This window comes from Diaminobutyricimonas sp. LJ205, from assembly GCF_009755725.1.
Lineage (GTDB): Bacteria > Actinomycetota > Actinomycetes > Actinomycetales > Microbacteriaceae > Ruicaihuangia.
In genome coordinates, this window is the sequence record NZ_CP046619.1 from 399,830 (window position 1) to 456,533 (window position 56,704).

53 protein-coding genes (2 of these 53 cut by a window edge) are annotated in these 56,704 nt (G+C 67.2%); 35 read left to right on the forward strand and 18 right to left on the reverse strand.

Features of this window, described 5'->3' with window-relative positions:
- The 3 genes from ptsP to GO591_RS01985 form a co-directional block, all read left to right on the forward strand.
- Window positions 1-754: the final stretch of a phosphoenolpyruvate--protein phosphotransferase gene (gene ptsP, locus GO591_RS01975; RefSeq protein WP_157155268.1), read on the forward strand. Its footprint begins 905 nt before the window's first position; only the last 754 of its 1,659 coding nucleotides appear in the window; its start codon lies beyond the left edge, outside the window; its stop codon occupies window positions 752-754.
- Between the two features lie 264 nt (window positions 755-1,018).
- Window positions 1,019-1,906: a hypothetical protein gene (locus GO591_RS01980; RefSeq protein ID WP_157155269.1), complete on the forward strand. Its 888-nt coding sequence runs from the start codon at window positions 1,019-1,021 to the stop codon at window positions 1,904-1,906.
- A gap of 67 nt (window positions 1,907-1,973) precedes the next feature.
- Entirely contained in the window at window positions 1,974-3,119 is a 1,146-nt protein-coding gene (locus GO591_RS01985) for a chaplin family protein (protein WP_157155270.1), read from the forward strand.
- Window positions 3,120-3,188: 69 nt separating this feature from the next.
- Here GO591_RS01985 and GO591_RS01990 read toward each other — a convergent pair whose 3' ends face one another.
- The 5 genes from GO591_RS01990 to GO591_RS02010 form a co-directional block, all read right to left on the reverse strand.
- A complete protein-coding gene (locus tag GO591_RS01990) occupies window positions 3,189-3,932 on the reverse strand; it encodes a succinate dehydrogenase iron-sulfur subunit (RefSeq protein WP_157155271.1) in 744 nt (247 codons plus the stop codon).
- Window positions 3,933-3,934: 2 nt separating this feature from the next.
- Window positions 3,935-5,722, reverse strand: coding sequence for a succinate dehydrogenase flavoprotein subunit (gene sdhA, locus GO591_RS01995; RefSeq protein WP_157155272.1), 1,788 nt, complete (start codon window positions 5,720-5,722; stop codon window positions 3,935-3,937).
- Window positions 5,722-6,174, reverse strand: coding sequence for a succinate dehydrogenase hydrophobic membrane anchor subunit (locus GO591_RS02000; protein WP_157155273.1), 453 nt, complete (start codon window positions 6,172-6,174; stop codon window positions 5,722-5,724). The genes sdhA and GO591_RS02000 overlap by 1 nt, the downstream gene beginning before the upstream one ends.
- 13 nt (window positions 6,175-6,187) lie before the next feature.
- A complete protein-coding gene (sdhC, locus tag GO591_RS02005) occupies window positions 6,188-6,607 on the reverse strand; it encodes a succinate dehydrogenase, cytochrome b556 subunit (protein ID WP_255446937.1) in 420 nt (139 codons plus the stop codon).
- A 610-nt stretch (window positions 6,608-7,217) separates the two neighbouring features.
- Window positions 7,218-8,297, reverse strand: a complete 1,080-nt coding sequence (locus tag GO591_RS02010; protein WP_370455322.1) for a glycosyltransferase family 4 protein — start codon at window positions 8,295-8,297, stop codon at window positions 7,218-7,220.
- Between the two features lie 181 nt (window positions 8,298-8,478).
- On the opposite strand from GO591_RS02010, the gene GO591_RS02015 reads away from it, so the two are divergent.
- From GO591_RS02015 to GO591_RS02050, 8 genes are all read left to right on the forward strand, one after another.
- Window positions 8,479-9,597 carry a mannose-1-phosphate guanylyltransferase gene (locus GO591_RS02015; protein ID WP_157155276.1) on the forward strand — a complete coding sequence of 373 codons (1,119 nt, stop codon included), beginning with the start codon at window positions 8,479-8,481 and terminating at the stop codon, window positions 9,595-9,597.
- Between the two features lie 147 nt (window positions 9,598-9,744).
- A complete protein-coding gene (locus GO591_RS02020; protein ID WP_157155277.1) occupies window positions 9,745-10,812 on the forward strand; it encodes a BMP family lipoprotein in 1,068 nt (355 codons plus the stop codon).
- 159 nt (window positions 10,813-10,971) lie between these two features.
- Window positions 10,972-12,075 (forward strand): BMP family lipoprotein, encoded by a 1,104-nt coding sequence (locus GO591_RS02025; protein WP_157155278.1) that lies wholly within the window; start codon window positions 10,972-10,974, stop codon window positions 12,073-12,075.
- Between the two features lie 79 nt (window positions 12,076-12,154).
- A complete protein-coding gene (locus GO591_RS02030; protein WP_157155279.1) occupies window positions 12,155-13,675 on the forward strand; it encodes an ABC transporter ATP-binding protein in 1,521 nt (506 codons plus the stop codon).
- Window positions 13,672-14,991: an ABC transporter permease gene (locus GO591_RS02035; RefSeq protein WP_232466240.1), complete on the forward strand. Its 1,320-nt coding sequence runs from the start codon at window positions 13,672-13,674 to the stop codon at window positions 14,989-14,991. Before GO591_RS02030 ends, GO591_RS02035 begins: the two co-directional genes overlap by 4 nt.
- Complete coding sequence (locus GO591_RS02040) at window positions 14,988-16,271, forward strand: ABC transporter permease (protein ID WP_157155280.1); 1,284 nt, start codon at window positions 14,988-14,990, stop codon at window positions 16,269-16,271. Before GO591_RS02035 ends, GO591_RS02040 begins: the two co-directional genes overlap by 4 nt.
- A complete protein-coding gene (locus tag GO591_RS02045; RefSeq protein WP_157155281.1) occupies window positions 16,268-16,672 on the forward strand; it encodes a cytidine deaminase in 405 nt (134 codons plus the stop codon). Before GO591_RS02040 ends, GO591_RS02045 begins: the two co-directional genes overlap by 4 nt.
- The gene (locus GO591_RS02050; protein ID WP_157155282.1) at window positions 16,672-17,967 is read left to right on the forward strand and encodes a thymidine phosphorylase; all 1,296 of its coding nucleotides are present in this window, start codon (window positions 16,672-16,674) and stop codon (window positions 17,965-17,967) included. The genes GO591_RS02045 and GO591_RS02050 overlap by 1 nt, the downstream gene beginning before the upstream one ends.
- 244 nt (window positions 17,968-18,211) lie before the next feature.
- Here the strand turns inward: GO591_RS02050 and uriH are convergent, their stop codons facing one another.
- Window positions 18,212-19,156 carry a uridine-preferring nucleoside hydrolase UriH gene (gene uriH / locus GO591_RS02055; protein ID WP_157155283.1) on the reverse strand — a complete coding sequence of 315 codons (945 nt, stop codon included), beginning with the start codon at window positions 19,154-19,156 and terminating at the stop codon, window positions 18,212-18,214.
- 63 nt (window positions 19,157-19,219) lie between these two features.
- Here uriH and GO591_RS02060 point away from each other — a divergent pair, with 63 nt between their 5' ends.
- The 4 genes from GO591_RS02060 to GO591_RS02075 all read left to right on the forward strand — a co-directional run bounded on the left by GO591_RS02060 (window position 19,220) and on the right by GO591_RS02075 (window position 22,882).
- Window positions 19,220-20,341, forward strand: coding sequence for an adenosine deaminase (locus GO591_RS02060; RefSeq protein ID WP_157155284.1), 1,122 nt, complete (start codon window positions 19,220-19,222; stop codon window positions 20,339-20,341).
- Window positions 20,342-20,344: 3 nt separating this feature from the next.
- Window positions 20,345-20,794 carry a PTS sugar transporter subunit IIA gene (locus GO591_RS02065; protein WP_157155285.1) on the forward strand — a complete coding sequence of 150 codons (450 nt, stop codon included), beginning with the start codon at window positions 20,345-20,347 and terminating at the stop codon, window positions 20,792-20,794.
- Between the two features lie 13 nt (window positions 20,795-20,807).
- A complete protein-coding gene (locus GO591_RS02070; protein WP_157155286.1) occupies window positions 20,808-21,080 on the forward strand; it encodes a PTS sugar transporter subunit IIB in 273 nt (90 codons plus the stop codon).
- A gap of 155 nt (window positions 21,081-21,235) precedes the next feature.
- Window positions 21,236-22,882, forward strand: coding sequence for an alkaline phosphatase D family protein (locus GO591_RS02075; RefSeq protein WP_157155287.1), 1,647 nt, complete (start codon window positions 21,236-21,238; stop codon window positions 22,880-22,882).
- 6 nt (window positions 22,883-22,888) lie between these two features.
- Here GO591_RS02075 and GO591_RS02080 read toward each other — a convergent pair whose 3' ends face one another.
- Both GO591_RS02080 and GO591_RS02085 read right to left on the reverse strand, forming a co-directional pair.
- Window positions 22,889-24,550, reverse strand: a complete 1,662-nt coding sequence (locus tag GO591_RS02080; RefSeq protein ID WP_157155288.1) for a phospho-sugar mutase — start codon at window positions 24,548-24,550, stop codon at window positions 22,889-22,891.
- A complete protein-coding gene (locus tag GO591_RS02085; RefSeq protein ID WP_157155289.1) occupies window positions 24,547-25,371 on the reverse strand; it encodes a purine-nucleoside phosphorylase in 825 nt (274 codons plus the stop codon). Before GO591_RS02085 ends, GO591_RS02080 begins: the two co-directional genes overlap by 4 nt.
- A gap of 270 nt (window positions 25,372-25,641) precedes the next feature.
- On the opposite strand from GO591_RS02085, the gene GO591_RS02090 reads away from it, so the two are divergent.
- The 4 genes from GO591_RS02090 to GO591_RS02105 all read left to right on the forward strand — a co-directional run bounded on the left by GO591_RS02090 (window position 25,642) and on the right by GO591_RS02105 (window position 29,809).
- A complete protein-coding gene (locus GO591_RS02090; protein WP_157155290.1) occupies window positions 25,642-26,139 on the forward strand; it encodes a MarR family winged helix-turn-helix transcriptional regulator in 498 nt (165 codons plus the stop codon).
- A gap of 67 nt (window positions 26,140-26,206) precedes the next feature.
- Complete coding sequence (locus tag GO591_RS02095; protein ID WP_157155291.1) at window positions 26,207-27,058, forward strand: siderophore-interacting protein; 852 nt, start codon at window positions 26,207-26,209, stop codon at window positions 27,056-27,058.
- A 152-nt stretch (window positions 27,059-27,210) separates the two neighbouring features.
- Window positions 27,211-28,647 (forward strand): NAD(P)H-quinone dehydrogenase, encoded by a 1,437-nt coding sequence (locus GO591_RS02100; RefSeq protein WP_157155292.1) that lies wholly within the window; start codon window positions 27,211-27,213, stop codon window positions 28,645-28,647.
- A gap of 601 nt (window positions 28,648-29,248) precedes the next feature.
- Window positions 29,249-29,809 (forward strand): hypothetical protein, encoded by a 561-nt coding sequence (locus GO591_RS02105; RefSeq protein WP_157155293.1) that lies wholly within the window; start codon window positions 29,249-29,251, stop codon window positions 29,807-29,809.
- 278 nt (window positions 29,810-30,087) lie between these two features.
- Here the strand turns inward: GO591_RS02105 and GO591_RS02110 are convergent, their stop codons facing one another.
- Both GO591_RS02110 and GO591_RS02115 read right to left on the reverse strand, forming a co-directional pair.
- The gene (locus GO591_RS02110) at window positions 30,088-31,839 is read right to left on the reverse strand and encodes an acetyl/propionyl/methylcrotonyl-CoA carboxylase subunit alpha (RefSeq protein WP_157155294.1); all 1,752 of its coding nucleotides are present in this window, start codon (window positions 31,837-31,839) and stop codon (window positions 30,088-30,090) included.
- A gap of 194 nt (window positions 31,840-32,033) precedes the next feature.
- A complete protein-coding gene (locus GO591_RS02115; protein ID WP_198295525.1) occupies window positions 32,034-32,666 on the reverse strand; it encodes a Maf family protein in 633 nt (210 codons plus the stop codon).
- Window positions 32,667-32,687: 21 nt separating this feature from the next.
- Between GO591_RS02115 and GO591_RS02120 the strand changes: the two genes are divergently transcribed.
- The 4 genes from GO591_RS02120 to GO591_RS02135 all read left to right on the forward strand — a co-directional run bounded on the left by GO591_RS02120 (window position 32,688) and on the right by GO591_RS02135 (window position 36,993).
- Entirely contained in the window at window positions 32,688-33,926 is a 1,239-nt protein-coding gene (locus GO591_RS02120) for a class I SAM-dependent RNA methyltransferase (protein ID WP_157155296.1), read from the forward strand.
- A gap of 43 nt (window positions 33,927-33,969) precedes the next feature.
- Complete coding sequence (locus GO591_RS02125; RefSeq protein WP_198295526.1) at window positions 33,970-34,656, forward strand: response regulator transcription factor; 687 nt, start codon at window positions 33,970-33,972, stop codon at window positions 34,654-34,656.
- A gap of 79 nt (window positions 34,657-34,735) precedes the next feature.
- Window positions 34,736-35,935 carry a sensor histidine kinase gene (locus GO591_RS02130; protein ID WP_198295527.1) on the forward strand — a complete coding sequence of 400 codons (1,200 nt, stop codon included), beginning with the start codon at window positions 34,736-34,738 and terminating at the stop codon, window positions 35,933-35,935.
- Entirely contained in the window at window positions 35,932-36,993 is a 1,062-nt protein-coding gene (locus tag GO591_RS02135) for a hypothetical protein (RefSeq protein WP_157155297.1), read from the forward strand. Before GO591_RS02130 ends, GO591_RS02135 begins: the two co-directional genes overlap by 4 nt.
- Before the next feature lie 341 nt (window positions 36,994-37,334).
- On the opposite strand, the gene GO591_RS02140 is transcribed toward GO591_RS02135, so the two are convergent.
- Both GO591_RS02140 and GO591_RS02145 read right to left on the reverse strand, forming a co-directional pair.
- Window positions 37,335-37,547 (reverse strand): acyl-CoA carboxylase subunit epsilon, encoded by a 213-nt coding sequence (locus GO591_RS02140; protein ID WP_157155298.1) that lies wholly within the window; start codon window positions 37,545-37,547, stop codon window positions 37,335-37,337.
- Window positions 37,544-39,145 carry an acyl-CoA carboxylase subunit beta gene (locus GO591_RS02145; protein WP_157155299.1) on the reverse strand — a complete coding sequence of 534 codons (1,602 nt, stop codon included), beginning with the start codon at window positions 39,143-39,145 and terminating at the stop codon, window positions 37,544-37,546. The genes GO591_RS02140 and GO591_RS02145 overlap by 4 nt, the downstream gene beginning before the upstream one ends.
- A gap of 209 nt (window positions 39,146-39,354) precedes the next feature.
- Here GO591_RS02145 and GO591_RS02150 point away from each other — a divergent pair, with 209 nt between their 5' ends.
- From GO591_RS02150 to GO591_RS02165, 4 genes are read left to right on the forward strand one after another with little or no spacing between them, the layout of a single operon-like run.
- The gene (locus GO591_RS02150; protein WP_157155300.1) at window positions 39,355-40,299 is read left to right on the forward strand and encodes a hypothetical protein; all 945 of its coding nucleotides are present in this window, start codon (window positions 39,355-39,357) and stop codon (window positions 40,297-40,299) included.
- Complete coding sequence (locus GO591_RS02155; protein ID WP_232466241.1) at window positions 40,296-40,991, forward strand: acylneuraminate cytidylyltransferase family protein; 696 nt, start codon at window positions 40,296-40,298, stop codon at window positions 40,989-40,991. Before GO591_RS02150 ends, GO591_RS02155 begins: the two co-directional genes overlap by 4 nt.
- Window positions 40,988-41,860 carry an N-acetylneuraminate synthase family protein gene (locus tag GO591_RS02160; RefSeq protein ID WP_157155301.1) on the forward strand — a complete coding sequence of 291 codons (873 nt, stop codon included), beginning with the start codon at window positions 40,988-40,990 and terminating at the stop codon, window positions 41,858-41,860. The genes GO591_RS02155 and GO591_RS02160 overlap by 4 nt, the downstream gene beginning before the upstream one ends.
- 25 nt (window positions 41,861-41,885) lie before the next feature.
- Window positions 41,886-43,232: a DUF6716 putative glycosyltransferase gene (locus GO591_RS02165; RefSeq protein WP_157155302.1), complete on the forward strand. Its 1,347-nt coding sequence runs from the start codon at window positions 41,886-41,888 to the stop codon at window positions 43,230-43,232.
- A gap of 126 nt (window positions 43,233-43,358) precedes the next feature.
- Here GO591_RS02165 and GO591_RS02170 read toward each other — a convergent pair whose 3' ends face one another.
- On the reverse strand, window positions 43,359-45,122 hold the full coding sequence (locus GO591_RS02170; protein WP_157155303.1) for an HNH endonuclease signature motif containing protein: 1,764 nt from the start codon (window positions 45,120-45,122) through the stop codon (window positions 43,359-43,361).
- 220 nt (window positions 45,123-45,342) lie between these two features.
- Complete coding sequence (locus GO591_RS02175; RefSeq protein WP_157155304.1) at window positions 45,343-46,095, reverse strand: polyprenol monophosphomannose synthase; 753 nt, start codon at window positions 46,093-46,095, stop codon at window positions 45,343-45,345.
- A gap of 125 nt (window positions 46,096-46,220) precedes the next feature.
- On the opposite strand from GO591_RS02175, the gene GO591_RS02180 reads away from it, so the two are divergent.
- From GO591_RS02180 to GO591_RS02195, 4 genes are all read left to right on the forward strand, one after another.
- The gene (locus GO591_RS02180) at window positions 46,221-47,057 is read left to right on the forward strand and encodes a Gmad2 immunoglobulin-like domain-containing protein (protein ID WP_157155305.1); all 837 of its coding nucleotides are present in this window, start codon (window positions 46,221-46,223) and stop codon (window positions 47,055-47,057) included.
- A 39-nt stretch (window positions 47,058-47,096) separates the two neighbouring features.
- Window positions 47,097-47,855: a biotin--[acetyl-CoA-carboxylase] ligase gene (locus GO591_RS02185; RefSeq protein WP_157155306.1), complete on the forward strand. Its 759-nt coding sequence runs from the start codon at window positions 47,097-47,099 to the stop codon at window positions 47,853-47,855.
- Window positions 47,856-47,858: 3 nt separating this feature from the next.
- On the forward strand, window positions 47,859-48,413 hold the full coding sequence (locus tag GO591_RS02190; RefSeq protein WP_157155307.1) for a PH domain-containing protein: 555 nt from the start codon (window positions 47,859-47,861) through the stop codon (window positions 48,411-48,413).
- A 97-nt stretch (window positions 48,414-48,510) separates the two neighbouring features.
- Complete coding sequence (locus GO591_RS02195; protein ID WP_157155308.1) at window positions 48,511-49,845, forward strand: UDP-glucose dehydrogenase family protein; 1,335 nt, start codon at window positions 48,511-48,513, stop codon at window positions 49,843-49,845.
- Here the strand turns inward: GO591_RS02195 and GO591_RS02200 are convergent.
- The gene (locus GO591_RS02200; protein ID WP_157155309.1) at window positions 49,818-50,351 is read right to left on the reverse strand and encodes a GtrA family protein; all 534 of its coding nucleotides are present in this window, start codon (window positions 50,349-50,351) and stop codon (window positions 49,818-49,820) included. The genes GO591_RS02195 and GO591_RS02200 overlap by 28 nt on opposite strands.
- Before the next feature lie 67 nt (window positions 50,352-50,418).
- Between GO591_RS02200 and GO591_RS02205 the strand changes: the two genes are divergently transcribed.
- The 4 genes from GO591_RS02205 (at window position 50,419) to GO591_RS02220 (ending at window position 54,189) form a co-directional block, all read left to right on the forward strand.
- On the forward strand, window positions 50,419-51,546 hold the full coding sequence (locus GO591_RS02205) for a 5-(carboxyamino)imidazole ribonucleotide synthase (protein ID WP_157155310.1): 1,128 nt from the start codon (window positions 50,419-50,421) through the stop codon (window positions 51,544-51,546).
- Between the two features lie 46 nt (window positions 51,547-51,592).
- The gene (gene purE, locus GO591_RS02210) at window positions 51,593-52,060 is read left to right on the forward strand and encodes a 5-(carboxyamino)imidazole ribonucleotide mutase (RefSeq protein WP_232466331.1); all 468 of its coding nucleotides are present in this window, start codon (window positions 51,593-51,595) and stop codon (window positions 52,058-52,060) included.
- Window positions 52,057-53,376 (forward strand): LCP family protein, encoded by a 1,320-nt coding sequence (locus GO591_RS02215; protein WP_370455323.1) that lies wholly within the window; start codon window positions 52,057-52,059, stop codon window positions 53,374-53,376. Before purE ends, GO591_RS02215 begins: the two co-directional genes overlap by 4 nt.
- 282 nt (window positions 53,377-53,658) lie before the next feature.
- Entirely contained in the window at window positions 53,659-54,189 is a 531-nt protein-coding gene (locus GO591_RS02220) for a hypothetical protein (RefSeq protein WP_157155312.1), read from the forward strand.
- Here the strand turns inward: GO591_RS02220 and GO591_RS02225 are convergent.
- The 3 genes from GO591_RS02225 to rfbD all read right to left on the reverse strand — a co-directional run.
- Entirely contained in the window at window positions 54,186-54,977 is a 792-nt protein-coding gene (locus tag GO591_RS02225) for an HAD-IIB family hydrolase (RefSeq protein WP_157155313.1), read from the reverse strand. The two genes, GO591_RS02220 and GO591_RS02225, sit on opposite strands and share 4 nt — an antisense overlap.
- 210 nt (window positions 54,978-55,187) lie before the next feature.
- A complete protein-coding gene (locus tag GO591_RS02230; RefSeq protein ID WP_157155314.1) occupies window positions 55,188-56,327 on the reverse strand; it encodes a glycosyltransferase family 4 protein in 1,140 nt (379 codons plus the stop codon).
- On the reverse strand, window positions 56,324-56,704 hold the end of the coding sequence (gene rfbD, locus GO591_RS02235; RefSeq protein WP_370455343.1) for a dTDP-4-dehydrorhamnose reductase. The gene runs 447 nt beyond the window's last position; 381 of the gene's 828 nt are visible here — the last part of the coding sequence; its start codon lies beyond the right edge, outside the window; the stop codon is at window positions 56,324-56,326. The genes GO591_RS02230 and rfbD overlap by 4 nt, the downstream gene beginning before the upstream one ends.

The following is a 56,704-nucleotide window of genomic DNA, read 5'->3' on the forward strand; positions in this document are numbered from 1 at the left end:
GCAGGCCAGCTACTCGAAGCTGCTCGAGGCGTTTGCGGGCAGGAAGGTCGTGGTGCGTGCGCTCGACGCCGGCGCCGACAAGCCGCTCGCGTTCCTCAGCGACGTTCACCAGCCCGAGACGCACGAGCAGAACCCGGCGCTCGGGCTCCGCGGCCTGCGGGTGCTGCGGGTGCGCGAGGAGGTGCTGCGCGACCAGCTGAAGGCTTTGAAGGCGGCGCAGGATGCCACGAACGCCGAGCTCTGGGTGATGGCGCCGATGGTCGCCGACGTCGAGGAGACCGAGTACTTCGTGCGGCTGGGCCGTGAGCTCGGGCTGAACACCGTCGGGGTGATGGCTGAGGTGCCGAGCCTCGCGCTGATGGCCGAGCAGGTGCTCGAATCCGCCGATTTCGTCTCGATCGGCACCAACGACCTGACCCAGTACACGCTCGCCGCGGACCGGATGCTCGGCACCGTGGCGCAGTACCAGGACCCGTGGCATCCGGCTGTGCTGCGCATGATCAAGCTGCTCGGCGACGCCGGCGCTGCCAGAGGGAAGCCGGTGGGCGTGTGCGGTGAGGCTGCCGCCGACCCGCAACTGGCGGTCGTGCTGGTCGGTCTCGGGGTGACGACGCTGTCGATGACGCCGGCGGCGCTCGCCGACGTGCGGGCCGAACTCGCGACGGTCACCCTCGAGCGGGCGCGGACGCGGGCATCCGCAGCCCTGTCCGCCCGCACCGCCGCCGACGCGCGCGCGGCCGCCGCTGCCTTGTAGCGGTCGGCTCGCATGGGCTTCTAGCGGTCGGTCCGCAAGGGCGTGGCCGCGGGCGCAGCTGTGCGGTGAGCTTGGCGCTAGTGTTTAGGCCCCGCGCGCGCGAAGAACCACTAGCGCCGAGCCGATTCACTGGCGCCAGTGGTGCAGGGGCTGTGCCGCGGCCCGCGCGTCCGGCGGACGGCAGCGCCCACCGGGATAAACCTGACTTTTCGCAGCGACGCCCTTCCCAGGGTGCTTGCCCTGTGCAACGGTGTCAGTAACGACGTGACGACGCCCATTGGGGGGGTGAGTGCGATGCCGCAGGCGAGGCAGTCCGGCTCCTCTGTGCTGAGCCTCGTGCTCGCGTCGCTCGGAGTGGCGCTCGGCTGGTTCGTTCTCACCGTCATTCTCGGCGCAGGTACCGCGCACGCTGCCGATGACCGGCGCGGTGATCCGTCCACACCGGTCGGGTCGGGACCGGCTGCGCCGACCAATCTCGTGACTTCGCTCGTTTCGCCCGGCAGCGAAGCTGTTGCGCCGAAGGTCACTGTGGTGGTCGACCTGGTCGACCCGGTCGCTGAGACGGCGACCGCTCTGATCGAGCCCGTCGCGCCGGTCGTCACCCCCGTGATCGAGCCGATCGCCGCGCCAATTGCGCCCGTCGTCGGTAGTGTGCTCGAGCCCGCGGTCGGCAGTGTGCTCGAGCCCGTGGAGCCGCTCGTTGAAGCCGCCATTGCGCCGCTCGCACCGCTCGTCCAGACGGTCACACGACCGGCTACGCCGATTCTCGAGCCAGTAGTCGACACGCTCGTGACGACGGTTGAGCCCGGATTCGACTCGGTCGGCATCTCCGTCGCGCAGGCCGGGCTCACTTCCGAGGCGGCGCAGTTCGCGCTCGCGTCATCGACGAGCACCCAGTGGCCGCGTCCGTTCACCTCGACGGACTCGTCAGATCCCCCACTCACCGCGGCTCCGGAGTCACCTTCGACGGAGCCGCCGGTCGGCGCACCCGTGGCCGGCGCCACAGCGTCGGCTTCCGGCGGCGGTGCGCCGCCCGCGGTTGGCGCGGACACGCTGTCCGCGGCATCCGTGCACCAAGTTCCTGGTATTCCCTCGCGCGACAACGCGCTGCCACCCGTTCCCACTTTCGATCCCGGTTCCACTCCCGATTGACCGCTGCCTGCCGCCGTTCACCGGCGGAAAGCAGTTCACGAATGGCCAATCGAAATGGAGTAGAACCATGCAGAAAATCATCTCCAGGGGGCTCTACGGCCTCCTGTTCGCCGGCGGCATCACGCTGCTCGGCGCGACGGCGGCGAATGCCGTCGACACCACCGGCGAGGACGGCATCGCCTCGGGCAACCTCATTGAGGCGCCGGTCACCGTTCCGGTCACGCTGGATGGCAACGCCATCAGCCTGATCGGCGACTCGACCGCCAACGGCGGCCGTGCCGCATCCTCACCGACCATCGCGGCGCCGACCGACGACGCCTCCACCACGTCAGGTGAGGACGGGATCGGCTCGGGCAACGTGGTGTCGCCGGATGTCGTGGCTCCGGTCGGTGTGACCGGCAACTCGATCACCCTGATCGGTGACTCGAGCGCGACGAGCTCGTCCGATGCGGTCGCCGCTCCGGTGGCGCCCAACGGCGACGCGGCGGCCACGAACGGCGACGACGGCATCGCCTCCGGCAACCTGGTGGCGCCGGATGTCGCCGCCTCGGTGGGTGTGACCGGCAACTCGATCACGCTGATCGGTGACTCGCGTGCGATGGGCTCGTCCGGTGAGGAGTCGGCGGATGCGGCTCCTGTCACTCGCAAGGGCGAGGCGGCAGCCATGAGCGGCGAGGACGGCATCGCTTCCGGCAACCTGGTCTCGCCCGGCATGACAGCGCCGGTCCAGGTCACGGGTAACGCGATTGCAGCGCTCGGCGATTCCATACTGGGCAAGCCGGCCGTCAGCGAATCGACTGAGCCCTCCCAGTCGGGCAAGGCGGAGCGGTCCGCGCCTGGCAAGGCGGCGACATCCGATGAGGGCAAGGCGGAGGCATCCGATGACGGCATCGTTTGGAGGGGTCCGGTGTCCTTGATCGGCCAGCCGAACGCGTCCGACGTGACGGTCGGCGCAGTCGTGTCGGAACGTCATGCGGGGTCCGATCCGGTCGCGACCAGTCCGGATGCGACCGGCCCGGGCGCGATCGACTCGAATGCCACCCCGCCCGCGCTTGCGCCGTGTGACATCAGCGTCGCCGGATCGGCTGGGGCCGTGCTCGCGTCGGCAACGACTCCGACCGGCACCAGCCCGGCGGAGATGCTCTTGCTGGTGATGGCACTGGTGTTCGGTGGTGCCACCGCAGGCCTGCTGTGGAAGGTGAACCGGATGTAGCAACGACGAAGGCGCCGGGAGCCTTGCGGCTTCCGGCGCCTTCGCGCGGTACTCGATGACTGGGTCGGGCTAGACCTTGCCGGTCATCATCGCCTGCTTGACCTCGGCGATGGCCTGGGTCACCTGGATGCCGCGGGGGCAAGCCTCGGTGCAGTTGAAGGTGGTGCGGCAACGCCACACGCCTTCCTTGTCGTTCAGGATGTCGAGGCGGGTCTTCGCTTCCTCATCGCGGGAGTCGAAGATGAACCGGTGCGCGTTGACGATCGCGGCCGGACCGAAGTACTGACCGTCGGTCCAGAACACCGGGCAGCTCGAGGTGCACGCGGCGCAGAGGATGCACTTGGTGGTGTCGTCGAACTTCGCGCGCTCGGCGACCGACTGGATGCGCTCCTTCTCGGGCTTCGACGAAGCCTGCAGGAACGGCTGGATCTCGCGGTACGACTGGAAGAACGGCTCCATGTCGACGATGAGGTCCTTCTCCAGCGGCAGGCCCTTGATGGCCTCGACGTAGATCGGCTGCGAGATGTCGAGATCCTTGATCAGCGTCTTGCAGGCCAGGCGGTTGCGGCCGTTGATCCGCATCGCGTCCGAGCCACAGATGCCGTGTGCACAGCTGCGGCGGAACGACAGCGAGCCGTCGACATCCCACTTGATCTTGTGCAGCGCGTCGAGGATGCGGTCGGTCGGGTACATCTCGACGTCGTAGTCCACCCAGCGCGGTTCTTCGTCGACCTCGGGGTCGAACCGGCGGATGATCAGCGTGACCGTGAAGGACTGAATGACCTCGACGGGGGCTTCGGCTGCCTCGCTCATGACTAGTACTTCCTTTCCATGGGCTGGTAGCGGGTGATGACCACGGGCTTCCAATCCAGTCGAATGTGGTCGGCGGCATCCGCCGACTTACGGTCGCCGGTCAGATACGCCATCGTGTGCTTCATGTAGTTCTCGTCGTCGCGGTCAGGATAGTCGTCGCGCATGTGGCCTCCGCGAGACTCCTTGCGGTTCCGGGCGGAGAACACGACCACCTCGGCGAGGTCAAGCAGGAAGCCGAGTTCGACGGCCTCAAGCAGGTCGGTGTTGAACCGCTTGCCCTTATCCTGCACCGACACGTGGCGGTAACGCTCACGCAGTCCGTGGATGACCTCGGTCACCTGGGCCAGCGACTCGTCGGTGCGGAACACCTGCGCGTTGCGGTCCATCGACTCCTGCAGTTCCTTGCGCAGCACAGAGACGCGCTCGGTCCCGGTCGAGTCACGCAGGGCGGCGAGGGATTCGCGCACGTTCTTCGCCGGGTCATCCGGCAGCGGAACCCAGTCGGCGTCCTTCACGTATGCGACCGCGTTGTTGCCGGCGCGCTTGCCGAACACGTTGATGTCGAGCAGCGAGTTGGTGCCCAGGCGGTTCGAGCCGTGCACCGAAACGCAGGCGCACTCGCCTGCGGCGTACAGGCCGGGCACGACCGTGTCGTTGTCCTGCAGCACCTCGGCGTTGACGTTGGTCGGGATGCCGCCCATCGCGTAGTGCGCGGTCGGCATAACCGGCACCGGCTCGGTGACCGGGTCGACGCCGAGGTAGGTGCGGGCGAACTCGGTGATGTCGGGCAGCTTAGTCTCCAGAACCTCGGCACCGAGGTGCGTGCAGTCCAGGTAGACGTAGTCCTTGTTCGGTCCGGCGCCGCGGCCCTCGGCCACCTCTTGGACCATGCAGCGGGCGACGATGTCACGCGGGGCGAGGTCCTTGATGGTGGGCGCGTAACGCTCCATGAAGCGTTCACCGCTGGCGTTGCGAAGGATCGCACCTTCACCGCGCGCACCTTCGGTGAGCAGGATGCCGAGACCGGCGAGTCCGGTCGGGTGGAACTGGAAGAACTCCATGTCCTCGAGCGGCAGGCCCTTGCGCCAGATGATGCCGACGCCGTCGCCGGTCAGGGTGTGCGCGTTCGAGGTGGTCTTGAAGACCTTGCCGAAGCCGCCGGTGGCGAAGATGACAGCCTTCGCCTGGAAGACGTGGATGTCCCCGGTCGACAGCTCGTAGGCGACCACGCCGGCCGGCTTGCCGTCGTTCATAACGAGGTCGAGCACGTAGAACTCGTTGAAGAAGTTGATGCCGTGCTTGACGCAGTTCTGGTACAGCGTCTGCAGGATCATGTGCCCGGTGCGGTCGGCGGCGTAGCAGGCGCGGCGCACCGGGGTCTTGCCGTGGTCGGCGGTGTGGCCGCCGAAGCGACGCTGGTCGATCTTGCCGTCCGGCGTGCGGTTGAACGGAAGGCCCATGTTCTCGAGGTCGAGGACCGCGTCGATGGCCTCCTTCGCAAGAATCTCGGCGGCATCCTGGTCGACCAGGTAGTCGCCACCCTTGACGGTGTCGAAGGTGTGCCACTCCCAGCTGTCTTCCTCGACGTTCGCGAGCGCGGCGGCCATGCCGCCCTGCGCTGCGCCGGTGTGCGACCGGGTCGGGTACAGCTTCGAAATCACGGCGGTCTTAGCTTGGGGACCTGCCTCGATGGCGGCGCGCATGCCGGCACCGCCGGCACCCACGATCACGATGTCGAACTGGTGGTAGTGCACCCCGTCGACAATCGATCCGTCTTCGAATTCAGGCATTACAGGTCTCCACAGAAGCTAGGCAGCAGGTCCAGCTGGTCGGCTGATACAGGCGGGCAGGGGTCGAAGGTGAACACGACGAGGGTGCCGAGGATGATCAGCACCGCGGCGGCCGCGCCGATCGCGCCGACCAGGATGCGGCGGACGGTCTCGTTGCGGGTGTAGTCGTTCACGAGGGTGCGCATACCGTTCGAGCCGTGGATCAGCGCGAGCCACAGCATCAGCACGTCCCACCACTGCCAGAACGGGTTCGCCAGCTTGCCGCCGACGAAGCCGAAGTCGATCGCGTTGATGCCCTCGCCGAGCATGAGGTTCCAGAACAGGTGGCCGAAGATCAGCACGACCAGGACGACGCCCGAGGCGCGCATGTAGATCCAGCCCCACTTTTCCCAGTTCACGCCCTTACGGCGCACTCCACGGGTGGATCGGGGGGATTCGATTGCAGTAGACATGTCGGTCCCTCCCTTAGTGGCTGAAGACGTTGATCAGGTGGCGCGGGGTGAAGGCCAGCATCGTGATCACCGAGAGGGCGATGACGATCCAGAACATCACGCGGTGGTACTTGGTACCGCCCGCCCAGAAGTCGATCAGGATGATGCGCAGGCCATTGAAGGCGTGGAACACGATCGCGGCGACCAGGGCAACCTCACCGAGGCCCATGATGGGCGTCTGGTAGGCGCCGATGACCGCGTTGTAGGCCTCCGGGCTGACCCGCACCAGTGCGGTGTCGAGCACGTGCACCAAGAGGAAGAAGAAGATCGCAACCCCGGTGATGCGGTGCAGTACCCACGACCACATGCCTTCGCGGCCGCGGTACAGGGTGCCTGCGGGTCGCTGCGGAGGTGAAATCTTAGGAACGGAGCGCCCGGACGGCGATGCCGCCAGGGCTTCGGCCGATGTCTCTGGCACGACGGAACCCTCCTTGTTCGCGGTCGCTGATCCACGGCGACCCTCATTGCGGTTCGATTCGCGAACCTAGATCAGTCTATTGCTCGCTCAATGAGGGCGCTGGTTAGGGATACCTAACTAGCTCGACATCGAGACACTTCTGGCCGCTCTGGTCAGCGAGCCGGGGCAGCCCCGACACAAAGTCCTCCATTCGCGCTGGACCCGCGTCCGAGAGTGGAGTCCGACATCCGGAATGGAGGAAGCTCCGGCATCCGCCCGCAAAAACTCCTCCATATCGTGCTGATCCGCGAAAGAGTCCTCCCTTGTGGAAGGCGCCTCGCGGAAATGGGGGAGTTTCGCCGTGGTGATGTCGCCAACTGAGGACTGCCTGCGCCACGCCGCGCACTAGAGCCAACCGGCGCGGTGTGGCGCCGCAGATCCTTTGTTAGCGACACGTCCGAGCGATCCCCAGGGCGAGCGACGCGTCGAGGTGGGTTCTAGTGCGGTGAGCGGCTTCCGAAGAGGCGCAAACTCGCGCGCGCTCCCATACCTGCGGGAATCGGCGGACGGATCCGCGGACGGATCAGCGGACGGATCCGCGGACGGATCAGCGGACGCTGACGGCCTTCCTCGCGACGACCGACTCGTAGTGACCGACGAGCTCGCCGCAGATGCTCGCCCAGGTCTTGCCGAGCACCGCACGGCGACCTGCTTCGCCCATCCGGGCGCGCAGGACATCATCGGCAACCAGCGTCTGGACCTGGGACCGCAGCATCCGCTCGTCGTCCGGCTCGAACAGGAACCCGTTCGCGCCGTGGTCGATCAAGTCGATCGGTCCACCGGCCCGAGGGGCGATCACCGGGACGCCGCTGGCGTGCGCTTCCTGCAGGGTCTGCCCGAAGGTCTCTTCGCTGCCGGTGTGCACGAACACGTCGAAGCTGGCGTACGCGGCGGCAAGCTGGCGGCCGCCGAGCGGGCCGAGATAGGTCACCGGCATGCCGTGCAGTGCACGCTGCACGTTGGGCATTGAGGGGCCGTCGCCGACCAGGGCGAGGCGGATGCCGGGAAGCCCGCGCAGCGCGCGCAGGCGTTCGATCTGCTTCTCGGGCGCGAACCGGCCGACGTACCCGATCACCAATTCGCTGTGCGGGGCCAACTGGTCGCGCAGCTGGATGGCGTCGGCGGCAAGCCGGTTGTTCGGGTGGTAGGTGGCGACATCCACTCCGCGGCCCCAACGGCCGAGCCGCTCCACGCCGACGCGCTGCAGGTCGGCCATCGACGCGGTCGACGGGGCGAGGGTGAGATCGGCGCCCTCATGAATCCACTTGACGACTCGCCAGGCGAACTTCTCGGCGGCGGCAAGCCGGTTGCGGCGGGCGTAGCCGGCGACATCCGTCTGGAAGATCGCGACGGACGGGATGCCGAGCTTGCGGCCAGCGGCGATCGCCTGCGCACCAAGCAGAAAAGGGGATGCGGCGTGGATGACATCCGGCGCGAAATCGGCGATCAGGCGTTGCAACTGCAGGTTGGGCAGCCCGACCGGGAACTGCCGGTAAGCGATCGCCGGGACCTCGTGCACCGGGAACCCGGCGTAGGCGGCGGGTGCACCCGCGGCCGGGACGATGACCATCGCCTCGTGGCCTTCGGCGGCGAGGTGGTCGAGCACCTTGCGCACGCTGGTGGTCACCCCGTTGAGGGTGGGAAGGAAACTTTCGCTAACGACGACAACCCGCATCTGCCCCTCGTTCCCTCGGCTCTGCGCCCGACGCTAAGCGCCGCGGGTGTCGCCTGGGTGAACCGCTCTTGAACAGCACCGGGCGATCGTCGCGGACAGGAGACTCCGGATGCCGCTGGCTAGAGTTGAGCGCATGACTGAGACCCCCGGACTCGACCGCTTCTACAGTGTGATCCCCGCCGGCGGGATCGGCTCGAGGCTGTGGCCGCTCTCGCGGGCGGATGCGCCGAAGTTCCTGCACGATCTCACCGGCTCCGGGCAGAGCCTGGTGCGCGACACCTGGGACCGGCTCGGCCCGCTCGCCGGCGAGGAGCGCATCATGGTGGTCACCGGTCGGGCCCACCGGGCGGCGGTCGAGAGGCAGATCCCTGCGCTCGCCGACGAGAACGTTGTGCTCGAGAGCGAGCCGCGTGACTCCAGCGCCGCGATCGGCCTGGCCGCTGCGATTCTGGAACGCCGCGAGCCGGGCGTCATCATCGGCTCGTTCGCCGCCGACCATGTCATCCGCGACGCCCGCGGCTTCCGCCGTGCGGTGATCGAGGCGGTCGCCGCGGCGGATGCCGGGTACATCGCCACGATCGGCATCACCCCGACCGAGCCAGCGATCGGCTTCGGTTACATCCACTGCGGAGAGCCGCTGAGCATCACCGGCGCGCCAACGGCCGTCGCCGTCGACTCCTTTGTCGAGAAGCCCAACCTCGCGACCGCGAAGAAGTACGTCGCCAGCGGCGACTACCTGTGGAACGGCGGCATGTTCATCACCCGTGCCAGCGTGCTGCTCGAACAGCTGGGCAAGTCGGAGCCGGAGCTGCTCGCCGGACTGCTTGAACTGGCCGAGGCGTGGGACACTCCGCGCCGTGGTGCCGTTGTCGACAAGGTCTGGCCGACGCTGAAGAAGATCGCGATCGATTACACGGTTGCCGAGCCCGCAGCCACCGAGGGCAAGCTGGCCGTGATCCCGGGCGACTTCGACTGGGACGACGTCGGCGACTTCGCCTCGCTCGCCAAGCTGCACTCGGGCGGGCGCAAGTCCGATCTCGCGATCCTCGGCGAGAACGCCCGAGTGCTCGCCGACGCATCCAGCGGCGTGGTCGTCAGCCAGACCAATCGGCTGATTTCGCTGATCGGCGTCAATGACATCGTCGTGGTGGACACCCCGGATGCCCTGCTCGTGACGACCAGTGCCAACGCGCAGCGCGTGAAGGCGGTCGTCGACGCGTTGAAGATCTCCGGGCGCAACGACGTCCTTTAATCCTCAACCACCGGCAGGGGTGCAACCCCGGGGTGTTCGTGACCCAATCGCAACGTCTGCAAGCGGTTGCAGGGTTGCCCGGCGAATAAGCATCCCGGTTTACTTGGCCTCCAATCTTCCTTTTCCCCCTCGGAGCCAGTCATCACTATGACCATTCGCACTGCCGCACGCCCCGCTGTTCTGATCGTCACCGCCGCCCTGCTGCTCGCCGGCTGCGCGTCCGCTCCCTCCGAATCCAACGCGGAGTCGGATGCCACGGACTACTGCGCCCGCATGGTGACCAACTCCGGCGGACTCGAGGACCGTTCCTTCAACCAGTCCAGCTGGGAAGGCCTGCAGCTCGCATCCGATGAGCTCGGGATCGACGTCGACGCGATCGTGTCGCAGAACGAGACCGACCTGGCACCGAACGTCGAGCAGGCGGTCGGCACCGGCTGCGAGTTCATCCTCACCGTCGGCTGGGAGCTGGCCGAGGCCACCTCCGAAGAGGCCGCGGCGAACCCCGACCTGCACTTCTCGATCGTTGACGAGGTAGTCGAAGGCGACAACATCAAGCCGATCGTGTTCGACACCGCCCAGGCCGCGTTCCTCGCCGGTTACCTGGCAGCCGGCGTCAGCCAGACCGGAATCGTCGGCACATTCGGCGGCGGCAACCAGCCGCCGGTCACCCTGTTCATGGACGGTTTTGTCGACGGCGTCGACAAGTACAACGAGGCGCACGGGACATCCGTCGCCGTGATCGGCTGGAACAAGGACACCCAGGAGGGCCAGTTCACCGGCGACTTCGAGAACACCACGCTGGGCAAGACCACGACCGAGGCGATGCTCGACCAGGGCGCCGACGTCATCCTTCCGGTCGCCGGCCAGGTCGGTGAAGGCGCCGCGGCGGCCGTGCTCGAACACGGCAACTCCTCGCTGATCTGGGTCGACAACGACGGCTACGAGACGCTGCCCGAGAACTTCAAGCCGATCGTGCTCACCAGCATCCTCAAGAACACCCAGGACGCGGTTCGCGACATCGTGAGCGATGACCTCAACGGCGAGTTCGACAACGCCTCCTACATCGGCACGCTCGAGAACGGTGGAGTCGAGATCGCGCCATTCCACGACCGCGCCTCGCTGGTGTCCGCTGAGCTTGCGGCAGAGATCGACGAACTGCGCGCGCAGATCATCGCTGGGGAGCTCGAGATCACGTCGACCGCTACCCCTAAATAGGGGCGGCGACCAGCGGAAACGTTCCGGAAAGGTTTCACCGAGGTCGCGGATTTGTAACTGTTGAGCGCTCGCTCATGAATAGCAGAGTCAGAGCGCGCAACATTCGCTAAGTTGAACGCATCACTCCCGGCGTGCGCCGGGCTTTTCTTGGAGGACATCTTGAGAATCACATCGCGCAAGTCCGCCGTTGGCGGCCTCGCACTGGTCGGCGTGAGCGCGCTCGTGCTCGCCGGCTGTGCTGCAGCACCCGAGGATGAAGGCAACGGCGACGGCGCCGCGACCTCTGACTTCCTGCCCTGCATGGTTTCCGACGCCGGCGGCTTCGACGACAAGTCGTTCAACCAGCTCGGATTCGAAGGCCTGGAGGCGGCGTCCGAAACGCTCGGTGTTGAGCCCGTCACGGTAGAGTCGGCCGCCGAAACTGACTACGCGTCGAACCTCACCAACCTTGTCGCGCAGGGCTGCAACCTGATCGTCACCGTCGGCTTCGCGCTCGCCGAGGCTGCCGCGCAGTTCGCTGAGGAGAACCCGGAGATCGAGTTCGTCTCGATCGACGACCCGATCGACCTCGACTTCGACGGCGAAACCGACTTCCCGAACATCAAGCCGCTGGTGTACGACACCGCGCAGGCCGCGTTCCTCGCCGGCTACCTGGCTGCTGGTATCTCGCAGACCGGTGCCGTTGGCACCTTCGGTGGCATGCAGTTCCCGACCGTCACCATCTTCATGGACGGCTTCGCCCAGGGTGTCGCCCACTACAACGAGGTCAAGGGCGCCAACGTCCAGGTCTTCGGTTGGGACAGCGCTGCTGCGACCGGCACCTTCACCGGTGGCTTCGCCGCCGGCACCGAGGCGCTGAACGCTGCCAACTCGCTGATCGGCCAGAACATCGACGTGCTGCTGCCCGTCGGTGGCCCGATCTACCAGAGCGCCGCTGCCGCCATCCGCGACTCCGGCCGTGAGATCGCCATGGTCGGTGTTGACGCCGACCAGTTCGAGACCGACCCGTCGATCGGCGACCTGCTGCTGACCTCGATCCGCAAGGGCATGGATGTCTCGGTCGAGGAAGCTGTCACCATGGCAGGCGAAGGCAACTTCGACAACACGCCGTACGTGGGCACCCTCGAAAACGGCGGCGTCAGCATCGCCGACTACCACGACTGGTCTGACCGCGTTCCGGCTGAGCTCGATGCCGAGGTGAAGGCGCTCCAGGAGGCCATCATCTCGGGCGAGGTCAAGGTCACCTCGTACCTGGCGAAGTAATCCTGCGTGATTGATAGCGGGGAGGTCAGCGTTGCTGACCTCCCCGTTTCATGCAACCCGACCCCTAGAATCAGGAAACATGAAGCTCGAACTTCGCGGCATCACGAAGCGATTCGGTGCCCTGGTCGCGAACGACCACATTGACCTCACTGTCGAGGCAGGTGAAATCCACGCCCTTCTCGGAGAGAACGGTGCAGGAAAATCCACCCTCATGAACGTGCTGTATGGCCTCTATCGAGCCGATGAAGGCGAAATCCTCCTCAATGACGAGGTGCAGCATTTCGTCGGGCCCGGCGACGCCATGAACGCCGGCATTGGCATGGTGCACCAGCACTTCATGCTGATCCCCGTGTTCACGGTCGCCGAGAACGTGATGCTCGGCAATGAATCCACCAAGGCCGCCGGCATCCTCGACCTGGATGGAGCCCGCGCCAAGGTCCGTGAGATTTCAGCGCGCTTCGGATTCGACATTGACCCGGATGCCCTCGTGGAGGACCTGCCCGTCGGTGTCCAGCAGCGGGTGGAGATCATCAAGGCGCTCTCGCGCGACGCGAAGCTGCTGGTCTTCGATGAGCCCACTGCCGTGCTCACCCCGCAGGAAACCGACGAGCTCATCACGATCATGCGCCAGCTGAAGCAGGGTGGCACGTCGATCGTGTTCATCACTCACAAGCTGCGGGAAGTGCGTGAGGTCGCCGACCGGATCACCGTCATCCGGCTCGGGAAGGTCGTCGGTGAGGCATCGCCCAGCGCGACCAACGCCGAACTGGCTTCGCTCATGGTGGGTCGCCCGGTCGAATTGATGATCGAGAAGGACCCGCCCGTCGTCCGCGACAAGGGCGTTGTCGTCGACGGGCTGACCGTGATCAACCCGCTCGGCCAGCTGGTGGTCAACAACGTCAGCTTTGAGGTGCGCGGCGGTGAAGTCCTCGTCATCGCCGGCGTGCAGGGCAACGGTCAGACCGAACTCACCGAGGCCCTCGTCGGACTGCAGCAGCATGTCACCGGCAGCATCAAGCTCAACGGGTCCGAGTTGGTTGGACACGGCGTCCGCAAGATCCTCGATTCCGGGGTCGGCTTCGTCCCGGAGGACCGCACCGATGACGGTCTGGTTGCGGAGTTCACCATCGCCGAGAACCTGATGCTCGACCGCAGCAATGGCGTCCCGTTCGTCAAGGCGGGAAACTTGCAACTGAAGTTCGCCGAGGAGTTCGCGCACGAGAAGGTCAAGGAGTTCGACATCCGAACCCAGAGCATCTTCACCCATGCGGGCCGCCTGTCCGGTGGAAACCAGCAGAAGGTGGTGCTCGCGCGCGAACTGAGCCGCGACCTGGAGCTGTTCATCGCTGCGCAGCCGACCCGCGGCCTAGACGTCGGATCGATCGAGTTCGTGCACACCAGGATCATCGAAGCCCGCGACGCCGGCGTGCCGGTCATCGTGGTGTCGACCGAACTGGATGAGGTCGAAGCGCTCGCCGACCGGATCGCGGTCATGTACCGCGGCTCCATCGTCGGCATCGTGCCAGGTGACACCCCCCGCGATGTGCTCGGCCTGATGATGGCCGGCGAAACGACTACTGGAACGGGGGAAGCCGCATGAGCGACGACCGCGACCCGATGACCACACCACCCGAGAACCGCATCATCCACACCGAGGCCGACACTACGGTCGCCCCGGTCGAGGATCGCAGCGTCGAGCCCGAGCCGGAGTCCCGCTGGCAGCAGGCGATGCGCGACATCGTCGGCGGCAGCTTCATGATCTCGATCCTGGCCGTCGTGCTCGCGCTGATTGCCGGCGCGATCCTGATCGCGGTCACCGACGAGCGAGTGCAGGAGACCTCGGGGTACTTCTTCTCCCGGCCGACCGACATGCTCGCGGCGATCTGGAACTCCACCTGGGGCGCGTACAGCGCGCTGTTCCAGGGGGCGATCTATAACTTCCGGGTAGACGGCTTCGCCGCCGGCATCCGTCCACTGACCGAGACCCTTGTCTTCGCCACGCCGCTCATCGCGGCCGGCCTCGGCGTCGGCCTGGCCTTCCGGGTCGGCCTGTTCAACATCGGTGCCCGCGGCCAGATGCTGATGGCCGCCGCCGCGGCTGGGTACGTCGGGGCGTACATGTCATTCCCACCCGTGCTGCACCTGATCATCGCGGTTCTCGCCGGTCTGATCGCCGGTGGAATCTGGGGCGGCATCGCCGGAGTGCTCAAGGCGCAGACCGGCGCGCATGAGGTGATCGTGACGATCATGCTCAACTTCGTGGCGCTCTACCTGCTCGCGTACATGCTGCGCACGCAGGGGCTGCTGCAGGCTCCCGGGTCGAGCAACCCGAAAACTGCGCCCATGCAGGACACCGCGATCTTCCCCGAGTTACTGGGGCCGCAGTTCAACCTGCACTGGGGCTTCATCGTGGTCATCGCGGCCACCGTGTTGGTGTGGTGGCTGCTGAACCGGTCGAACATGGGCTTCCAGTTCCGCGCCGTGGGTGAGAACCCGCGCGCGGCGAAGGTCGCCGGCATCAACGTCAAGGGCGTCTACACCTGGTCGATGGTGATCTCCGGCGCACTCGCCGGGCTCGCCGGCGTCAGCCAGATGCTCGGCACCGTGACCACCGGCTTCAGCCAGGGCATCGACGCCGGCATCGGCTTCGACGCGATCACGGTTGCGCTGCTGGGTCGCTCCCGGCCGTGGGGAATCTTCGTCGCGGGTGTCCTGTTCGGTGCGCTGAAGGCCGGCGGGTTCTCGATGCAGGCTGCCGAAGGTGTTCCGATCGACATCGTGCTCGTCGTGCAGTCCCTCATCGTGCTCTTCATCGCCGCTCCGCCGCTGGTCCGGGCGATCTTCCGGCTGCCCACCCCTAGCGCCCTGAGCCGTCGAGAGCGCCGACTTGTCACCAAGGAGGTGGCTGCCAAGTGAGCACTACAACCGAAGCGGTCCCGCAGAAGATCGCAGGTCTCGAGACCACGACGATCACCAGCTGGCGCACCCCGATCGCGCTCGCCGTCTTCACGCTCATCTCGCTGGTCTTCATCCTGATTCCGACGGATGCCACGCAGAGCACGTTCCGGATCTCCACCCTGAACGATGTGATCCAGCTGCCGAACATCGTGCTGCCGGTGCTGCCGACAGTCATCGCGGCGGTCCTCGTGCTGGCACTGTTCACCGGCTACGCCGCCTGGATGGTCTCCCGGGGACAGAAGGTGCCCCTCTGGGTGCCGATCGTGTTCGCGGTCGTGTTCATGCTCGCGTTCCTCACGTGGGCGGGTGCCGGGGCGACCATCCCGATTCCCGGACTGCTGGCCGGCACCGTGAGCCTCAGCGTTCCGCTGGTGTTCGGTGCCATGGCCGGTGTGATCAGCGAGCGCGTCGGCGTCGTGAACATCGCCATCGAGGGTCAGCTGCTCGGCGGTGCCTTCAGCTCGGCCGTGGTCGCGTCGGTCACGGGCAACCCTTACCTGGGACTCGTCGCAGCGGCCGTCGCCGGTGTGCTGGTCTCGTTCGTGCTTGCCGCGTTCGCGATCAAGTACTTCGTCGACCAGGTCATCGTCGGTGTGGTGCTGAACGTGCTGGTGACTGGTCTCACCAGCTTCCTGTTCTCGCAGGTGCTGTCCGAGAACACCCCGCTGCTGAACACCCCGCCGCGGTTCGAGCGGCTGCCGATTCCGATCCTCTCCGAGATCCCGATCCTCGGGCCGGTGCTGTTCCAGCAGACGATCATCGTCTACGCCATGTACATCGCGGTGGCATTGATCACCTTCGCCATGTTCCGCACCCGTTGGGGCCTGCGGATGCGTGCCGTCGGTGAGCACCCGACCGCGGCGGACACGGTCGGCATCAAGGTCAACCCCACCCGGTTCTGGAACGTCTCGCTCGGCGGGGCGATCGCCGGCTTCGGTGGCGCATTCTTCACCCTCGGCTCGGTCGGCGCGTTCAACAAGGAAATGACCGCGGGCCTCGGCTTCATCGCTCTCGCCGCGGTGATCTTCGGCCAGTGGCATCCGATCAAGGCCACCCTCGCCGCCCTGCTGTTCGGCTTCGCCACCAACCTGCAGAACGTGCTCGGCGTCATCGGCTCGCCGGTGCCCAGCGAGTTCATGCTGATGCTGCCGTACGTGGTGACCATCTTCGCGGTCGCCGGCCTCGTCGGAATCTCCCGAGCACCCGCGGCGGACGGCAAGCCGTACATCAAGTCATGACCACCGAGATCGACTGGGACGCCTTGCGGGATGCCGCCCGCCAGGCCATGCAGAAGGCATACGTGCCGTACTCGAAGTTCCCGGTCGGGGCATCGGCGCTCGTCGATGACGGCCGCGTGGTCTCCGGATGCAACATCGAGAACGCGTCGTACGGGGTGACCCTGTGCGCCGAATGCTCGATGGTATCGGACCTGTTCATGTCCGGCGGCGGCAAGCTCGTCGCGTTCACCTGCGTCGACGGCAACGGCAACACCCTGATGCCGTGCGGGCGCTGCCGGCAGCTGCTGTTCGAACACTCGAGCTCGGGCATGCTGCTGGAGACCGTGTCCGGCATCCGCACCATCGACGAGGTGCTGCCGGACGCGTTCGGCCCGCGCACCCTGGAGGAGTACGCAACCTAATGGCCATCGAACCGTTCGACACCGTCGACCTGATCCGCACCAAGCGTGACGGCGGCATCCTGACCACCGAGCAGATCAACTGGCTGGTTGACGCCTACACCCGCGGCTATGTAGCCGACGAGCAGATGAGCGCCATGACCATGGCGATCTTCCTGAACGGCATGGAGCGCACCGAGATCCGCGACCTCACCCTGGCCATGATCGCCACCGGTGAGCGGATGAACTTCGACTCGCTGTCGAAGCGCACCACCGACAAGCACTCGACCGGGGGAGTGGGCGACAAGATCACCCTTCCGTTGGCACCGCTGGTGGCGTCCTTCGGCGTCGCCGTGCCGCAGCTGTCCGGCCGGGGCCTCGGGCACACCGGAGGCACGCTCGACAAGCTCGAGTCGATTCCCGGCTGGCGGGCGGCGCTGTCGAACGAGGAGTTCTTCGACCAGCTCGAGAACGTCGGCGCCGTGATCTGCGCCGCCGGCAGCGGACTGGCTCCCGCCGACAAGAAGCTCTACGCACTGCGCGACATCACCGGCACGGTCGAAGCGATCCCGCTGATCGCGTCCTCGATCATGTCGAAGAAGATCGCCGAAGGCACCGCGGCGCTGGTGCTGGATGTGAAGTTCGGCTCTGGCGCGTTCCTCAAGGACATCGAGCAGTCCCGCAAGCTCGCCGAGACCATGGTGCAGCTCGGCACCGATGCCGGCGTCGCGACCACGGCGCTGCTCACCAACATGAATGTGCCGCTGGGCCTCGCGATCGGCAACGCCAACGAGGTGCGCGAGTCCGTTGAGGTGCTCGCCGGTGGCGGTCCCGCCGACGTGGTCGAACTGACCGTCGCCCTCGCCCGCGAGATGCTCGCGCTCGCCGGCCAACCCGACGCCGACGTCGAGGCCGCGCTGCAGGACGGCAGCGCGATGGACACCTGGCGCGCAATGATCCGCGCGCAGGGCGGGGAGCCGGATGCCCCGCTGCCGATCGCCCTGGAACGCCACACCGTCATGGCCCCATGCTCCGGGGTGCTCGTCAAGCAGGAGGCGCTGCCCTTCGGCATCGCCGCCTGGCGGCTCGGAGCCGGCCGCGCCCGCCAGCAGGACCCGGTGCAGCACGCGGCCGGCATCGACCTGCACGCGAAGCCGGGCGACACCGTCACCGCGGGGCAGCCGCTGTTCACCCTGTCCGCCGACGAACCCGAGCGGTTCGAGCGGGCGCTCCAGGCGCTCGAGGGTTCCTGGGAGATCGGCGAGTCCGAGGCATCCGTCGACCTCGGTCCCCTGATCGCCGACCGCATCACCGCGTAAAGCGGCCTTTTCGTCTCGCACCTCGCGCTGCGTCGGCGCGTGCTTGCACATTCCGCCGCGCGCGCCTCAAAGTTGCATCCGCAGGCGCCGTCCAAGCGGCGCGCCGCTGGTAGTCACTTTGCGCGGGCGAACGTTCAGGCGCGCGAGTAACCATGGCCGGCGCACCGGTTCTGGGGCATCCGCCACCGCAACAATGGGCCGCGCGCGCGGCGCATTGTTGTTGCACCCCGCGAATCGACGACGGCTACTCCGGGTCGCCGATCCGCTCGAGGGCGTCGATGACCAGGTTCCAGAACTTGTCGGCGTCGAGCCCGGTCGCCACCTGAGTGGTGCACGAGGCGGGAGCGGGCGCCCGAAAGTCGGCGACCGTCATCCCGAGAGTGTGCTCGCCGCGCAACTCGACATCGAGCGGCACCTTGACCACGTGCAGCACCGACGGGTCGATCACGTACGCGACCGCACAGGGGTCGTGCACCGGCGGATACTCGAAACCCTGCGCATCGCGGTAGGTGTGCCCGAAGAAGTCGAGCAACTCGCCGACGAACCGCGCGGGCGCGGTGCCGACCGCGTCCACTCGTGCGCGCACCGCGGGCGTTGCCAGGGCTTGATGCGTGGCATCCAGCCCCACCATGGTCAGCGGCCAGGACTCCTTGAAAACGATGTGCGCGGCTTCCGGGTCGATGACGATGTTGAATTCGGATGTCGCGTTCCAGTTACCGACGTGGACGCCGCCGCCCATCAGCACGACCTCCTTCACCCGAGCCGCGATGCGCGGTTCCTTGCGCACGGCGAGGGCGATGTTGGTGAGCGCCCCGGTCGGCACCAGCGTGATCGTGCCGGGCTCCGCCTGCATCACGGTGTCGATGATCAGGTCGACCGCGTGCCGCGAATCCAGGGTCAGCGCAGGCTCGGGCAGTTCCGGGCCGTCCAACCCGGACTCCCCGTGGATCGACGGCGCGGTCTCGATCTCGCGCACGAGCGGCCGGTGCGCCCCGGCGGCGAACGGGATCCCGGTGATGCCGGCAACCCGGGCAACGGACAGCGCGTTCCGGGTGACTTTCTCGATCGTCTGGTTGCCCATCACGGTCGTCACCGCCACCAGCTCGACCGACGGGTTGCCGTGCGCGAGCAGCATCGCGATGGCGTCGTCGTGGCCGGGATCGCAGTCGAGCAGGATCTTCGTAGGCACGCTTCGAGCTTAAGGGCGGATTCCGAGGCCGATGCGGCGGCGCTGCCCGGTAGATTTGTAGCCATGACCGCTGCTGCTGAGGAATTCCTGCTGCCGGGTGGTGGTGCGTCGATTAGCGCGCTGCCCAAGGTGTCGCTGCACGACCATCTCGACGGAGGACTGCGCCCGCAGACGATCATCGAACTTGCCGACGTGATCGACTTCGCACTTCCGGAGACCGACGCGGAGGCATTGCGCTCCTGGTTCGCCGAAAAGAGCGACTCCGGTTCGCTGGTCGAGTACCTGAAGACCTTTGACATCACCACCGCGGTCATGCAAACCAAGGAAGGCCTCGAGCGCGTCGCCCGGGAGTTCGTGCAGGACCTCGGTCACGACGGCGTCATCTACGGCGAGATCCGCTGGGCGCCCGAGCAGCACCTCGCCCGCGGACTCAGCCTCGACGAGGTCGTCGAAGCGGTGCAGGAAGGTCTGGAGGCCGGCGTTGCGGATGTCGCGGCAACCGGCCGCCGCATCCGGGTCGGCCAGCTGGTGACCGCCATGCGGCACGCCGACCGCGGCATGGAGATCGCCGAGCTGGCCGTCCGGCACCGCGACCGCGGTGTTGTCGGCTTCGACTTCGCCGGCGCGGAGGCCGGCTTCCCCGCCAGCAAGGCCAAGGATGCGTTTGACTTCCTGGCCAGCCAGTACTTCCCGACCACGGTGCACGCCGGTGAGGCCGATGGCCTGGACAGCATCGCCAGCGCCCTGTTCGATGGGCGGGCGCTGCGGCTCGGCCACGGCGTGCGCATCGCCGAAGACATCACCATCGAAAGCGAAGACGGCGACAACACCTACGTGACCCTGGGCGATCTTGCGCAGTGGGTGAAAGACCGGGAGATCGCGCTGGAAACCAGCCCCTCCTCGAACCTGCAGACCGGCGCGATCGAACAGTGGGGCACCGACATGGTCGACCACCCGTTCGACCTGCTCTACCAGCTCGGTTTCCGGGTCACGGTGAACGCCGACAACCGGCTGATGAGCGGCACCACCCTCAGCCGCGAACTGCAGTTGCTGTCCGACACGTTTGGTTACGACCTCACCGATCTCGAGGTGTTCCAGCTGAACGCGGCCGCCGCGGCGTTCCTGCCGCTTGAAGACCGTGAGGATCTGGCCGAACAGATCACGGCCGGCTTCGCGGAGGCATAACGGATGCCGCTACCGCCACTCCCCGACACCGCGATCCGCATCAGCGCGCACGCGAACAACTGGCAGGAGGCCGTCAGGCTCGCCGGTGAGGCGCTCGAACTGTCCGGCGTCGCCCGTGCCACCTACACCGACCGGATGATCGAGATGATTGAGGAGCACGGCGCGTATATCGTGATCGCGCCAGGCCTCGCCCTCGCGCACGCTCGCCCCGGACCGGATGTCGTCTCCGACGGGATGAGCATCGTCACCCTGGACGAGCCAGTCAACTTCGGTCACCCCTACAACGACCCGGTGAGCGTGGTCGTCGGACTGTCCACTTCCACGGCGCAGCGGCACCTGCTGAGCGTCGCCGACCTTGCGAACGTGTTCAACGACTCCAACTCGATCACCGCGCTCGCCGGTGCCCGTTCGAGCGACGCGATCCGCGACATCCTCGGCGTCGAGGCCGACTGAACGAGGTTCACTAATGAAGATTGTCGCCATCTGCGGGGCAGGGATCGGCACCAGCGCGATCCTCAAAGTCAACGCCGAGCGGGTGCTCAAACGGCTGGATATCCAGGCCGAGGTGACCGCCGCCGACCTGGCCAGCCTGGCGACCGCCGCCGCCGACGCCCAAGTGATCCTCACCAGCCCGGAACTGGTCGATCAGATCGGGCAGACCTTCGCCGACGTCATCATCGTCGAGAACTACTTCGACACCGCCGAACTCAGCCGCAAGCTCGAAGCCGCGCTCGGCTGAGCCTTCCCCGCCCTCAAGGGGTCGAGCCCCCTCCGCTGGACGAGCCGCCCCCCCCCCCCCCCCCGGCTGGTCCAGCTCTCCGCTGGTCGAGCTTGCCGAGACCTCCGCACCCTCTCTGCGTGCCCGTAACCAGCCCGGAGGGGTACAACAGAGACATGACCTCACCGCTGGTGCTGGGTCCGATGCTTCGGTTCGTCGACGAGACAACCGCGAGCATCTGGGTGGAGACCCGAGACGACTGCCTCGTCACCGTGCGCGGCGGCGATCGGTCGTGGCGCGCACCCACGTTCCGGGTGCACGGCCACCACTACGCGCTGGTCGAGGTCGACGGGCTGGAAGCCGGCACCAGCACTCCGTACACCGTCGAGTTGGACGGCGTGCAGGCGTGGCCGGAACCGGATTCTGAGTTCCCGCCCTCGTCGATCACTACCCGGGCGCACGGGCGTGGGCTGCGGATGGCATACGGCTCCTGCCGCACGAGCGTCAGCCACGACCGCAAGGGCAACCGCACCCACGGGGTGGACGCGCTGCGCGCCTTCGCCCTCGCGGTGGCGCGGGGCGAGGCATCCGTGCCCGACCTGCTGCTCTTTCTCGGCGATCAGGTCTACGCCGACTCCACCACCGAGGCGATGCAGCAGTTCATCCGCAGCCGACGCGACATCAGCGAGCCGCCCGGCAAGGAACTCAAGGATTTCGAGGAGTATGCGCACCTGTACGCGTTGGCCTGGTCGGATGCCGCCAACCGCTGGCTGCTGTCGATACTGCCGAGCGCGATGATCTTCGATGACCACGACATCCGCGACGACTGGAACGCGTCGCTCAGCTGGAAGAAGCGGATGGAGGCGGAACCGTGGTGGCACGACCGGATCGTCGCCGGGCTGGCGTCGTACTGGGTTTACCAGCACCTCGGCAATCTGTCGCCCGAGGAACGGGCGGCCGATGAGCTCTGGCAGGGGATCGTCGCGCCGCACGACGGGGAGGTCGATCTCTCCGCCACGATCGATGCGTTCGCCGAGCGCTGTGACCGGCAGCCCACCACCTACCGCTGGAGTTACTCTCGCGACTTCGATGATGTTCGGCTGATCGTGCTCGACTCCCGGGTGTCGCGGGATCTCACGCCGGACAACCGTGGGCTGCTTGGCCGAGACGAACTCGACTGGTTCGACGCTCAGCTGCAGGGCGGGTTCCGGCACGTGCTGATCGGGTCGTCGCTGCCGTTCCTGCTGCCGCCGGGGCTGCACCACCTGGAGGCCTGGGATGAAGCGCTCGCACAGGGTGCCTGGGGCAGGCCCGCCGACCGGGTCGGCGAGTGGCTGCGGCAGCTGGTCGACCTCGACCACTGGGCGGCGTTCCAGAACAGCTTCCAGGCGGTGGCGCGGATGACGACGGAATTAGCCGACGGCGGGCGAGGTCCAGCGCCGGAGACGGTGACCTTCCTCTCCGGCGACGTGCACTACTCGTTCGTCTCCGAGGTGGAGCGAGACTCGGGAAGCCGGATCATCCAGTCCGTCTGCTCGCCGGTGCGGAACCCGCTGCCGCGCTGGCTGCGCTGGTTCGCCGTCGCTAGCTCGTATGGGCTCGCCGAGCCGCTCGGTGCGGCGGCCGCGCGCTCGGCGAAGGTGCCCGATCCGCCGTTCCACTGGAAGAACAAACGGGGTCCGTGGTTCGACAACAACCTCGCCTTCCTCGAAGACGGCGACGACGGCCTCGCGCTGATTTGGCGCTCCGGCGTCGTCAGGAACGGCGACGAGGAACACCCACGGCTGAAGCAGGTCGCCGGGGTGCGGGTGCGGCCGCGGTAGGTGGCGCTACACCAGCAGTTCGCGCATCCCGGCCTCGAGCGCCTCGACCGTCTGCGTCGCGGCGGCGCGCTTCTCCTCGACCGAACCGATGGTCGAGGACGCGTCGATGTAGACCTTCAGCTTCGGCTCGGTGCCGCTCGGACGCACAATCACGCGCCCCTCGCCCTCGACCCAGATCCGCAGGATGTCGCTCGGACCGAACTTGCCGAAGCCGCTCGAGAAGTCCTCGATCCGGTCCACCTTGAGACCGCCGATCGCCGCCGGCGGCGTGAGACGCAGCTCGCTCATGTACCGGCTGATCTCGGCCAGCTCGGTCACCCGCAACGAGATCTGGCGTGACGCGAAGGCGCCGAACCGCTCGTCAAAGGCCCGCTGGTGCTCGGCGAGCGTCGTGCCCGCAGCCTTTAGATCGGCGTACAGCCCGAGGAAGTCGAGCGCCGCCGAGATCCCGTCCTTGTCCCGAACGGTGCCGGGGTTCACCAGATAGCCGAGCGCTTCCTCGAAGCCGTACACGAGTCCGCCAGCCCGCGAGATCCACTTGAATCCGGTGAGGGTGTCCACGTAGTCGATGGCGTGCTTGCGGGCGATCGCGGCCAGCCCGGGGGAGGAGACGATGGAGGCCGCGAAGGTGCCATTCGGCACCCGCAGGCGTTCGGCGGCACGCCAGCCGAGCAGCAATCCCACCTCGTTGCCGCTGAGGCGGCGCCATCCGGAGCCTTCTGGAACGGCCACGGCCAGCCGGTCGGCGTCCGGGTCGTTCGCGATCACCAGCTCGGCGCCGCGCGAGGCGGCGAGCTCGAGGGCCAGGTCCATCGCCCCGGGCTCCTCAGGGTTGGGGAACGCCACCGTCGGGAACGCGGCATCCGGCTCGATCTGCTCGGGCACGACGATGGCGCCGTCGAATCCGGATGCCTCGAACACGCGCCGCGCGGTCTCCCAACCGACGCCGTGCATCGCCGTGTAGACGAACGCCACAGGGGCCGCCGCCTGCGGAACCAGAGCCGACGTGGCCGCGATGTAGGCGTCGACGACGGTTTCGTCGGCGGTTTCGTACTCGGGGGAGCGCGGCAGGGCGAGCACACTGCTGGCCGCCACCTCGTCGATGAAGGCGGCGATGTCGGCGTCGGAGGGCGGCACGATCTGCGATCCCTCGTGGCGACCGCCGAGATACACCTTGTAGCCGTTGTCACGCGGCGGGTTGTGGCTCGCGGTGACCATCACCCCGGCGGAAACCTTCAGGTGGCGCACCGCGAATGCGAGCACCGGGGTCGGCAGCCGGCGCGGCAGCAGGATCGCGCGCACACCGGCGCCCGCCATGATCTCGGCGGTGTCGATGGCGAAGACGTCGGAGTTCTCCCGTCCGTCGTAGCCGATCACGACGCTCGGCTCGTCCTCGTGGGAGGTCAGGTAGGCGGCCAGGCCGGCGGCGGCCTGGGCGACGAGCACCCGGTTCATCCGATTGGAGCCGGCGCCGAGTTCGCCGCGAAGCCCCGCGGTGCCGAACGCGAGACGCGTGTCGAAGCGTGCATGCAGGTCGGCGATGGCTGCCAGGGAACCGGCGGCGGCGTCGCTGATCACGGGCTCCAGTTCGGCGCGGGTGGCCGGGTCGGGATCCTGCGCGAGCCAGGCCCGGGCGGTGTCGATGACCTCGGTGTCGACGACGTTCACAGCTGTTCCACAATTCGGGCCAGCAGGGCGCTGATCACCTGCTCGGCGTCCTTGCCGGCCTGGATCACTTCGGCGTGGCTGAGCGGCGTGGTCTGGATGCCGGCGGCCAGGTTGGTGATCAGTGACATCCCGAGCACCTCCATGCCCGACTCGCGCGCGGCGATCGCCTCGAGCGCCGTGGACATGCCGACGATGTGCCCGCCCATGGCCTTGGCCATCTGCACCTCGGCGGGAGTCTCGTAGTGCGGTCCGCGGAACTGCACGTACACGCCTTCGTCCAGGCTGGGCTCGATCTGCTTGGCGAGGGTCCGCAGCCGGCTCGAGTACAGGTCGGTCAGGTCGACGAAGGTGGCGCCCTCGAGCGGCGAGTTCGCGGTGAGGTTCAGGTGGTCGCTGATCAGCACGGGCTGGCCAGGCGTCCAGGTCTCGCGGATGCCGCCGGCGCCGTTGGTCAGGATCATCACGGATGCCCCGGCCGCCGCCGCGGTCCGCACTGAGTGCACCACCCGGCGCACGCCGAGGCCCTCGTAGTAGTGGGTGCGGGCGCCGATCACGAGGGCACGCTTGCCGCTCGGCAGCTTCACGGAGCGGAGAGTGCCGCCGTGGCCTTCGACCGCAGGCTTCGAGAATCCGGTGATCTCGGTCGCGGGGAACTCAGCCGTCGTCTCCCCGATGAGGTCGGCGGCCTTTGCCCAGCCGCTGCCCAGGGTGAGGGCGACGTCGTGCTTATCGATGCCGGTTTTCTCGGCGATCTCGGAGGCCGCCTGGGCGGCGACCTCGAACGGGCTCGTGGCCGCGTCATCCAGGGAATGCTGAATCATCCCCCCAGATTAGTGGTGGGGTCACCGCCCGGAGCGTATCCCGCTCGTGACTATCTGGAGATGCGGCGCTGACGTCGCGATGCTGGCCAGGGGTTCAGAGGCGCTGGCTGCCCGATTCGGGTCGGCAGCGGAGGATCGCGAACGCGCGTCGTACTGAGCCGTGCCCAGACTGCTCAGGCTCGGATTTACAGCTGTCTGCATGTTTGGCCGCCATATTCAACTCTAGGATGGGGGTTTCGAGTACGAGAGACGAACGCCTCAGGAGGAAGCGTGTCAACGACACCCCATGATTCAGGCGGATTCTCTTGGGAAGACGCCCTGCCCTACATTCTTTGGCGAACCCAGAATGCGGTGCACCGCTCCCTGCAGGACGCGATCAAAGACCTGGATGTCACGGTGACCCAGCTCGGTTTGGCAGTGCACCTGCACAAGCTCGGCCCGCTCTCCGCCTCTGACCTGGCCCGGGGGATCCACATCACCCCGCAGAGCGTGTCCACTGCCTTGACTCGGCTCGCTGAGATCGGTTGGGTCGATCGCCAACCGCACCCGGTGCACCGCCGGATCGTGCTGTTCAACATCTCGGAGCGCGGGCTCGAAGGAGTCCGCGAAGGTTCCGCGCGAATGGCATCCATCACCGAACGAGTGACGGGTGTGATGTCGGACGGCGGCGCCGAGACGGTGGTCGGCGAGCTCCGTCGCGTCCTGCTGGAGCTGGAGGGCAGCGACCGGCCGATGGAGCTCCTTTGGCCGATCCGCAACTACCTGTGACCCTATTAACAGTTATCTGTAATAGTGTGAGCTGTATCAAAACAATCCTCGTTTGGAGGGAACGGCCATGCCGACTATCCGTTTCGTTGTGACCGCAACCTCGTGGGTCACCCCATCGCTCCGGCGCGTGCACCTGAAGACCGAGGACCTCTCCGCCTTCGCCGAGAGTTCGTTCACCGACCGGTACGTCAAACTGGTGTTCCCCAAGCCCGGTGTCGAGTACCCGGACCAGATCGACGTGCGGGCGCTCCGCGGCGTCCTTCCGCCCGAGGAACTGCCGGATGTGCGCACTTACACCGCGCTGAACCCGAACCTTGACGCGGGCACGATTGACATCGACTTCGTCGTTCATGGCGACGAGGGCATCGCCGGCCCCTGGGCGGAAGCCGCCGCGGTTGGTGACATCCTGATCGTCAATGGCCCGGGCGGCGCCTATCGGCCGGACCCGACGGCGGACTGGCACCTGCTTGTCGGTGATGAGTCGGCCGTCCCGGCCGTCGCCGCTGCCCTGGCGGCACTGCCCGACTACGCCGTGGCGCGGGTTGTTGTGCTCGTCGAATCAGAGGCTCACGAGCCGCAGCTCGAGCTCCCGGCCGGCGGAACCGTCACCTTCGTGCACCGCGAGAGCGCGCCGGATGGCGCCCTCGAGGCCGCAGTCCGCGGTCTGGAGTGGCCAGACGGGCGGGTTCACGCGTTCGTCCACGGCGAGGCCGAAGAGATCATGAAGGGTGTGCGGCCGTATCTGCTCACCGAGCGCGGCCTCTCGCGTGACCAGGTGTCGATCTCGGGCTACTGGCGTCGCGGCCGCACCGAAGACGGCTTCCGGCAGTGGAAGTCGGAGTTCGCCCGTGAAGAGGGCGCCGAACCGCGTGCCGATGGCCGCCCAGCCGGGCGACCGCTCGCTGCAGGGCTGCGCTGAGGGCTCGTCTCGTACGGGTCGAGGAACGCGCCCGCGTGCGAGAGCCGTGGGTTGAGCAGCGAGCGAGGAACGAGCCCGCGTATCGAAACCGGCTCAGTCCCGAGACATCCGCTCGGCCAATTCCGCTCGGCCCATACGGTTGAATAGAACCCATGGCCTACCAGTTTGAGCGCAAGCAGCGGATCGCGATTCTCGGCGGAGGACCTGGCGGATACGAAGCGGCGCTCGCCGGAGCCCAACTCGGTGCCGACGTCACGTTGGTCGAGCGAGTCGGCGTCGGCGGTTCGGCGGTGCTGACCGATGTCGTGCCCTCGAAGTCCCTGATCGCGACAGCGGACTCCGCTACGGCGATCAGCGAGGCAGGCGAACTCGGCGTGCAGTTCTTTACGCGCACCGAGGCCGGCCACCCGAGCCGTCCGGAGGTCGCCGTCAACCTGGCCGCGGTCAACCAGCGCCTGTTGCGGCTCGCCCGCCAGCAGTCCGACGACATGCACCGCCAGCTCGATCAGGCCGGGGTGCGGATCGTGCAGGGCGACGGTCGGCTGGAGGGCACGAACCGCATCGTCGTGTCCACGGCCAAGGGCAAGAAGGGCACCGACTTCGACGCGGTCGACGCGGACACCATCATCGTCTCGGTGGGCGCCCGCCCGCGGGTGCTGCCGTCCGCGCAGCCGGATGGGGAGCGCATCCTCACCTGGACGCAGCTGTACGACCTGACCGAGACGCCCGAGCACCTGATCGTGGTCGGTTCCGGTGTGACCGGTGCCGAGTTCGCCTCCGCGTACCGCGCCCTCGGATCGCAAGTGACGCTGATCTCCAGCCGTGACCAGGTGCTGCCGGGCGAGGACGCCGACGCCGCCGCGGTGCTCGAGGACGTCTTCAAGCGCAACGGCATGACCGTGCTCTCCAAGAGTCGCGCGCAGTCGGTGGAGCGCACCGCCGACGGTGTGATCGCGACCCTGTCCGACGGTCGCACCGTCGAGGGCTCGCACTGCCTGATGGCGGTCGGCGCAATCCCGAACACGGCCGGCATCGGGCTGGAGGAGGCCGGCGTGCAGCTGACCGAGTCCGGGCACATTCGGGTGAACCGGGTCGCTCGCACCTCGATGCCGATGATCTATGCCGCGGGGGACTGCAGCGACTTCCTGCCGCTGGCGTCGGTGGCGCAGATGCAGGGGCGCACCGCGGTCTACCACGCGATGGGCGACGCGGTGAATCCGACCGAGCTGCGTAACGTCACCTCGAACATCTTCACGCAGCCCGAGATCGCCACCGTCGGCTGGACCCAGAAACAGATCGAGGATGGCATCGCCCAGGGCATCATCTACAAGCTGCCGCTCGCCTCGAACCCGAGGGCGAAGATGCAGGGCGTCCGCGACGGTTTCGTGAAGCTGTTCGCGCGCACCGGCTCGGGCACCGTGATCGGGGGCGTCATCGTCGCGCCGCGCGCCTCGGAGCTGATCCTGCCGATCGCGATCGCCGTCGAGCACCGGTTGACCGTGGACGAGGTCGCCCGCGCCTTCGCCGTGTACCCGTCGATGTCGGGCAGCATCACGGATGCCGCCCGCGCGATGCACATCGTGAACTAGAGGGCTTCGGGCCGAACTGCGCGGTGTTTCTAGAACAACGCGGGTGGTTGAACCCCCGCGCGGTTGACGAACGTCCGCGCAGTTCTCGTGTACCCGCACGAACCTCCGCGTAGATGTGCGTCCTCTCTCGCTGGTTATCCACAAGAGGCTTCCATCCACAGGGGACGGATGCCTCTGGCCTCGAGTTAGCTGCTGAACGACTCTCGGGTGCATGGCTCAACTGACGCAGCTTCCCTGGACCGACCACTTGCTCCGTGTTCGTGATCTTGACCAAGTAGGGACTCGACACGAGTTCCTTCGCCAGGTGCGCCGGGGCGAATTCGTGCGGGTCGTGCGTGGTGTTTACGTGCGCAAGAACGTCTGGGCGCAACTGGATCGGCACGCCCGCCATCGCGCGCAAGTCAAAGCCACGGCGCTTGCGGCGACGGACGATCTTGTGTTCTCTCACCAGTCAGCAGCCGCGCTCTGGCGTCTACCTTCTGTCGGTCCATGGCCAGAACGAGTGCACGTCTTGCACCCAGCCGGGGGACGGTCGAACTCGCACCTCATCCGGCACTCCGTCGGGATCCCGCAGAACCTCGTGACAATTGATGGGCTGAGCGTGACTACGCTCGCACGGACCGCTGTCGATCTTGCGGCGACCATCCCGTTTGGTCACGCGGTCACCGTGATGGACGCTGGGCTGCGCCGTGCCACGCACCCGCGGTTTGATGTGCCGCCGACTCCGCTGACACGGGACGAGCTCTATCAAGAGCTCGACCTCATCCCGCTACGGCGGGGACGTCTCAGAGCGAGTCGGGTCATCGAATTCGCTGATGGAGCCGCCGATCGTCCGGGAGAGTCGATGAGCCGAGTAAGCATGCTGCTCGCCGGAGTCACGATGCCGCTGCTTCAGGTACCGATCACTGGGGCAAGCGGTCGGGTCTACGTAGTCGACTTCTGGTGGCCGCAGTTCAACGTGGTCGGCGAGTTCGACGGGCGATTCAAGTACACCGACCCTGAGTACATGCAGGGACGCACCGGTGAGCAAGTGCTTCTCGACGAGAAGGCACGGGAGGATGACATCCGTGCCGCCGACCACGGGATGAGCCGGTGGCCATGGGAAGTGGCGGTGTCGCCCGAGAGGTTGCGCGCGCATTTACGCAACGCCGGCGTGCGATAGCGCAGACTTGCCAGGCGGGGTCCGGAAGCTGTTTCGGAACAGGCCGGATCGCAACTGCGCGCCGATTTGGCAACAGCGCGGCTGTTCCAACCAGGGAGCTACAGACTGCGCGCCGATTCAGGAACAGCGCGCCTGTTCAAGCATCCGCTCAGTTACCGAAACACCGCGACGTTCTCAGACGCCCGGACGAACCACCGCGGAGTCACCAAGACGCCGCGCGGATGGGACGGCCCCACGGGATTCGGCTCGGCGACGACGCACATGCCGCCAGAAGCCCTCTAGTCGACGATCGACAACAGCAGGTGCCCCGACGAGACCGTCGTGCCGACCGCGGCGTTCACCGCGGAGACCGTGCCGTCCTTGTGCGCGGTGATCGGCTGCTCCATCTTCATCGCCTCGAGCACCAGCACCAGGTCGCCCTTGACGACCTTGTCGCCGTCGGCCACCGCGAGCTTGACGATGGTCGCCTGCATGGGCGCCTTCACCGAGTCGCCGGTGATCGTCGAGACCGCGCTGGACGCGCGGCGACGCGGGGCGGGACCGGATGCCGCGGCCCCGGTCGACGGAAGCAGACGGGTCGGCAGCGAGACCTCGATCCGCTTGCCATCCACCTCGACGACGACCGCGTGCCGCTTCGCTGCGGGTACGGACTCGAGCAGCTCACCGCTCCACGGTTCCAAGTCGTTGTTGAACTCGGTCTCGATCCAGCGGGTGTAGACACCGAACGGTGCTGCGGTGAACGCCGGGTCATTGACGATCGCCCGGTGGAAGGGCAGCACAGTGGGCATGCCGGCAACCTCGAACTCGTCCAGAGCGCGACGCGCCCGAGCGAGCGCCTCATCGCGGGTCGCGCCGGTGACGATCAGCTTCGCCAGCAGCGAGTCGAACGACCCGGAGATCACGTCGCCGGCGATCACGCCGGAGTCGACGCGCACACCGGGGCCGCCGGGCGCCTTGAACACGTGCACCGCGCCGGGCGCGGGCATGAAGTTCATCCCCGGGTCCTCGCCATTGATGCGGAACTCGAACGAGTGGCCGACCGGGGTCGGGTCGTCGTAGTCGAGCAGCCCACCCTCGGCGAGCCGGAACTGCTCGCGCACCAGGTCGATGCCGGTGACCTCTTCGGAGACCGGGTGCTCCACCTGCAGCCGGGTGTTCACCTCGAGGAAGGAGACGGTGCCGTCCTTGCCGATCAGGAACTCGCAAGTTCCGGCGCCGACGTAGCCGACCTCACGCAGGATCGCCTTCGACGCGTCGTAGAGCGCTTTGTTCTGCTCGTCGGTGAGGAACGGTGCCGGCGCCTCCTCGACGAGCTTCTGGTGACGGCGCTGCAGCGAGCAGTCACGGGTTGAGATGACCACCACGTTGCCCTCGGCGTCGGCCAGGCACTGGGTTTCCACGTGACGGGGCTGGTCCAGGTACTTCTCGACGAAGCATTCGCCGCGACCGAACGCGGTGATCGCCTCACGGGTGGCGGACTCGAACAGCTCGGGGACCTCATCGCGGGTGCGGGCGACCTTGAGGCCGCGGCCACCGCCACCGAACGCAGCCTTGATGGCGACCGGCAGGCCGTGCTCGTCCACGAAGGACAGCACTTCCGCGGCATCCGCAACCGGATTCAGCGTGCCAGGAGCAAGCGGCGCGCCGACCTTCTCGGCGATGTGCCGCGCGGACACCTTGTCACCCAGCTGCTCGATCGCCTCGGGCGACGGGCCGATCCAGATCAGGCCGGCACCGGTCACGGCGCGCGCGAAGTCAGCGTTCTCGGCGAGGAAGCCGTAGCCCGGGTGCACGGCGTCGGCGCCGGAGCGGCGGGCGACCGAGAGGATCTTGTCGATCACGAGGTAGGTATCGGCGCTGGTGGTGCCGTCGAGGGCGTACGCCTCGTCGGCGAGCTTGACGTGCTGGGCGTCGCGATCCTGGTCGGCGTAGACGGCGACGGCGAGGATGCCGGCATCCCGCGCCGCACGGATAACCCGTACCGCGATCTCTCCCCGGTTGGCGATAAGAACCTTCGTGATACGGACCATAGTTCTCCAGCCTACGGTCGCGGATACCGCAGCTTTTTGGGTGGCGCCTACAAAAACCCGAGGAAGGCCCTGCGTGACACCTACAAAACCCCGCGATCGGGTGGCATCCGTGAGGTGCCCAAAAGTCCTAGTCGGAGAGCCCGCTCACTAGGACTTTTGGGCACCTCACGGGAGAACGCGGGGCGCAGCCGGAGTCAGCGGTTCCAGAACTGGTGCAGCGGGATGTCGAAGCCGGCGCGCAGCAGGTGCCGCAGCGTCGGCACCGAGAGTCCGATCACGGTGGACGGCGCGCCGTCGACCGAGGTGATGAACGCGGCGCCCCGTCCGTCCACGGTGAAAGCGCCGGCGACCTCGAGCGGTTCGCCGGTCGCGATGTAGGCGTCGATCTCGTCCTCGGTGATATCCGGCGCGAACGACACGGTCGCGTCCTCGACGCCGCCATACTCGCCGCGCACCTCGCCGCCGCGGTGATCGATCAACCAGTGACCGGAGTGCAGCACACCGCTGCGGCCGACCATCGCCTGCCAGCGGGACCGGGCGACGGAGGGCTCATGCGGCTTGCCGTAAACCACGCCGTCGAACTCGAACGCGGAGTCGCCGCCGAGGATGAACCCGTCGAACGGGTCCCCGTCGACGAAATGTCCGAGGACCGCGGTAGCTTTCGCGCGTGCGAGTTCCAGCACCATCTGCCCCGGTGTCACCGGGCCGAGGGCTGCCGTCACGGCTTCCTCGTCCACCCCCGGACTGATCAGTCCGGCCGGTTCGATGCCCGCCGCTCGCAGTGTCGCCAGTCGAGCGGGTGAGGTCGACGCGAGGTAGAGGCGCACGCGGGCTCCTATGCTCGAAGGATGGGTGAATGGATCGGACGCGACGTCGAGCTTGAGGTTACCAATATCGCCCACGGCGGCATCTCCGTGGCGCGGCATGACGGCAGGGTGATCTTCGTCTCCGACGCGATCCCCGGTGAGACCGTGCGCGCGCGGATCAGTGACGACCGCAAGAAGAGTTTCTGGCGGGCGGACACCGTCGAGGTGCTGAAACCGAGCGAGCACCGCCGCGAGCACGTCTGGTCGGCGGCCTCCGTCGACCGTGATCCCGACAACCGGGCCGGCGGCGCCGAGTTCGGGCATATCGAGATCGGCCACCAGCGCGAGCTGAAGCGCCAGGTGCTCACCGACGCGCTCAAGCGGATGGCGAAGCTGGAGACGGGTGTTGCGGCGGATGTCACCGTCGAGCCGCTGCCCGGCCCGGCCGACGGCACCGGCTGGCGCACCCGGCTGCGGCTGCACGTGGACGAGAGTGGCGTGATCGGTCCGTACGCGGTCCGCTCACACCGGGTGATCCCGGTGCGCGACCTGCCACTGGCGGTCGACGAGGTCGCCGAAACGGCTCCGCTCGGCGACCGGTTCCCCGGCGAGGACCACGTCGACGTGCTGGCGCCCTCCGAGAGCGGCGCTCGGCTGATCATCGGCAAGCAGGCCCGCAGCGAGATCACCGAGCGGGTCGGCGAGCGTGAGTTCAAGCTGTCGGACTCCGGTTTCTGGCAGGTGCACCGGCATGCCGCGGTGACCCTCACCGAGGCGGTGCAGCAGGCGATCGACGACGCCCTGTTCGACCCGAAGGCCGCGAACCTCGACCTGTACGGCGGCGTCGGCCTGCTCGCCGCGGCCGTCGGCGACCGGTTCGGCAGCACCGTGCGCATCACCAGTGTCGAGTCGGACCCGGATGCCACGGACCACGCCGCCCGGAACCTCGCCGACTGGCTCGGGGCGAACGCCGTCACCGGACGCGTTGAGCGCTGGGTGCGTGAGCTCGCGGCATCCGCGGGCCCGGCCGAGCGCGCACGCCTCGAGAAGGCGACCGTCGTGCTCGACCCGCCGCGCTCGGGAGCCGGGCGTGAGGTCGTCGACACCCTCGCCGGCTTGAACCCCGCCCAGGTGGTCTACGTCGCCTGCGACCCGGTGGCGTTCGCGCGCGATGTCGATCTGTTCCGTGGCCACGGGTACGAGCTGACCAAACTGCGGGCGCTCGACATGTTCCCGAACACGCACCATGTGGAGGCCGTCGGTTCACTGACCCGCGTCTGAGGGTCGCTACGATGGACGAGGTTCACGGGGGCGAGGAGACAGCATGACGATGGTGGCAGACGCACAGGCGACGCCGGTCCGAGTGGCGGTCGTTGACGACCATGAATCGGTGCGGCTGGGGCTGAAGGCTGCTTTCACCGACGAGGGCTTCGACTTCCTCGTCGCCACCTCGACTGTCGGCGACCTCGCGCAGGGCCTCGACGGACGCGAATGCGACGTGGTCGTGCTCGACCTGTCGCTCGGCGACGGCTCCACCGTGACCGAGAACGTGAAGAGCGTCCAGGCGCTCGGCGCGGCGGTGCTCGTGCACTCGATCGCCGATCGGGTCGCCAGCGTGCGTGAGGCGCTCGCCGCGGGGGCGGCCGGCGTCATCCCGAAGTCCTCGGCGACCAAGACCGTGCTGGCCGCGGCGGCCACCGTCGCGCGCGGCGAGGTGCTGAACAACCTCGAGTGGGCGAGCGCGATCGACGCCGACCGTGACTTCGCCAAGGCGCAGCTGGGTCGCCGTGAGCGCGAGATCCTGCACCTGTACGCCTCCGGCCTACCGCTGAAGCTCGCCGCCGAGCAGCTCGGCATCGGCTACTCGACCGCGCGCGAGTACCTCGACCGGATCCGAGTGAAGTATGTCGAGGTGGGACGCCCCGCCCCGACCAAGGTTGACCTGCTGCGCCGTGCGGTAGAAGACGGCATCCTGCCCGGGCTGGACCCTGATGCCGACGATGAGCAGTAGCCTCCCGGAGTCCCTAAAGTCCCACCCCCCTCTCAAACCGACCCGAAACCCGATCAGTCGCCGCCGGGTCGAAACGGTGATGACGCGCAGCGTCGCGGTCTTCGGCCTGCTGTTCGGCGCGCAGACCGTGCCGGCGATGGTCGCCCAGATCGATCAGGCTCCACCGGTATGGGCAGCCGCGGTCGTCACCGGACTGTTCGGCAGTCTCATCCTCGCGTTCGCCGCGTCGCTCGCCCAGTTCGGTGTCCGGGTCGCCAACCACATCGTGCCGCTGGCGTACGTTGCCGCGCTGATCAGCTGGCCATTCACCGTCGAGGACCCGGCTTCCGCGTCCGCGGGTAACCACTGGCTGTACTACATGCTGACCGTCGCCACCTCGTCGGCGGCGATCGGGATGTCGCGGCGGTGGGCGACGGCATACCTGTTGGCCGTGCCCGTGCTCTACGGCGTGATCCGGCTCACCCCGCAGGGCGGCGGCTCCACCGGGGTACAAGCCGCGCTCGACGTGATGTACGCGATCCTGCTCGGCGGCGCGGTGCTGATCATGATGACGATGCTCAGGCAGGCCTCGAGCGCGGTGGATGCCGCGCAGTCCACGGCGCTGGACCGGTACGGATCGGCCGTGCGCCAGCACGCGACCGACCTGGAGCGGGTGCAGGTCGACGCCATCGTGCACGACAGTGTGCTGACCACGTTCATTTCCGCGGGGCGCGCGGAATCTCCCGAGGCCAAGGCCCTCGCCGCGGACATGGCCAGGCTGGCCATCCGCCACTTGCGCGATGCCGCCGCGGTCGGCCCGGATGACGGAACCACCATCCGCGCCAATGTCGTCGCCAAACGGATTGCCGCGGCGGCGGGCGCTGTGGCGGTCGACATGGACGTGGTCGTGCAGTCCGTCGGAGCGGTGCGGCTGCCGACCGGCGCCGCCGATGCGCTCTACTCGGCGGCTGTGCAGGCGGTCGTCAACTCGCAGCAGCACGCCGGCCATCAGCGAGGCATCCGCCGCTGGGTGCGCATCAGCGGAATCGCCGACGGCCTGGCGATCGAGGTCGGCGACACCGGCGTGGGCTTCGATGTCGACACCATCCCGCAGGAACGCCTGGGCGTGCGCGTCTCGATCATCGAACGGCTGGAGGGCGTCGGCGGGCGTGCCGAGGTGCGCAGCGCCCCCGGGCACGGCTGTGTCGTCGACATCCGCTGGCCTCACCGCCCGGCGTCACCCGGTTCCCCCGTCGAGGCCGACGATGAGGACGATGAGGACGATGAGGTGAACGAATGAACATCGGCATCCCCCGCGTTCTGGTCCTCGCGATCGCCAGCCTGTTCTCGGGCTACCACCTGGTGCTGGCCGCCTACTCGCTGCTGGCCGACTACGCCGCCGACAACGTGCCGATCATCGTCGCCATGGCGCTCTACGCCGCGGCAACCGCGCTCAGCCTGGCCCCGACCAAGGGCAAGCGGATGCCCCGCTGGATCGCAGCCATCACCGTCGCTGTCGCGATCGCGCTCCCGCTGCTGGTGACCGCGCAACTCGATCCGAACCGTGACGGCGGCAACGGGTACGCCACCTGGTACGTCGCCGCCGTGGGCACGCTCATGACGATCACCTCCACCCGCCGAAGGCACCTCTGGGCGTGGATCGGGACGATCTTCCTGGTGGCGCAGACGGTGATCTGGTCGGGGCTGCCGGCGCTCGGCGCGCTGGGTGTGATCGGCAGTTGCGTGTGGGTCGCCGTCTCGCACATTCTCAGCCGGGCGATCGCCAAGGCGACCCGGGACTCTCGTCGGTTCGCGCAGGCCGAACGCGAGGCCGCCGAATGGCATGCCGCGCAGGAGGCGCACCTCTCCGAGCGCCAGATCCGGCTCGGCCAGACCAGCAGCATGGCGCTGCCGATGCTGAAGAAGATCGCCGCCCGCAAGGGCGAGCTCACCCCGGAAGAACGCCGCGAGTGCCTGAACCTCGAGGGCGCCATCCGCGACGAGATCCGCGGCCGCAAGCTGTTGAACGATGGGGTGCGCGAACAGGTGATGGCCGCCCGCCGCCGCGGCGCCACGGTCACCCTGCTCGATGAGGGCGGGATCGATGACCTCAGCGAGACCGAACTGGAACGGGTGCTCGACGAGCTGGCCACCGCCCTGCGGGGTACAGACGCCGACCGCGTGATCGTGCGCACGGTGCCCGAGGGGTCGGATGTCGCGGTCACAGTCGTCGGACTGCGAAACGTCGACAACGGCCACGCCAGCGCCCTCGGCCAGGAGTCTGAGGATGACGAGGTGGCGTTGTGGCTGGAGATCTCGCGGGTGGCGACGGCGCGGTCTGAGGCGCTGGCGGAGTAGCCACCGGCTGACCCGGTCAATGGATGACCCGGTTAAAAGAGGAAGGGCCGCGCATCCCGCACGGCCCTTCCAAACCCCGAGTCAGGACAACAACCCGAATATTGTCCTGACTCGCCCCCAGTCATCAGCCCGCTTACCCTAGTCGGCTGATGATTGGTTGGTATCGCTCTGTGAGAGACACCTAGCAATATCTATAGTCGTACCTGCCGCGCAAGAGCAAAAGTCGTCATTTCGGGGGACTACCGGGGGACATCTTTCGGTGCGACCCTTCGCTCACTCGTTGAAATCACGGGGCAGAAGCTGGCACCCTACCCCCGATCGAGGCACACAAGGGGTACAACTTAGCCCGAGAATGATCTCCACCCGGACTGCGGCTGAAGTGGCATCCGGAGCACCCGTGTGCTCAAGTCCCACGCCGAGCGTCCGGTCTGCTTGCGACGGTGGGTCTCATCGGAGAGTTGCTGCACCGCGGCACCGAGCACGGCATGCGTGGCCGCGAGCTCGGTGCCGGATGGGGAACCGCTGGTGACCCGCAGATCGAGGTTCTCGGTCACAGCGGGATGTTCCCATGCTTCTTCGCCGGCAGCGCCGCCCGCTTGGTCTTCATCGCCCGCAGCGCCTTGATGATCGCGACGCGCGTCGCCGCAGGTTCGATCACGCCGTCGAGTTCGCCGCGCTCGGCGGCCAGGAACGGGGAAGCCACGTTGTAGGTGTACTCGTTCGCCAGCTTGGTGCGCACCGCGGCGACGTCCTCGCCGTTCTGCTCGGCTTCGCGGATCTCGTTCCGGTAGAGGATGTTCACCGCGCCCTGGCCGCCCATCACGGCGATCTCGGCGGTCGGCCAGGCGTAGTTGATGTCCGCGCCGAGCTGCTTGGAGCCCATCACGATGTAAGCGCCGCCGTAGGCCTTGCGGGTGATCACGGTGATCAGCGGCACGGTGGCCTCGGCGTAGGCGTAGAGCAGCTTCGCGCCGCGGCGGATGACCCCGGTCCACTCCTGGTCGGTGCCGGGCAGGTAGCCGGGGACGTCGACGAGGGTGATGATCGGGATCGAGAACGCGTCGCAGAAGCGAACGAACCGGGCCGCCTTCTCGCCGGCGTCGATGTTCAGGGTACCGGCCATCGCGTTCGGCTGGTTGGCGATCACGCCGACCGAGCGTCCCTCGACGCGGGCGAAACCGATCACGATGTTCGGCGCGAACAACGGCTGCACCTCGAGGAAGGATCCCTCGTCGGTGACGTGGTCGATGATGCTGATCACGTCGTAGGGCTGGTTCGGGGAGTCCGGGATGACCGTGTTCAGCTTGCGGTCGGCGTCGGTGATCTCCAGCTCGGACTCATTCTCGTACGCCGGCAGTTCGGCCAGGTTGTTGTCCGGCAGGTAGGCGAGCAGGGTGCGCGCGTAGTCGAGCGCGTCATCCTCATCGCTGGCGAGGTAGTGAGCGACGCCGGAGATCTTGTTGTGGGTGAGCGCTCCGCCGAGCTCTTCCATGCCGACATCCTCACCGGTGACGGTCTTGATCACGTCCGGTCCGGTGACGAACATCTGGCTGGACTTGTCGACCATGATCACGAAGTCGGTGAGCGCGGGGGAGTAGACCGCGCCGCCGGCTGCCGGGCCGCAGATGATCGAGATCTGCGGGATGACGCCGGAGGCCTGGGTGTTGCGGCGGAAGATCTCGCCGTACTTGCCGAGCGCGACGACACCCTCCTGGATGCGCGCCCCGCCGGAGTCGAGGATGCCGATGATCGGCACGCCGGTCTTCAGGGCCAGGTCCATCACCTTGATGATCTTCTCGCCGGCGACCTCGCCGAGCGAGCCGCCGAAGATGGTGAAGTCCTGCGAGTACACCGCGACCTGCCGGCCGTGGATGGTGCCGATTCCGGTGACCACCGCGTCGCCGTATGGGCGCTTCTTCTCCATGCCGAACGCGTGGGTGCGGTGCCGCACGAACTCGTCCAGCTCGACGAACGAGCCGTGGTCGAGTAGCTGCTCGATCCGTTCCCGGGCGGTTTTCTTGCCCTTGGCGTGCTGCTTGGCGATAGCGGCCTCGCCGCTGGCCGTCACCGCTTCGTGGTAGCGCTCCTTGAGATCAGCGAGCTTGCCAGCGGTCGTGGACAGGTCGGGCGAGGGGGTAGCGTCTGCGGTCACGCTTTTCACTCTAGCGACGGGTCAGGTGGGCCTGCCGTTGTGGCATGGCCACAATCTGAGGGCGAATCGTTGGTGCGAGCGCAGGAGACACCCGCTCTGGCCGGCCTCGTCCAGGCCGGTCTCGGCAAGCTCGACCAGCGAAATGGCAACCTTGCGGCCACCCGCCGTTCACCGGGTGTCCCCCGAACCGGTAACTTCCGCTCCATAACGTGCCAACCGTGCGTGCCGTTTCGCTTGCGTGGGTTGAGTCCCCGCTACAGCTGGTTGGAGCGGTCGAGTTCTCGGCCGCCACCGGCGCGCGCATGACGATCATTCCGCGCGACACCGGTCCGCAGATGGCCTCCACCGCCCGCGAAATCGTCCGGCGAGGACTGCCCGACGGGGTGCTCCTGTCCGCCAAGGCCCGCGACATCCCGTGGTCGCAACTGCGCCGCCACCAAGGCTGGCTGCTCGGCGACGCGCTGTCCGGCCAGGCCAGGCTGGCCCTGGCCCGGCTGCGCCCGGAACGGGTCGTGCTCGTCGATGACGGCGCGATGACCCTGCGCCTCGCCGACGCATTCAGCGGGCGGGCGAAGTTCGCGAGGCCGAACGTCAGCGAGGGCCCCACCATGCGGCTGCTCGGGCGGATGGCGCGGTCGGTGCTGCGATCCGCGCAGACCACTCTGTTCACCTATCACCACCGGGCGCTGCCGCCGCTGGCGGCGTTCCGCCGCGCTGGCGGGATGGTTGAGGCGAACAGCTTCACCTGGGTGCGCCGGGCAGGATCCGCCATCCGGATGCCGCAGTCCCGCGTTCTGCTCGGTACCGCGCGCGTGGTCGACGGGCTGATGACCGCCGATGCGCACCTCGGGTGGGTGCGGGCGCAGGCGGCCGCCGGACCGGTGGTGTATCTGCCGCACCGTCGGGAGACCGATCTCGACCGCGTCGCCGCGGTGCCGGGGGTCCAGGTCGTGCAGACCGGGCTGCCGGTGGAGCTGGCGCTCGCCGGCACCGACAAGCCGCTGGAGATTGTCAGCCTGCCGTCGAGTGCGGTGGACACGTTGCGGATTGTGCTCGCGGGGACGGGGAGCACAGTGTCTGAGGTGGGGGTTGGGGGTTTCGAGACGCTCGCTGGCGCTCGCTCCTCAACCACCGGAAAAGAGAGCACCCCGTGAACGGGCGGGTGGTTGCGGTGATCCCCGCTCGGGGCGGCTCCAAGGGGGTGCCGCGCAAGAACCTGCGCCTGGTCGGCGGCCGGCCGCTGATTGCGCGCGCCGTGGATGCCGCCCTGGCCAGCGAACGCGTCGACACCGTCTACGTGTCCACCGACGATGCCGAGATCGCCGAGGTCGCTCGCGCAGCCGGCGCCGAGGTGATCGACCGGCCGGCTGAGCTCGCCCGCGACGAGTCCAGCTCCGAAGACGCCCTGCTGCATGCGCTCGAGGTGCTCGAGAGCGCGCCGGTGGTGCTCGTCTTCATCCAGCCCACTTCACCGTTCATCGACCCGGCGGCGATCGACGCTGCCATTGACCGGGTTGCCGCCGGTGAGGACGTCGTCTTCTCCGCGGCGCCTACCCACGCGTTCCTCTGGCGGGAGGGCGCGGACGGTGCCGAAGCGGTCAACCACGAGGCATCCGTTCGCCCTCGCCGGCAGGATCGCGACCCGCAGTTCCAAGAAACCGGCGCGTTTTACGTGATGCGCGCCGATGGCTTCCGCAAGGCGCGGTTTCGCTTCTTCGGCCGGATCGGCATGGCCGTGGTCGACGAAGCGGACGCGCTGGAGATCGACACAGTCGAGCAACTCAGGCTCGCTGACCACCTCGCGACACTCGCACAACCGACACTCGCAGAAAGAAGGAACCCATGAAGGTCCGCATTGGGAACAACATCATTGGTGAGAACGAGCCGGTGTACGTCATCGCCGAGATCGGTCTGAACCACAACGGGGATGTCGAGTTGGCGAAGCAGCTGATTGACGTGGCGGCGGAATCCGGGGCGCAGGCGGTCAAGTTCCAGAAGCGCACCCCTGACATCGCCACGCCCGAGCACATGAAGCTCACCCCGCGGGACACTCCGTGGGGAACCATGAGCTACCTCGAGTACCGCTACCGGGTGGAGTTCGAGCGCGCCGAGTACACCGAGATCGGCGACTACGCCACCATGCGCGGCCTGGACTGGTTCGCGTCGCCGTGGGACGAGCCCTCGGTGGACTTCCTCGAGGACATGAACGTCGTCGCCTACAAGATCGCGTCGGCGTCGATCACCGACATGGGCCTGCTCGCGCGGATCGCCGCCACCGGCAAGCCGGTGATCCTGTCCACCGGAATGTCGACCTTCGAGGAGGTCGAGGCCGCCGTTGACATGCTCGGCACCAACGGCCTGGTCATCCTGCACGCCACCTCCACCTACCCGCTGCCTCCCGAGGAGGCGAACCTGCGCATGATCCCCACCCTGCAGCAGCGCTACCCGGGTGTCCCGGTGGGCTACTCCGGCCACGAGACCGGACTCCAGATCTCGCTCGCCGCGGTCGCGTTGGGGGCGACCGTCGTCGAGCGACACATCACCCTCGACCGTGCCATGTGGGGATCGGATCACGCCGCCTCGCTGGAGCCGCACGGCCTCGAGAACCTGGTCCGCGATATCCGGATCATCGAGCAGGCCATGGGCGACGGCGTGAAGCGCGTGTTCCCGGGCGAGCTGGCCCCGCAGGCGAAGCTGCGTCGCGTCCTCGCGTGACGGCGGTTCGTGTGAGAGTGGCTGCGTGAAGGTCGTCGCGGTCGCCGACACCGACTCCTACTCCAAGTGGGCGGCATCGTTGCTGGCGGCGATGCCGGATGCCTGGCAGAAGCGGTTGGTGCTGCTGGCGACCCCGCTCGCGCCGAGCGCCGACCAGGTGCGCACCGCCCTGCTCGGCACCGGGCTCGACGCGGCAGACGTGCCGATGCTCACCCTGCGCGAGTTGAAGGATTGGCTGGCGATCGAGCGACCGGATGTCGTCGTGGCGTCCACTCTCGGATCGGTCGCCGAGCTGGTGCTCGGTGTCGCTCACCACGGGTCGGGGCGGGACGGGTCCGGGCGGGACGGTTCGCGGCGGGGCGGTTCGCGGCGCCCGGTGCTGGTCACCGGCCTGCCGGGCATCGGCGTGCCGGTGCGGAAGCGGGCGATCACGCACCGATCCCAGGCTGACCTCTTCGTCGTGCACTCGCGGCGGGAGCGGCGGGAGTTCAACACGCTCGCCGCCGAGCAGCGGATCCCGATGCGGTTTGGGCTGGCCACGCTGCCGTTTCTGCCGTCGTCCCCGCCGCCCGCCCCGCTGGTCGAGCCTGCCGAGACCCGCCCCACCTCGGTGGTTGAGGAGCGCCCGAGCGCAGCGAGAACGCGTCTCGAAACCCGTGGCACCGACGTAGTCTTCGCCGCGCAAGCAATCGTCCCGGCCAAGCGTCCGGACCGGATCCGCCTCCTGAAGGCACTCGCCGCCCTGGCGACATCCGACCCCACCCGCCGTGTCGTGATCAAACTGCGCGCGCGTCCCGGCGAGCAGCAGACACACCGGGAACGCGACGGGTACGACGAGCTGTTGGCTGAGCTGCCGGATGCCCCGGCCAACCTCGTCCTCGATCACAGCTCGATGGCGGATGCGCTCGATCGTGCCGGCGCGCTCGTCACGGTCAGCTCGACGGCGGCGCTCGAGGCGATCGCGCGCGGGCTGCCGGTGCTCGCCCTCGATGATTTCGGGGTCGGTCCGGCGCAGATCAACGAGATCTTCGAGGACAGTGGCTTGTTCGGCTCGCTCGAGGATCTCGCCGCTGGCCGCTTCGGTGTGGTCAATCCGGGCTGGCTGGACGAGAACTACTTTCACGGTGCCGCCCAGGATGATTGGCTCGACCACCTTGACGCGCTCAACCTGGAACGAGAGCGCGGCAATCTGCCGGTGCGGCCGTTCCGGCGGATCGCCGGCGGTCCGCTGGGCAGGGCGTGGCGGCGCAAGCAGGCGCTCGGTCGTTACGACCGAAGCGTGGGCGGGTCGCTCGCGCTCGTCGTCGGCTCGGTGGCCCTGCCGACGCTCAAGGCGCTGCGCCGGTTGCGTAAGAGTCTGCCCGCCGGCTGATCCGACGCCTCAGCGGCTCGGCCGCCGGCCTCCTGTTTCATCATGGCGGATCCGAATCTCATCATGGCGGGTCCGAATAGCTGCGAGCATCCTGACGGGCGATCGACCACCCGCCGATCCTCTCCACTAGCCACCTGAGGCGATTGGTACGGCGTCGGTTCCGTGGTGTCCGGCTGGTGGACTTTCGCTCGGGGGCGGTGCTCCGCCGGGCTGCGAGGTTTCCCGGGGTGGCGAGGTTTCGCTGGGTGGTGGTGTTTCGCTGGGTAGCGAGGTTTCGCTGGGTGGTGGTGTTTCGCTGGGTAGCGAGGTTTCGCTGGGTGGTGGGCTTTCGCTGGGTGGTCGGCTTTCGCCAGGTGATCTGGCGCCGATGGGCACATCGACTGGCGCCGGGGCCGGGGCCGGCGCCTGGGCCCGGGCAGGAAACCGAGTGCCGCCTCGTCCGCCCAGGGCATTCCGTGCCGGGCTCATCACGTCGCGCAGCACGGCACTCTTGGATGGCATCGGAATGGGCGTCTGCTGCGGGTCCTCGCTGGGCGGCGGGATCAGCAAGTAGCTGCCACCTCGCCGAATAACTTGCCAGCCGTTGTTGTGCAGCAGCAGGTGATGGAAACGGCAAAGGAGAACCCCATCTGCAGTGTCGGTCTTCCCCTCGTCGCGCTGCCACTCTTCGATGTGGTGGGCCTCAGTCATGTCAGCGCAGACCGGGCACCCCGGCCAGAGACATCCGCCGTCTCGGGCGGCGAGAGCGACGCGTTGACCGGGACTGAATAGCCGACGTTTGCGTCCCAACTTCAGTGGCTGTCCATGGCCATCAACGGTGAGCAAGAGGGCGCCCGCGGTGCAGATGATTCGTTCTGCCGTCTGAACGGAAACCGGGATATCGCTGTTTTCGAGGCGCGCGGGACCACGTCCGCTCTCGAGGTTGGGCGCTGCAACCAGCACCCGGACGGCCGGCAGCCGCGTCCCGAGGATTTGACGCGTGTCGGCGCTGCCGGTGCTGATCGCCAACCGCAACAGATCGACCATGGCATCGTGCACGTACTGGTCGGTCGTCCGCGGGTCGTCCACGACTCGCTGTGCCCAGGCTTTCCCTGCGGCGTCGACGAATCGGGGCCCACCGCGGCGGGGCGAGGTGATCTTGTCGTACAGGTCGTCGAGCAAGGCGGCGGTCTCGACATCCGGATCAAGGATGAACCTGGGCAGCCCATTCGGCCCCGTGACCCGTCGGAACGACCGCTGCTGATGAAGGAACTGCTCGCGTTCCGCAATCAACGCGTCATCGAGCTCTTCCCGCAATGACCGGGCCAGGGAGAACACCTGCCGCTCATCGGCCGGCAGACCAGCGGCGTGAGATTGTCGGAGGCTCTGCAACAGAACAGCGGCCGCGTTCATCAACGCGGCCGCTGAGATGGTCTCGGTCACCTCACCGAGCCCGCGCTCTATGCCGTCGAGGGCATCGGCCGAGAGCCAGCCCGCTCGGACCGCGTCGATCGCGTCGGTGAGCCATGGCTTCGTTGGTGGTGGAGCTGGAGCTGAAGAATCCGGATCAGCCGGGTGCTCGCGCATGATTACGCCCACCCGAACCTGGCGGGCGGCATCCCGAGGCGTGGTACCGGTGGTCTGCTGGACGAACTTGGTCGTCGAGCCGAAACCCTTGCGCTGTACGAGCCCATCGTGCCCGTTCTCGCGCACCGAACGCGCGGCGATCTCACCGGTCACCTCGGTGGCGCGGGCGTCGAGCATCCGTCTGGCGTCGGCGAACTGACCATGCACCGCTAGCAGCACGTCATCCGACAGCCCTTGCAGCGCAGCCGACGAGACGGGCACGCACCCGACGGCGGCGACTAGGTCGGCCACCGTCTCCTCGTATGTAGCTGCGATTTGTGGCATGCATCCATTGTTTCAGCTTCGAAGATAAATACGAATGCCTTTCGAATAAGTCGTCAAGAAATTTTTTGGGGAGGAGAGGACGGGCGGGAAACAGGGAAGGAGGCGCGCTGGGCAAGCTCAGTCAACGGGTAACCGTCTCGATCAGCGCGTGAGAGGCCCGACCAGCGGATGGCAAGCCCGATCAGCGCGTGCAAACCGATCAGCCGCGCCACCCGGTCAATCAGCGGGTGCGGCGTCCGAACCGCCGCCGCAGCCCCCACCAGGTCACCCGCGCCATCGCTTCGAATACGATTGCGCCGCTCATCTTGGATTCGCCGTGTTCGCGCTCCCGGAAGATGATCGGTGTCTCCGCGACGCGATGCCCGGCATCCAGCACTCGCAGCGCCATGTCGACCTGGAAGCAGTAGCCGCGGGAGTGCACGTCTTCAAGTGGCAGCTGGCGCAGCACGTCTGCCCGGTAGGCACGGAAGCCGGCAGTGGCGTCCCGCACCGGAATTCGGAGCGCAATCCGCGTGTAGCCATTGCCGGCGCGGCTCAGCCAGCGCCGGGGCCATGCCCAGTTGACGACCTGCCCGCCGGGCACCCATCGGGAGCCGATGGCGAGCCCAGCACCCTCCGCCACCGCGGTCAGCATCGCAGCCAGAGCGCTCGGAGGGTGCGACCCATCGGCGTCCATCTCGACGATCACGTCGTAGCCGTGCTCAAGCCCCCAGCGGAACCCCGCCAGATACGCGGCGCCCAGGCCCTGTTTGCCGCCGCGGTGCAACACCTGAATGCGTGGGTCGGATGCCGCCATCCCATCAGCGACCCGACCCGTGCCGTCCGGGCTGTTGTCGTCGACGACGAGCACGTCGACCGTCGGCTGTGCGGTGAACAGCCGCTCGAGCACCGGCGCGAGATTGTCCTTCTCGTTGTAGGTCGGCGTGATGACGAGCACCCGCGCCGCAGCCGGGCCACGGCTCGATTCGATCACCGGCCCATTCTGTCAAATATGAGCCCCAGCCAGAGACGCCGGACTAGTCGGATAACTGGTTGACAACGATCGGCTCTGTCCGCCGCCGCGAGGGTTAGATTTCAGCGCAGAAAGGGACCACGCTCATGGTTCGGCACCGGCTATCTATTCTTCTTGCTGCAGCGGTGCTCGGCGCCGCACTGACCGGCTGTGACGGTTTCCCCGCCCTGACGCCGTCGCCCACCCCGCCGGTCTCGCCCGGCACATCTCCCACCGAGCCCACGACGCCCGATCCCACGACGCCCGTGCCGACGGCGACCAGGTCGCCGACGCCGTCGGGATCGCCCTCGTCGCCGCCTGCCGAAGCCGCCATCATCATCAACCTCCCCCGCGAAGGAGCCACGGTGGAGGTTCCGTTCACGGCCAGCGGCACCGCGAACACCTTCGAAGCGGCACTCACCGTGGATGTCGTGAACCAGGCGGGCGACATCCTGTGCCTCCGCCACATCATGGCGACCTCCGGAAGCGGCACTCGAGGCACGTGGGAGGCCCGGCTCGGATTCGCGCCTGAATCCACCGGGGACGAGCCTGCAACGCTGCGTGCCTATGAATTGAGTGCCGAGAACGGCCGGCCGATCAACGTGGTCGAGCGCCCGATCGTGATCGCCAGCGACCGCCCGCCGATCCTGCTGACCAGCCCGGTCTGCGGTGACAGCGTTCCGTCGGGAGGCAATCTGGCGATCCAGGGACTGGCGAACGTGTTCGAAGCGGCGCTGACCGTGGAGATCCGGGATGCTTCGGGCGCAGCCGTGTTCACCCGGCAGCTGATGACCGCTGAAGCCGGCGTGGAGTCTCCGTTCGGCGAGATCGTGACACTCCCCACGCTGGCCCCTGGCTTCTACGATGTCGTCGCATTCAACATCAGCGCCGAGGACGGCAGCATCCAGAACGAGTTCCCGGTGCAGATCGAACTCCGCTCCTGACGGCGCCTTCAACCTGCCAGGTCACCGTAGCCTTGAGTCATGCACCTGCCGCGCAGCCTCGAGGCCTTCCCACAGATCCGTGTCCTCGAGCAGACCGGCTCGACGAACGACGAGCTGAAGGGCGGCTCGGATGCCGGGGACTTCAGCATCGTCGTCACCGATCACCAGACCGCCGGTCGTGGCCGGCTGGGCAGGGTCTGGGTGGCGCCGCCGGGGCAGACGCTCGCGATCTCGGTGCTGCTGCGGCCGGGCACCGGCGCGGACAGCTTCGGCTGGCTGCCGCTGATTGCCGGGCTGGCCATGTCGCGCACCGTCAGCCGGCTGCTGCCTGACGCCAGCGTCGGCCTGAAGTGGCCGAACGACGTGCAGATCGCCGGACTCAAGGTCAGCGGCATCCTTGCCGAGGTGACCGGTGACGCGGATGCCGTCATCCTGGGCGCCGGCCTGAATCTCTCGATCCCGGCGGACCAGTTGCCGACCCCGGTTGCCACTTCGGTCGGCCTGCACGGCGACGGCGATCCCGACCGGGCGCTTCAGGGCTACCTGTCCGAGCTGCACGGGTTGTACAGCGCGTTCCGTAAGGCGTCTGGGGATGCCGAGGCCAGCGGCATCCGGAGCGCGCTGATCGAGGCGTGTACGACCATCGGCCAGGCGGTCAAGGTGCAGTTGCCCGGCGGTGAGATCCTGACCGGCGAAGCGACCGGTGTTGACGAATCAGGGCGGCTGCTCGTTCGCACCTCGGATGGCTCCGAAGTGGCTGTCGCGGCCGGTGACGTTACCCATCTGAGGTATGAATAAGGAATGTCCCCTGAGCCTTACACCGCGCCCGTCGCACAGGCTCCCGAGGCGGTGGTAGCGCGACTGCGGTCCCACGGACGCGCGCTGGTCTGGCCGACGATCGCGCTGTTTGCCTCGGCGTTCGGCACCGCCTACTTTTACGGACGATTCGCCGAGCCATGGCAGAACATCGCGGTGCTGGCCGCCGGCCTGCTAGCCGTCCTGCTCCTCTGGTTCGTGCCGCTGCTGCGCTGGCTCGGCCGTAACTACACCATCACCACTCGCCGCCTCGTGCTGCGCACTGGATTCTTCGTACGGGTGCGGCAGGAGCTGCTGCACAGCCGCGGTTACGACATCACGGTGCGCCGGAATGGGCTGCAGCTGATCTTTCGCAGCGGCCACGTCCGGATCAACACCGGGCTGGAACATCCGGTTGTGCTCAAGGACGTTCCGCGGGCGGACCTCGTGCAGGCCGCGCTGCACGATCTGATGGAGCGCAGCCAGAACCCGATCGCCGCCCGTCGGCAGGAAGAGCAGTCCCGTGCTGACGACGCGACGGCCGTGTGGGGTAACCGGTAATCGTCCGCAGTCAACCGGTGTGTCGCTAACCGGTAACGACGCCTGTCGTTCACCCGCAGGACGCCTGCCGACTACCTCTCGCGAATAGTTTGCTCGCGTGAAGATCTCCGTCATCGGATGCGGTTACCTCGGCGCAGTGCACGCGGCCAGCATGGCCAAACTCGGCCACACCGTCGTCGGTGTCGATGTCGACGAGCAGAAGGTGGCGGCGCTCGCGGCAGGGCATGCTCCCTTCTTCGAGCCCGGTCTTCCCGAACTGCTGGTCGAGGGCAAGGACAGGCTGCGCTTCACCACCGACATTGCGGATGCCTCTGAGGCATCCGTGCACTTCATCGCGGTTGGCACCCCCCAGCAACCGGACAGTAACGCCGCCGATCTGACCTACGTCCGCGGCGCGATCGAAGCGCTGTTGCCGCACCTGACGCCGGGCGACCTGGTGGTGGGCAAGTCGACCGTTCCCGTCGGCACGGCCGCCCAGCTGGCTGAGCGAATTGAGGCTACCGGCGCCCGGCTCGCCTGGAATCCCGAGTTCCTGCGCGAGGGCTTCGCGATCCAGGACACCCTCAGCCCGGACCGGCTGGTGTACGGCGTGCGCGACGGTGACCACGCCGCCGTCGCAACCCTCGACGAGGTCTACGCCGAGGCGATCGCTGCGGAAACCCCGCGGATCGTCACCGACTACGCCACCGCGGAATTGGTGAAGGTTTCGGCGAACGCGTTCCTCGCCACCAAGATTTCTTTCATCAACGCGATGGCAGAAATCGCCGAGGTCACCGGCGCCGACGTCACCCAGCTCGCCGACGCGATCGGCCTCGACGCGCGTATCGGTCGGCGTTTCCTGAACGCCGGACTGGGTTTCGGTGGCGGATGCCTGCCGAAGGACATCCGTGGCTTCATGGCCCGCGCCGAGGAACTCGGTGTCGACCAGGCGCTCAGCTTCCTCAGTGAGGTCGACGCCATCAACCTCCGCCGCCGCAGTCGCATGGTCGATCTGACCCGTGAGGTCGTCGGCGGATCACTCGACGGAAAGCGGATCGCGGTGCTCGGTCTGGCGTTCAAGCCGGACTCCGACGACGTGCGCGATTCGCCGGCGCTGGATGTCGCCGCTCGCCTCGTCGCGGAAGGGGCCTCAGTCGTGGCGACCGATCCCGAAGCTGTGGAGACGGCTCGCCGTCGCCGGCCGGAGCTGACGTATGTCGCCACTGCCGAAGAGGCGGCGGCAAATGCCGACGCAGTCGTCCTGCTCACAGAATGGCGGCAGTACCGAGAACTCGATCCGGACGACTTTGCGGCGCTGGTATCGGAGCGCACGATCGTCGATGGGCGCAACTGCTTGAATCCGGTGCTCTGGCGTGCCGCCGGCTGGCACTATCGTGCGCTGGGTCGTCCGGGCGCGCCGACGCCTCAGCTTGCCGGGGTTGCTTCCCGCTGATCGAGCGCTTCCGGCCGACCGAGCTTGTCGCGATCGGACTGAGCGGCGTGGGCCGTGGCTTGAGCGGGACGCGCGGACGCCGCCCGGTGCGGCGCATACACCCAGTTCCGGTAGAGCACGAAGCGCAACAACGCGCCGAGCCCGAGGCCGATGACGTTCGAGGCCACATTGTCCGCCAGTAGCGAGGTGAAGCCGAGCACCTCGCGCGACACCCACAGACAGCCCAATGCCACGAGCATTCCGAGCAGCGACGCAACGAGGAACTCGATGCCCTCGCGCAGGGTGTCCCGACGGCGGTGGTGCCGGAAAGTCCAGTAGCGGTTGCCCAGCCAGTTGAACAGGATCGCGACGCTGGTCGAGATTACTTTTGCCCAGAACGCGCCGCCGTCAACCTCGTCGGGGGAGAGCACCGTCAGCCAAAGCAGGTTGAATACCGCGACATCCACAAGCCACCCGAGAGCACCGACCGTGCCGAACCGGGCGAACTGAGCTGCTAGCGCACGCATCCGGGTAGCCGATCGATGGGGAAGGATAGAGGGGTACTGCAATCGAGTTTAGTCACCGGGAGAATCCATGGCCCTGAAAGTCGGCGTAATCGGCGGAGGGCAACTTGCCCGGATGATGATCCCCGCTGCGATCAACCTGGGGCTCGATATCCGGGTACTCGCCGAGGCCGAGGACATGGCGGCAAGCCTCGCCGCATCGGCGGTCGGTGACTACCGCGATCTCGACACCGTGCTCGCCTTCGCCGAGGGTCTCGATGCGATCACCTTCGACCACGAGCACGTTCCGCAGCCGATCCTGCGCGAGCTGGTCAGCCGCGGCTACCAGGTGCACCCCGGCCCGGACGCGCTGCAGTACGCGCAGGACAAGATCGACATGCGCACCCGACTCAGCGAACTGGGCTTGCCCGTGCCGGTCTGGGCGAAGGTGGAGACCGCCGAGGAGCTCGGTCAGTTCCTCGCCGACAACGGCGGAGCCGCCGTCGTGAAGACCGCCCGTGGCGGTTACGACGGCAAGGGCGTGCGCGTGGTGCGCGATGCCCACGATGTCGACGACTGGTTCACGACGCTGGCCGAAGACGGCCGCGGGGGAGCCCTGCTGGTCGAGGAGCTCGTCGACTTCCGCCGCGAACTCGCCCAGTTGGTCGCTCGGCGGCCGAGCGGCGAAATGCGCACCTGGCCGGTCGTCGAGACGGTGCAAAAGGACGGCGTCTGCGTGGAGGTCATCGCGCCCGCCGAACATTCGACCGGCATGGGCGAGGCATCGCGGATCGGTCGCGCCATCGCCGAGGGCCTCAATGTCACCGGCGTGCTCGCCGTCGAACTGTTCGAGACCGTGGACGGTCGGCTGCTGGTGAACGAACTCGCGATGCGCCCGCACAATTCCGGACACTTCTCGATCGATGGCTCGGTCACCAGCCAGTTCGAGCAGCACCTGCGTGCGGTGCTCGATCTGCCGCTGGGCGACACCAGCCCGCGCGCCGCGTGGAGTGTCATGATCAACATTCTGGGCGGACCCACCGACGGCACTCTCGCCGACCGCTACCCGGCAGCGTTCGCCGCGCAGCCGAGCGCGAAGATCCACAACTACGGCAAGGATCCGAGGCCGGGCCGCAAGGTCGGCCACGTCACCGTGGTCGGCAATGACCTTGACGACGTGGCCTACCGGGCGCGCGCCGCGGCAGCGCACTTCCAGTAACCGGCCCTACTATTGCGACGTGTCAAAACCCCTCGTTGCCGTCGTCATGGGATCGGATTCCGATTGGTCCGTGATGAAGGATGCCGCCGCTGCCCTCGCTGATTTCGGCATCCCGCACGAGGTGGAGGTTGTCTCCGCGCACCGCACACCGCAGAAGATGATCCAGTTCGGCACGGATGCCGCGGGCCGCGGTCTGCGCGCCATCATCGCCGGCGCCGGCGGCGCCGCGCACCTGCCGGGCATGCTCGCCTCGGTCACCACCCTGCCCGTGATTGGCGTCCCGGTGCCGCTCGCGAAGCTCGACGGGCTCGACTCTCTGCTCTCGATCGTGCAGATGCCCGCCGGAGTACCGGTGGCCACCGTATCGATCGGCGGGGCGCGCAACGCCGGCCTTCTCGCAGCACGCATGCTGGCGACATCCGACCCCGACCTCTCCCAGAAGTTGGCCGACTACGCCGAGAGTCTGAAAACCCTCGTCGAAGAAAAGAACTCGGCCCTCAAGAACAGCCTGTGACCACCCCCGTACGCAACCCCGACCTCACCTCGAGCGAGGTGATGACTAAGCGCGCCTGGTGGCTGGTCGGCCTGAACGTGCTCATCCCGGGCTCGGCGCAGGTGCTCGCCGGCAACCGCAAGCTCGGCCGGTTCGGGCTTGGCGCGACGATCCTGCTCTGGGTGATCCTCGTCGCACTGCTGGTGGGCTGGTTCGCGGCACGCGAGTTCACGCTCACGCTGCTCACCAACTATTGGGTGCTTTGGGTCGTGCAGCTCGGTCTGGTGTTCTACGCGGTGCTGTGGCTGATTCTCACGTTCGATACCCTGCGGCTGATCCGGCTGATCAAGGCGAAGCCCGGCGCGCGCCCGCTCGTCGCCGGACTGACCGTGCTCGCGCTGGTCGCCACGGCCGGTACCGCCGCGTACGGCGCCTACCTCACCGGGGTCGGCCGCGGCGCGATCCAGTCGATCTTCGGTGGCGGCGACATCGCCGAGCCGATTGACGGGCGCTACAACATCATGCTGCTCGGCGGCGACGCCGGGCCCGACCGGATGGGTCTGCGCCCCGACAGCATCTCGGTGGCGAGCATCGACGCCGAGACCGGTGCCGCGACCATGATCGGCATCCCACGCAACCTGTACGACGCTCCGTTCAGTGAGGGCTCACCGCTCTACGAGGAGTACCCGACCGGGTACGACTGTGGTGACGACTGCCTGATCAGCTATCTGTACACCTACGGCCTGGAGCATCCGGAGCTGTATCCGGATGCCGAGAGCAAGGGCAGCAACCCTGGAGTCGAGGCGATGCGCGACGCCGTCGAGGGCGTCACCGGGCTCACCATGCAGTACTACGTGCTGATCGACATGCAGGGCTTCGCACAACTCATCGACTCTCTTGGCGGTATCGACATCAACGTGCCCGAACGGGTCGTGATCGGCATCAATGGAAAGGAACCGACCGGCGCCATCGAGGCAGGGCCGCAGCACATGAACGGCGAGACGGCGCTCTGGTACGCGCGTACCCGCTACAACACCACGGACTTCGACCGGATGGAGCGCCAGCGTCAGGTGCAGACGGCGATTCTCACGCAATTCGAGCCCGCGAACGTGCTGTCGAAGTTTCAGGCGGTCGCAGACGCTGGCACCCAGGTGGTTTCGACCGACATTCCGCAGGGCATGCTCGGTCGCTTCACCGAACTCGCCGGCAAGACGCAGCAGCAGCCGATCACGGACCTGGAGCTCGTGCCCCCGGCGGTCGACAATGTGGACCCCGACTTCGATCAAGTTCACCAAATGGTCGCCGAGGCGACAGCCCCACCGGCGCCCGCCGAGTAACGGCAAGTCGCTGATTGAGGAGCGCGCTCGCTCAGCGAGCTCGCGTCTCGAATCACGCAGGGGGGCCGCTTTGCAGCGAGAAAGTCACGATTCGATCGCATGACAGCCACGACTCTCGAGCCGGATTAGATTACGACCATGACGTCGCGCATGGGTCCCTTGAGAGCTGGGGTAGCTCTACTCTTCGCCGTGACTGTGGTCACAGGATGCTCCGGCCCATCCACCTCTCCAACGACACCATCACCGGGAGAGCCTCCGACCGACCCACCAACGCCAGCGGAGGTGACCGCCGTCCCAGCGACCGTGGTTATCGGCGGAAATGGCCTAACGATCCGCGCCGAGGACGGGTCGGTGCTTCAAGAGATGTCGTTCACCGAAGACCCGGCGACCGCAATCAACATGCTCGGCGAGGTGTTCGACGACGCTCCGACACCTGCTGAGACAGCGGCAGGGGAGTGCGTCCACGCCGAGTCGACAGCGACGTGGGGCGATGACGGCTTCGTGATCGCGTACGGGCCTGAGCTCCCGCTGCCTGAAGATTTTCAGTACCACGCGTCCACGCGAGCCGCAACGGTCGGTGAGATCGCCATCGAGACGCCGACCGGCTTCACCGTCGGCGACTCCCTCGATGACTTGGTGAGGGCGACCCCCGAAGCGGAAATCGAAGCAACCGAGTTCGAGGGTGTGCTCTACGAACTGGTGCACTACGAGATTGAAGACACCCCAACCGGCCAATGGGGCGCATTCGCTTGGGCCGAGGATGACATCATTCATGGCCTCGCCGGCGGGTACTTCCTCGGTGGCGACTGCTAACGGCTTGAGGCCGCCTTACCGACAAGGCCATCGCTCAATCGAGGGATTAGTTCTTCAAGAACGCCAATCGTGTCTTCCCAGCCGGTCACGGCCTGGCATTCCACTCCAAGGGCTTTCACCGGGTAGTCGTTGCCGTCCGGATCGAGCCGGTCGCCGATGAACAACATGTCGTCCAAGTCGATGCCCGTCATCTCCGACAGCTTCTGCATGCCGTAGGCCTTGTCGATCCCCTTGCGCGTGATATCAATGGATGTCGATCCGCCGGAGCGCACCTCAAGATCCGGAAGATCGGCGGCTACTGCCTCACGCAGCGTATTCTTCTTCACTCCAGTCGGATCCCAGGCGCTCTTCGCATCGACCGGGGCCGATTGTCCGAGAGCGGAGAACGTGATCTGAGATCCGCGGTCCTCCAAGATCGGGCCCCACGTGTCCTCCTCCCAGTAGCCAAGCTCGCGTGCATGATGCTCGACGGATGCCAACGCCCGCGCCTTCTCATCATCGCTGAGGTTCTGCGCGTAGATCTGTCGCCAATCGTCGTCCTCGAAACGGTAATACTGAGTCCCGCACGTCGGCATCAGGTGCAGCCGGTTCAGTGCCGACGCAGACGTCTCCGGAAGCGAGTCGATCACCTGCGCCTTGAATTGTCCGAATTGTCCTCCGGAGATCACGCAGACCTCTGCCGACTGCAGAAGCCGGACGATGAGTTCGGCGACGGGCTGGGGAAGGGGAGACTTTGACGGGGCGAGTGTGTCGTCCAGGTCAAAGGCGACGAGTGATGGCGTGGTCATGCGTAGCGTCTCTCGGTGGGGGCGATATAAAGGTAACGGCTTGGTAAAGGCCAGCGTCAAGGGTACTCCAGTCGTGCGCGTAGACTGGAACGCATGGTAAGCGCTGTCACTTCGTGCGAGGTTCATGACATCGTCATGATCACTCACGAGATCCGTGACGGACGAGCCGTTTCTGACGCGTGGTGCCCACACTGCGTAACGGCGTAGCCATCACAAATCGGCATGTAGCTGCCACACCTTCTCAGCCGAATCTCTCCAGCTAAATGCCTTTTCTCGGTCCCTTCCCAGCACGCCGAGTCGTGCGGCGAGGTCGTCGTCCGACGCCACCGTGGAAATCGCGGATGCCAGTCGCTCCGGGTAGCTCTCGGCAGGCTCGAGAGCCACTGTTAGTCCTGCGCCGCCTGCGACCTCGACCAGAGCGGGTGCGTCTGAGTGAACGACCGGCGTCCCGAAATGCATGGCTTCCAACAGTGGGAGCCCGAATCCTTCGCTCAGACTCGGCTGCACGAATACCGTCGCCCGGTTCAGGGCGAGGGCAAGGTTTGTGTCGCTGACGTGACCGAGGGTCCGCACTCGATCGGTCTCGATGCCCGCCTCGCGTACCGTGTCGGCTACCGTGACGTCTCCCCACCCATCCGGGCCGATGATCACCAGCGGCAGCTCGGACTCCAAGTGCGGGAGTGAGCGAATGAGGGATTCGATACCCTTTCGGGGCTCAAGGGTGCCCACGCTGAGGATGTACTTCTCAGGAAGGCCGAGATGGCTGGCCGCAGCGTCCTGGTCGGCAGCCAGGACGAGCTTCGAACTCACCGCACCCCCAATGACTCGGATTCGATCGCCAAAGTCGATGTGCTCCCGAAGCTGACTGGCAACGGCGTGGGATGGCACGACGATTGCGTCGGCGTATCGCTGAGCGCGTCGCGCCATCGCTCGGTGCCACGCGACGCCGTGTTTGGTCAGCGTCTGAGGATGCGTCCACGGAACAGCGTCATGAATGGTGACGACCGTTTGCTTGCCCGGTTCGTTCACTCGATCATGCCGGTACAGCGGGGCGAGCAGGCTCGTGGAGTGCACCATCCCCGAGCCGGGTAGGCGGCTCAGGCCGTACTGCCAGGACAGTGACAGTTCACGGCGGGCAAGAACGCTTTTGAAGAGCCCACCAAGGCCCGGAAGCTGCTCGGTGATGCGCTTGTAGTCGGTTTCCGAAGCCGACGAAACGACCCCCTCAACCGACCAGCCGCGCGGCGCAGTCGAGATGATCTCCCGGGTCAGCTCCTCGGTATACCTACCAATACCGCCGGGGACTCGGGCGACCATCTGGTCTATGACCACGCGCAGCACTGATGTCATTTGGTTCCCGGGCTGAGCACTCCAGACGTGGCGGCGTCGGCAAGGGCTTCCCGCCAGTCACGCATGGCCGGCAACCCGATTCGAAGCCAACCGTCGTGCCCGAGTACCGAGTACGCCGGTCGCGGCGCCGCGCGCACGAACGAGGCGCTGTCCGTGGGCTTCACGCGTTCAGGGTCGAGCCCCGCGTTCTCAAAGACGGCACGAGCAAAGTCGAACCAGGACCCCTGGCCGCTGTTGGTCCCATGGTAGATCCCAGCTGGCGCCCCGGCGTCGAGAAGCGCAACTATCTGTTTGGCGAGGTCCATCGTCCAGGTCGGTTGGCCGACCTGATCGGCCACGACGGTGACCTCGGGGTTGGTTCCGGCCAGGCGCAGCAT

What these genes read in the sequence shown, in the direction of transcription:
- GO591_RS02180 (WP_157155305.1), top strand. Translation starts at nt 46,221, where the DNA reads ATGGTTCGGCACCGGCTATCTATTCTTCTTGCTGCAGCGGTGCTCGGC.
- GO591_RS02160 (WP_157155301.1), top strand. Translation starts at nt 40,988, where the DNA reads ATGAAGGTCCGCATTGGGAACAACATCATTGGTGAGAACGAGCCGGTG.
- GO591_RS02065 (WP_157155285.1), top strand. Translation starts at nt 20,345, where the DNA reads ATGCCGCTACCGCCACTCCCCGACACCGCGATCCGCATCAGCGCGCAC.
- GO591_RS02060 (WP_157155284.1), top strand. Translation starts at nt 19,220, where the DNA reads ATGACCGCTGCTGCTGAGGAATTCCTGCTGCCGGGTGGTGGTGCGTCG.
- GO591_RS02030 (WP_157155279.1), top strand. Translation starts at nt 12,155, where the DNA reads ATGAAGCTCGAACTTCGCGGCATCACGAAGCGATTCGGTGCCCTGGTC.
- GO591_RS02230 (WP_157155314.1), bottom strand. Translation starts at nt 56,327, where the DNA reads ATGACATCAGTGCTGCGCGTGGTCATAGACCAGATGGTCGCCCGAGTC.
- GO591_RS02020 (WP_157155277.1), top strand. Translation starts at nt 9,745, where the DNA reads ATGACCATTCGCACTGCCGCACGCCCCGCTGTTCTGATCGTCACCGCC.
- GO591_RS02000 (WP_157155273.1), bottom strand. Translation starts at nt 6,174, where the DNA reads ATGTCTACTGCAATCGAATCCCCCCGATCCACCCGTGGAGTGCGCCGT.
- GO591_RS02225 (WP_157155313.1), bottom strand. Translation starts at nt 54,977, where the DNA reads ATGACCACGCCATCACTCGTCGCCTTTGACCTGGACGACACACTCGCC.
- GO591_RS02205 (WP_157155310.1), top strand. Translation starts at nt 50,419, where the DNA reads ATGGCCCTGAAAGTCGGCGTAATCGGCGGAGGGCAACTTGCCCGGATG.
- GO591_RS02110 (WP_157155294.1), bottom strand. Translation starts at nt 31,839, where the DNA reads ATGGTCCGTATCACGAAGGTTCTTATCGCCAACCGGGGAGAGATCGCG.
- GO591_RS02130 (WP_198295527.1), top strand. Translation starts at nt 34,736, where the DNA reads ATGACGCGCAGCGTCGCGGTCTTCGGCCTGCTGTTCGGCGCGCAGACC.
- GO591_RS02075 (WP_157155287.1), top strand. Translation starts at nt 21,236, where the DNA reads ATGACCTCACCGCTGGTGCTGGGTCCGATGCTTCGGTTCGTCGACGAG.
- sdhA (WP_157155272.1), bottom strand. Translation starts at nt 5,722, where the DNA reads ATGCCTGAATTCGAAGACGGATCGATTGTCGACGGGGTGCACTACCAC.
- GO591_RS02120 (WP_157155296.1), top strand. Translation starts at nt 32,688, where the DNA reads ATGGGTGAATGGATCGGACGCGACGTCGAGCTTGAGGTTACCAATATC.
- GO591_RS02070 (WP_157155286.1), top strand. Translation starts at nt 20,808, where the DNA reads ATGAAGATTGTCGCCATCTGCGGGGCAGGGATCGGCACCAGCGCGATC.
- GO591_RS02185 (WP_157155306.1), top strand. Translation starts at nt 47,097, where the DNA reads ATGCACCTGCCGCGCAGCCTCGAGGCCTTCCCACAGATCCGTGTCCTC.
- GO591_RS01985 (WP_157155270.1), top strand. Translation starts at nt 1,974, where the DNA reads ATGCAGAAAATCATCTCCAGGGGGCTCTACGGCCTCCTGTTCGCCGGC.
- GO591_RS02050 (WP_157155282.1), top strand. Translation starts at nt 16,672, where the DNA reads ATGGCCATCGAACCGTTCGACACCGTCGACCTGATCCGCACCAAGCGT.
- GO591_RS02200 (WP_157155309.1), bottom strand. Translation starts at nt 50,351, where the DNA reads ATGCGTGCGCTAGCAGCTCAGTTCGCCCGGTTCGGCACGGTCGGTGCT.
- GO591_RS02015 (WP_157155276.1), top strand. Translation starts at nt 8,479, where the DNA reads ATGACTGAGACCCCCGGACTCGACCGCTTCTACAGTGTGATCCCCGCC.
- GO591_RS02035 (WP_232466240.1), top strand. Translation starts at nt 13,672, where the DNA reads ATGAGCGACGACCGCGACCCGATGACCACACCACCCGAGAACCGCATC.
- GO591_RS02125 (WP_198295526.1), top strand. Translation starts at nt 33,970, where the DNA reads ATGACGATGGTGGCAGACGCACAGGCGACGCCGGTCCGAGTGGCGGTC.
- GO591_RS02100 (WP_157155292.1), top strand. Translation starts at nt 27,211, where the DNA reads ATGGCCTACCAGTTTGAGCGCAAGCAGCGGATCGCGATTCTCGGCGGA.
- purE (WP_232466331.1), top strand. Translation starts at nt 51,593, where the DNA reads ATGGGATCGGATTCCGATTGGTCCGTGATGAAGGATGCCGCCGCTGCC.
- GO591_RS01990 (WP_157155271.1), bottom strand. Translation starts at nt 3,932, where the DNA reads ATGAGCGAGGCAGCCGAAGCCCCCGTCGAGGTCATTCAGTCCTTCACG.
- GO591_RS02085 (WP_157155289.1), bottom strand. Translation starts at nt 25,371, where the DNA reads ATGATTCAGCATTCCCTGGATGACGCGGCCACGAGCCCGTTCGAGGTC.
- GO591_RS02190 (WP_157155307.1), top strand. Translation starts at nt 47,859, where the DNA reads ATGTCCCCTGAGCCTTACACCGCGCCCGTCGCACAGGCTCCCGAGGCG.
- GO591_RS02170 (WP_157155303.1), bottom strand. Translation starts at nt 45,122, where the DNA reads ATGCCACAAATCGCAGCTACATACGAGGAGACGGTGGCCGACCTAGTC.
- GO591_RS02045 (WP_157155281.1), top strand. Translation starts at nt 16,268, where the DNA reads ATGACCACCGAGATCGACTGGGACGCCTTGCGGGATGCCGCCCGCCAG.
- GO591_RS02095 (WP_157155291.1), top strand. Translation starts at nt 26,207, where the DNA reads ATGCCGACTATCCGTTTCGTTGTGACCGCAACCTCGTGGGTCACCCCA.
- GO591_RS02135 (WP_157155297.1), top strand. Translation starts at nt 35,932, where the DNA reads ATGAACATCGGCATCCCCCGCGTTCTGGTCCTCGCGATCGCCAGCCTG.